Raw genomic sequence first — 57,671 nt, forward strand, 5'->3', positions numbered from 1 at the left:
TTGGTGATTGGCAATCTGCACAGAAAATACATTTTGCGACAGGTGGCGTGTTTGATGAAATAAGTCGTCGCTGATCAAACGACTAGAAACAAAAAAATCACCTTCTGCTTTATATTCAGTAAGGTGATTTTCTCTATTTTTTATCGATTAACGGCTTAAGCCAGAAAGATAAAAATTATTTTTTCGCTTTAGCTTGTGCTGCTGCTTTAACGATAACGGCAAATGCGTCCGCTTTCAGTGAAGCGCCACCTACTAATGCACCATCGATGTCTGGTTGACCAAACAGTTCTGCTGCATTTTTATCGTTAACAGAGCCACCGTATTGAATGATAACTTGTTCAGCGATAGCGGCATCTTTCTTCGCAATATGATCACGAATAAATTTATGAACAGCTTGAGCTTGTGCTGGAGTTGCAGATTTACCTGTACCGATAGCCCAGATTGGCTCATAAGCGATAACCGCATCTTTAAATGCTGCTGCGCCGTGTGCATTTAACACAGCATCGATTTGGCGAGCGCATACTTCTTGAGTTTTGCCAGCTTCGTTTTCAGCTTCAGTTTCACCAATACATAATACTGGTGTTAAACCTAACTCTTTTAACACGCCGAATTTTTGAGCGATAAACTCGTCAGATTCTTTATGATAAGTACGACGCTCAGAGTGACCAATGATAACGTATTTAACATCAACGTTTTTCAGCATTTCTGCTGAAGTTTCACCAGTGAAAGCACCTGATAAGTTAACACCTGTATCTTGAGCACCTAATGCAATACGGCTTCCACCAATTTCATGGCGTGCTTGGCATAGGTAAACTGTTGGTGGTGCGATAGCAACATCACAACCCGCAACACCGCTAACTTCTTTACGTAATGCAGCAATTAATTCATGAACCATATGAATGCTGCCGTTGAGTTTCCAGTTACCCATGACTAATGGATGGCGCATAACTTTTCCTCCAACCGAGTGGTTTAAATTTAGTTTGCTAATAAACACGAATTCTGTTGATGCACAACAGTATAGAGAACAATGAATAGAATAGCTTTGTTTTTTATCACGGAATTGCTGAAACGATCTTGCTGTTTAAAGAAAGCTTAATCGGTTCAATGGCGAAGGTAGTTAATTGATTATCTTCATGGGCAATAATATAGCGAATGGCCCCCACATCATGGCTAATATAATCAGAAGTTTGATTTTTAAAGGCGAATAAATTGAGCGCTTCTTGAATTTGCTCTTGAGTTATCGATGAGTCAAATTGAGCAATCAAAGTGATGATGTATTGTGTTGTTAGCTCACGATTTATTTTTTCTAATTCAGGTGAATCAGGGGAGTGGATCAGAGTGAGTTGTAAACTTTTTATTTTTTCGCTACCGCGCTCTAATATTGCAGATGAATAGATATAAGGCGTAATACGCGTTGCAGCTCTGACAAGAGGGATCGCAATATCATGATTAGTGATGATTTTATATTCATTAAGCGATAGCAACTGATTTTGTTGATTGAATTTAGCTCTTAGCTCTGGAATAGTTATCTCAAAAACAGGTGCATCTTGTTTCAGATAAGCAATATCATCTTTAGCGGGCTGTTTTTGTGCAACAGACATCTCTGTTGCCAAAACAGAAGTTGGCAAACAAAGAGCAATGCTAATGATTATCAGGTATAACGTAGAAAGTATGTTTGCTTTTATCATCTGTCCTCCGCTTGTCTGTGCTGTTATTGGCTAGTCTGTATTATTTGATACCAAATGGACAGTGTAATTCACAAATTAAGTAAATTATTGAGAATTTATGACCTTACAACATTGGGCATTTTCATTCAAAGGACGAATTGGACGTTGTGATTTTTGGGCTGGTTTAGGTGCTTGTTTTGCTCTTTTTTTAGGCCTGTTTATTATCAATGATATGATTTATCCATTACCTGCCATTGTGACGTGGATATTGATTTTCTCTATTTTTTATCCATTGTGCGCAATTTTTACCAAAAGACTTCATGACAGAAATAAAAGAGGAATATGGCTTTTATTACTTTTACTTGCGGTGATGTTAGGATTAGCTGATACCAGTAACTTAGAACCATTTTGGCAATGGGCGATAGGGCGTTTTCTACCTTCTTTTATTGGGATGATTATGTTGCTTGATTGTGGTGTATTTATTGGCAATGACGGTGAAAACTATTTTGGTAAACAGACTGATCAAGTGGACTATCGTCGCTGGCGTTAATTGATGTTACTAAATCAAACAAATAAGGGTGAAATAAATAAGTTCACCCTTGTTTTTGCCTTATTACCAATATTGCTCACTGGTGATATGTCCGGGTTTTCGTCGTAAGTGCTTACGCATTTCTCGTTGCTCTTTTAAGAGTTGTTGAGTGTCTCTGACCATTTGGGGATTACCACACAACATAATATGGCTCTCTTCTGGGTTGATGGTTAGACCTACCGTTTTTTCTAAAGCGCCACTTTCAATGAGTGCAGGAATGCGCCCTGTTAAGGAGCCAATATGATTTTCACGGCTGACAACGGTTTGAATGCGTAATTTGCCTTGATAACGTTCAACGAGTTTTTCCATTAAAGGTAAATAGCTTAAGTCATTAGCATATCGAACAGCGTGGACAAGAACGATATTTTCAAATCGAGCGAGATCTTCACCTAATTGTAAAATAGAGAGGAAAGGTCCGATCGCGGTGCCTGTCGAAAGCATCCAAAGTGTATTTGCTGTGGGGACTTCTTCTAATACAAAAAAGCCACTAGCTTGTTCAGTCACAAGAATTTCATCACCTATTTTTAGCGCACACAATTTAGGGCTTAATTTTCCATCAGGTACAGTCACCAGATAAAACTCTAAATTGGGATCATTCGGTGCATTCACATAAGAGTAGGCTCGTTGTACTCGTTCACCATCAATATCTAGCGCTAATTTTGCAAATTGCCCAGCTGTAAACTTATCAATAGGCGCATTGACGACAAGACTCATTAACGCATCAGTCCAGTGATGAACTTGTGTTACTTTTCCATTCACCCAATTAGCCATAGAGATTATCTCCTTTTGATAAACATGCTTACGTTGGTTATTTATTCTAAATAGGAAGCGGTTTTTTATTTATCAAGATGGTGTGGTGATGTGATTAATCTAAGATTTTGTCAATAAATGACACAATATGTACATTTATATTGACAACTATGGTGTATTTCTCTGACATTAATCTTTATACAAAAATTGCTGGCTATCTCGCAAATTTCTCCAAATTTGTTAACTTAGTCTCATTCTGAAAAGGCATACATTTTGCGGAGTTTATTTTTGTAAATTCTCTGTAGTGTGCGCCTGTCCGTTAATTTATTTATCTGAAATTCTTGAGCAAAGAAAAGAAATGAGAAAGTTAGAGCATGCAAATTTATTATTATTGATAATTGCACTGGTTGCTGTGGGTCAAATGACTCAAACTATTTATGTTCCTGTTATTGCTGATATGGCCGTTTATTTTGGTGAGCCAACTGGGGCGGTGCAGCAAGTAATGGGGGCTTATCTTTTTTCTTATGGTTTTTCACAGCTAATTTATGGGCCTATTTCCGACAAAGTAGGGCGTCGTCCTGTTATTTTAGTTGGTATGACAATTTTTTGCTTATCAACACTAGTGGCGATTTTCTCGCAAAATTTAACCACACTGGTTATTGCAAGTACCTTACAAGGGATGGGAACGGGTGTTGCAGGCGTGATGACACGTACCCAACCTCGTGATTTATATACAGGCACAGCGTTACGTTACGCCAATAGTTTGTTAAATATGGGGGTTTTAGTTAGCCCATTATTAGCGCCGATGATCGGTGGTGTTGTCGCTCACTTCTTTGGCTGGCATGCGTGTTATATCTTCTTATTATTATTGGGAAGTAGCGTTCTTTTTTGTATGTATCGTTGGATGCCCGAAACACGTCCTGTACAAGTTGAAAAACGTAAAATGTTGTCATCATTTTATTTACTACTTTCAAACAGTACCTTTAGCGCCTTTTTAATTATGCTGATTTGTGCGTTATCAGGTATTGCGGTTTTTGAGGCATCAAGCGGTGTATTAATGGGTGGAGTACTCGGATTAAATAGTATTACTATCAGTATATTATTTATTTTGCCTATTCCTGCCGCATTCTTTGGGGCTTGGTATGCTGGTCGTGAAGGTAAAACCTTTGTACAGCTGATGTGGCATTCTGTGTTTTGTTGTTTATCCGCAGGGATTTTAATGTGGGTTCCCGGTTGGCTAAATATTATTAATATTTGGACATTATTAGTACCTGCGGCACTGTTTTTCTTTGGTGCCGGCATGTTATTCCCATTAGCAACAACAGGGGCGATGGAGCCATTCCCTTATTTAGCGGGTTCAGCGGGTGCGCTGGTGGGCGGTTTACAAAATGTAGGTTCTGGTGTCGCAACATGGTTTTCTGCTTTACTGCCACAGCATAATCAATTTAGTTTAGGTATGATTATGTTTGCTATGTCAGTGGCGATTATGCTTTGTTGGCTTCCTTTAGCGCATCGTTTTAGTCATGAAGAACATACTATTTAGTTGATTGATGTACTGACTAAAATAAAAAATGCCGAGATAAAAATCTCGGCATTTTGGTTTTGTAGCCTAGGCTACTTCTCTCTCAAACTGTTTTACTGCAATTAACCGCGATCTTCCCACTCTTGAGCGCGAGCGACAGCTTTTTTCCAGCCGTTATAGCGATAGTTACGCTCAGTGGTTTCGATGCCAGGGCGGAATTCCTTATCAATAGCAGCTTTGTTTTTCACTTCTTCCAAATCACTCCAGAAACCGATAGCAAGACCTGCAAGGAATGCGGCACCTAATGCGGTACTTTCACGAACAACAGGGCGTTCTACGCGCGTACCTAAAATATCGGATTGGAACTGCATTAAGAAGTTGTTGGCAACAGCACCACCATCAACACGCAGTGATTGTAAACGTGCGCCTGAATCAGCTTGCATTGCATCAAGCACATCGCGCGTTTGATAAGCGATAGACTCTAAGGTTGCACGAATGATGTGATTACGGTTAGCACCACGGGTTAAACCAAAAATAGCACCGCGGGCATACGGGTCCCAATATGGTGCGCCTAAGCCTGTAAAGGCAGGAACAACATAGACACCATTAGTATCATTAACTTTAGTTGCGAAGTATTCAGAGTCAGTGGCTTCATCTATGAGTTTTAGCTCATCACGTAGCCATTGAATAGAAGCACCACCAACGAATACCGCACCTTCTAGGGCATAGTTCACTTCACCACGAGGACCACAACAAATTGTTGTTAACAAACCATGATTAGAACGAACCGCTTCTTTACCTGTATTCATCAGTAAGAAGCAACCAGTACCATAGGTATTTTTTGCCATACCGCTTTGTACGCAAAGTTGACCATAAAGTGCAGCTTGTTGGTCACCCGCCATACCGGCGATAGGAATACGTGTACCGCCTTTACCACCAATATTTGTTTGGCCATAAACTTCTGAAGATGGCACTACTTTTGGTAGCATATTGCGAGGAATATCCAGCAGATCGAGGATTTTTTGATCCCAATCTAAAGAGTGGATATTAAATAACATGGTACGTGAGGCGTTAGTGAAATCTGTAACGTGAACGCGACCTTGTGTCATTTTCCAAACTAACCAAGTATCAACGGTACCGAATAACAGTTCACCTTTTTCTGCTTTTTCACGAGCGCCTTCGACATTGTCGAGGATCCATTTTAATTTTGTACCAGAGAAATAAGGGTCAACCATTAAACCCGTGTTTTGACGGATATATTCTTCAACACCTTCTTTATCTTTTAAGCGAGTACAGAAATCCGCAGTACGACGGCATTGCCATACAATTGCGTTATAAACAGGTTTACCCGTTTCTTTATCCCATACAATGGTGGTTTCACGTTGGTTCGTGATACCAATACCTGCAACGTGGTCGGATGGAATATCTGCTTTTGCTAATACTTCAACTAAGGTTGCACTTTGTGTTGCCCAAATTTCCATTGGATCGTGTTCAACCCAGCCTGGCTTAGGATAGATTTGGGTGAATTCTCGTTGTGAAATACTGACGATATTGGCATCGTGGTCAATGACTACGGCGCGTGAACTAGTTGTACCCTGATCCAGTGCAACAATATATTTTTTCTCGGTATTCGATGTATTTGTTTCTGTTGTCATGTTAGTAACCTGTTCTGATAATCAACAATATTGCTCTTAATTTTATTTATCGTCTTCAATTTTGCAGGTATCGCAAGGTAAGTGACGGCCAATTAATTTACGGTAAGCCAATGCACCTAAGATACCACCGATAAATGGAGCAATTATTGGAACTAAGAAATAAGGGATATCACGTCCACCAGTCAGTGCAATATCACCCCAGCCAGCAAAGTACGCAACCAATTTTGGACCAAAGTCACGAGCTGGGTTTAAGGCGAATCCGGTTAAGGGGCCAAATGCACCACCGATTACGGCAATTAAGATACCAATTAATAATGGTGCTAATGGACCTTTAGGTACACCGTTACCATCATCAGTTAAGGCTAAAATTAAGCCAACAAGGATAATGGCAATGATAACTTCGACAACAAAGGCATGTGCAACGGAAATTTGAGCTGCAGGATAAGTAGAGAATACACCGGCAGTGAAGAGACTTTCTTGTGAGCCTCTGACAATGCCATTAACTTGTTCGTAGTCGAGGAAAACACTGTAGTACATAAAATACACAATAGCAGCGGCAAAGAAGCCACCTAACATTTGTGCAATAATATAAGGGATAACTTTTCTGCGTTCAAAGCAAGCAAATAACCAAAATGCAACGGTAACTGCCGGGTTCAAGTGAGCACCAGATGTGCCCGCGGTAAGATAAACGGCTAAGGCAACACCCAGCCCCCAGATAATACTTATCTCCCACAGTCCTAGCTCTGCACCTGCAATACGTACTGCAGCAACACAACCAAGGCCGAAGAAGACTAGCAACGCAGTTCCGATAAATTCAGAAATGCATTGACCCATAAGAGAGGTTTTCGTCTGGCTCATATATTCTATCCTGAAAGAGGGTTATTTATTGTTAGTATTCTTTTCGAATTGAAAAGATAACTGTGAATTTATCGTTAATGAGCGTAAACGAGAATAAGCGAAATTGAAATTTGTGTGTCTCATCAAGAAAATGAGTGAAAACGCTCTTAATTAGTGACTTGATCGACATTTGTAATGTGATCTGACCAGTGTTTTTGATAAATTGAAAAAAGAATGTAATTCCTCGGAAGATGCTAGACAGTTGTTGATAGGCTACTTACAATCGGAAGTATCGATTATATGGGGGATTACAGTATGTCATTTGAAGTTTTCGAGAAGTTAGAATCAAAAGTACAACAAGCAATTGATACCATCACATTATTACAGATGGAAATCGAAGAGCTAAAAGAAAAAAATGATGCGCTGAACCAAGAAGTTCAAGAAGCGAAAGGATCACGCGAAGCCCTTGTTCGTGAAAATGAAGAGTTGAAACAAGAGCAATCAAGTTGGCAAGAGCGTTTACGCGCTCTGTTAGGCAAAATGGAAGACGTGCAATAATTGTCTTTATTTGCTTAAAGTCTAAAAAAACAAAAGCCACCTAACGGTGGCTTTTGAGTATTGAAATCGTAAGAACGCAGATAAAACACAGATAAAAAGTAACAATTACTCTTCAATCAAATCTTCATCTAAGCCTAATGGCTCTTCAGATAAAATGATCCCGGTGTTATCAGCATAAAGATAATCACCAGAGAAGAAGGTAACACCACCGAAGTTAACACGGATATCACTTTCACCAATGCCTTCACTTTGGCAACCCGTAGGAATAGCAGCCATTGCTTGAATACCTAAATCAAGCTCTGATAATGCATCCACTTGACGTACAGCGCCGTAAACAACAATGCCTTCCCATTCATTAGAAACAGCAAGTTGTGCTAGTTCAGCATCAACTAAGGCTTTACGTACAGAGCCACCGCCATCGACCAAAAGAATACGGCCTTTACCATTTTCTTCAAGTAAGTCATAAAGCAGGCCATTATCTTCAAAACATTTGACGGTGATAATTTGCCCGTTAAAGGCACTTTGACCACCAAAGTTTGAGAAAAGCGGTTCTACGACATTGATATCTTCTTGATAGATATCACAGAGTTCAGAAGTATCATATTTCATAGGAGATTACGTCAGGTTGCCACAGGAAAGTCCAGTATATCCCTTAACAGGGGCGATTGGCAAAAGACTCACTGAAAATTCAGTGAGTCAAATCAACAATCGAGTGAAATTATTCTAAAACTAAACCTAAAGAGAAAAGAACATTAGTTAATAGTGCTGCTTTTACCATGTGTTCGAGTAGGGGACGCATTGCCTCACCAGAGTGATCGGCATTCACTCGTTTGATATGCAGTAAAAGCATAGGGGTGGCGAGTAAAAATAACCACGCTGTCCAGCGATGCATATAAAGGAGAGTGAAGATAATTAAGCAGGCAATAGAAAGAAAAATAACACAGGTATGGTAAGTTCTGGAGCCAGCAGGACCTAAGCGAACAGCTAATGTATTTTTACCTGCTTGAATATCACTTTCTAAATCGCGCATATTATTAATGTTTAGAACAGCGACAGAAAGTAAACCACAGGCTGTAGCAGGAAGTAGGGTAACAATATCAAAGGTGTTGGATTGTAAGTAATAAGTTCCGATGACGCTTAACCAGCCAAAGAAAATTAAAACAGAGATATCTCCCAGCCCCATATAACCATAAGGGCGTTTACCCACGGTATAAGTAATTGCGGCAACAATAGCGAGCAGACCCATTACTAAGAAGCCAATAGCATCTTCTGGCTTTTTACAGGCGACAATAATAAGTGCAATACCACAGATACAGGAAATAATAACATTTAGGATCAGCGCTTTTTTCATTTGAGCCGCTGTGATTATGCCTTTTTGCATTCCACGTAGTGGCCCTAAACGTTCTTCAGTATCTGTTCCTTTTACGGCATCACCATAGTCATTGGCAAGGTTTGATAGGATCTGTAATGTTCCCGCTGTCAATATAGCAAGCAATGCAATAGGTAGCTCAAAATGACCCATCCAATACGCTAATGCGGAACCCGTCACAATGGCAATTAACCCTAAAGGCAGTGTTTTGGGTCGTAAACTTTCAAGCCAGGCTTGAGTCCGGCTAGTGGAATTTAGAGAGCTCATGCTGAAATTCGATACTCGTGTTCGTTGTTATTATAAAAATAAGAATGGGAGGCAAGCCTCCCACGTAAATATTGCTGATAAGGATCGCACAAGTTGATTATAAAATAAATCGACTCAGATCTTCATCTGCGACAAGCTCATCCAGATGCTGTTTCACATATTCTGCATCAATCAATACTGATTGACCTTGACGTTCACTAGCATCGTAGGAAATTTCTTCCATCAAACGCTCTAAAACAGTATGTAAACGACGAGCACCAATATTTTCGGTAGTTTCATTTACACGCCATGCTGATTCAGCAATTTTGCGAATACCGTCTTCGGTGAAGCTAATAGACACACCTTCGGTTGCCATTAATGCTTCATACTGTTTTGTTAACGATGCATTAGGTTCAGTTAGAATACGCTCAAAATCTTCTGCTGTCAGCGCTTGAAGTTCAACACGAATTGGCAGACGTCCTTGTAATTCAGGAATTAAATCAGAAGGACTTGAAACTTGGAAAGCACCTGATGCAATAAACAGAATATGGTCTGTTTTTACCATACCGTGTTTTGTTGAAACTGTACAACCTTCAACCAGTGGTAAGAGATCGCGCTGCACACCTTCACGAGAAACGTCAGGGCCAGAACTTTGTCCCCCACGTTTACAGATTTTATCTACTTCATCAATAAAGACGATACCGTGTTGTTCTACTGCATCAATCGCTTGCTGTTTAAGCTCTTCAGGATTAACTAATTTAGCAGCTTCTTCTTCAACAATAAGCTTAAACGCATCTTTGATTTTCATCTTACGCGCTTTTTGTTTCTGACCCGCTAAATTTTGGAACATAGATTGTAATTGATTAGTCATCTCTTCCATTCCTGGAGGAGCCATAATTTCAACACCCATTGGTGTTGCAGATAACTCAATTTCAATCTCTTTATCGTCTAACTGACCTTCACGTAATTTTTTACGGAAAGATTGACGTGCTGCTGACGGTTCAGATGCTTGTTCTGCTACGCCCCAGTTATTTTTTGCTGGTGGAATAAGGACATCAAGGATACGTTCTTCAGCCATTTCCTCAGCACGGAAACGATTTTTATCGATAGCTTGGCTACGTACCATTTTGACCGCAGAGTCGGTTAAATCACGGATAATAGAATCAACTTCTTTACCCACATAACCCACTTCGGTGAATTTAGTTGCTTCAACTTTGATGAAAGGTGCATTTGCCAATTTTGCTAAACGGCGTGCAATTTCAGTTTTACCGACACCTGTCGGTCCAATCATCAGAATATTTTTAGGTGTTACTTCATGACGCAGCGCTTCATCAAGCTGCATACGACGCCAGCGGTTACGTAGGGCAATCGCCACTGCACGTTTCGCTTTATCTTGACCAATAATAAATCTATCGAGTTCGCTGGCAATTTCGCGAGGAGTCATTTCAGACATGCTCTCTAATCCTTACTCTTTTGAAGAGAGTTCTTCAAAGTTGACATTATGGTTAGTGTAAATACAGATATCTCCAGCGATGCTAAGTGCTTTTTCAGCAATTTCTCGTGCAGAAAGTTCAGTATTTTCTAGCATAGCTCTAGCCGCTGCTTGTGCATAAGGGCCACCAGAACCGATAGCAATTAAATCGTTCTCTGGTTGAACCACATCACCATTACCTGTGATGATAAGAGATGTATTTTCATCTGCAACAGCAAGCAACGCTTCTAATTTGCGTAGCATTCTGTCTGTGCGCCAATCTTTAGCAAGTTCTACCGCAGCTTTAGTTAAATGCCCTTGGTGAAGTTCTAGTTTGCGCTCAAACAGTTCAAAAAGAGTAAAAGCATCAGCAGTGCCGCCAGCAAATCCCGCAATGACTTTGTCGTTATAAAGACGGCGTACTTTGCGAACATTGCCTTTCATGACGGTATTACCCATCGTCGCCTGTCCATCACCACCGATTACAACTTGGCCCTTACGGCGAACACTTACGATTGTAGTCATGAGTCAGCCCCTGGTTTAATCAATAAAAAAAGAGACGGGAAGTGCCTTTATTTAAGATAAGGCACTGACCGTTGTGTGAATTAGAATTATAGGTGGGGGAGAAAATTTATTTTTCAACCCCCAGAAGCGCGAAGAATACAACCTGATACGCCAGCTCCAGCGGCTTGTCTACTTACGGAGTTGGCTTGTTCTTTACTGTAAGGACCTGATAAGACGCGGATCCAACCATCATTGCCTTTCGTTACTCGGCTTTCAACACCCGAAAAAGCCAGCGTTGCTCTCACTGATTCAGCTTGTTCGGTATTTTTAAAAGAGCCACATTGCACTAAAAAGTTTGCTTCAGTCACAGCAGGTTTAGGCGGTGTAACAATTGCAGGTACAGGTGCTTGCGGTGGTGGAGTTTGTACCGGCTGTTGTGTAACAGAAGGGGGGATTGTTGCAGGTGGTGTTACAACCACTTGTGAGCGTGGTACTTCCCCATTGTAAGGCACTTCTGGCAGTTGAACGGCAGGTTGGCGCTTATCCGCTTCAATTTGTTGTAAAAAACGTAACTGCTCAGGCGAAAGTGTTGCTTTCGGATTAATCTGGCTACCCGATGAAGGATATTCAGGCTGTAAAGGTGTACCGACCTGACGATTTTCCAATTCTTTAATATATTGCCAACGCTCTTGCGGTTTTGGCGGTAGGCTATTCGCTGGATGTTGCCCAGTGATGGTTGGCATTGTTTCTACGGCTTCTTTTTTATTATGTGTAATAAAATAGAGGCCGCCGATAAACAGCGCCACAATAGCGATTGCCGCGATAAGCGTCGTTAAAGGCAGCCCTTTAGCAGCCTTTTTGTTTTTACTTTTCGTTGTCTTTTTACGACGAGCAGATGTCTGCCCTCGTCCCACATAGTCTCGTTGTGCCACAGTTCGATTCGCTGATAATTAAAGGAATAGGTATCACAAACGATATGTTACTTAACATAGTGTGTTTTGCCTAGCTTTTAAGCCGACAGACACTCTCTCTTATAATTAGCTCACAATCTAATAAGCGAGAGCCGGGTGCAACAGGTCTACCTTGTAGTTGATCGAGTAATAACAACATAGATTCACGACCAATTTGATAACGAGGTTGCTCCATTGTTGTCAGAGCAGGTTCGCTATAGCGAGTGATATCAAGATTATCAAAACCAATCACAGAGAGATCTTTAGGTAGCTCTAATCCTAATTTTTTCGCCTGCCACATAACGCCAATGGCCATAATATCACTATGACAGAACACGGCTGTCGGTGGCTCCGGTAAAGAAATCAGTTTTTTCAGACTTTCTGCACCGCTTTCATGGGTAAAATCACCACGAATAATATAATCTTCGCGTAAAGGTACACCCGTTCTACGCATGGCTTGAATATAGCCTTGCAAACGATAACGACATAAAGGCATATCTTCAGGGCCTGTAATACAGGCAATACGCTTATGACCCATTTGCTGTAAATAGTGTGTTGCTCTAAAAGATGCCGTGAGATTATCAATATGCACGGTAGGTAATTCGAGTTCAGGCGCAAACTCATTTGCCATGATCATCGGCGGTAAATTTTTCTGTTCTTCTTTGGAAACATCAAAGGGGATGTGTGAGCCAAGAAGTAACATACCGTCAATTTGTTTGGTGATAATGAGATTAATAAAGGCATTTTCATGTTTTTGCTGATGTTTACAATCACCAATTAACACGAGATAACCATGTTGTGCAGCGGTTTCTTCAATACCACACACAACATCAGTAAAAAACGGATCGCTGATGTTAGGTACGATCACAAGGATCGTTTTTGACTCGTTACGCTTAAGATTTTTTGACAGGTTATGTGGGTAATAGCCCACATCAAGAACAGCCTGTTCAACTTTCTGACGGGTTTGTGAGGATACTTTTTCCGGATTCATTAAAGTACGTGACACAGTTGCTGTGGACACGCCGGCTGCAAGGGCAACATCTTTCATTGTTGCTTGCGTATTATCTTTATTATTCTGTTGCAAACCCCATACCTCCCTTTTGGATGGTTTAGTTAAACGATTGCTTTTTTATTGCAAAAAAACCGCCAATATTCAAAAAAGGATTTTATCGACGGTTTTTAATTCAAGAAATATTCTAAATTGTTATTCTACCCGCTTTTTAAATAGATACTGTTACCTAGTTTGCATAAAAAGTGTGATACCAATCGTTTTTATGAGGTAGTTCGCAAAATTGATAAATAGTCTTGAGGCGTAACCAGTATTTGGTGGAATTTGGCTCTCAAGATAAAATCGATCAAAAGATATGCAAAAATATCCAAAAGAGAGTATCAACAATCTGTCGGATCCACATCAATATTCCATTTCACTTTTTTACTTTCAGGTAAAGCCACAATCTGAGGATAAGTGACAGACAGTAATTTTTGTAAATAACCCCGCGAAGGATGCTGGAGCAATAATTGCCAACGATAATTGCCTCCTCGTTTAGCTTGAATTGCAGGAACTGGCCCCATTATCCATAAATTGGCATCTCGCATTGGGTGTTGTTCAAAAAACTGTTTGAGCTGTCGTAAGAACTGAGGCGCACGCTGATTATTGTGATCTTCAGAGCGGATCATAATATGGCTAGAATAAGGCGGTAAAAAAGTCGCTTGTCGCTCCTGTAAAGCCTCTTTAGTGAAAGCGTCATAGCCTTTTTCTAATAATGTCAGTAATAGAGGGTGATCAGGCTGATGGGTTTGTAAATACACCGCGCCTTGTTTACCCGCACGACCTGCTCGACCTGATACTTGTATATAAAGCTGAGCAAAGCGTTCGGCTGCACGAAAATCACTGGAGAAGAGAGCGCCATCCACATCAAGTAAAGCCACTAAGGTGACATCAGGAAAGTGATGCCCTTTGGCTAACATTTGTGTACCGATAAGAATACGTGAGCCACCTTGATAAATATCTTCCAGTTGTTGCTCTAAAGCGCCTTTGCGACTTGTTGTATCTTTATCAATTCGCGTCACTGGTGTATCAGGAAATAATTCACCAATCCCTTGCTCAAGTTGTTCTGTTCCTAATCCTACGGGGATTAAATTAGTGGAGCCACATTGTGGACATTGTGCTGGAATGCGTCGCTGGCTATCACATTGATGGCAACGTAACATGCCATGTTTTTGATGGATAGTATAATAGTGATCGCAGCGAGGGCATTCTGCTATCCACCCACATTCATGGCATAGTAATGTAGGTGAAAATCCTCGGCGATTTAAAAAGAGCATCACTTGGTTACCCGCATTAAGGTGCTCTTTTATTGCTTTGATCAGAATGGGAGACAGCCCCGTTGTCAGCGGTTGCCCTTTTAAATCAATTAAATGCTCTGTTGCGGGTTTTGCATTACCTGCACGCTGAGTTAGGGTGAGTTGTTGATATTTCTTTTGCTCAACATTAAAACTGGTTTCAATTGATGGGGTTGCAGTTCCCATCACAATAGGAATATTTTCTTGTTTTGCACGGAAAACGGCGAGATCACGCGCATGGTAACGCCAGCCATCTTGTTGTTTGTAAGAGCCATCATGCTCTTCATCGATAATGATAATACCAAGATGCTGAAAAGGGGTTAGCAGTGCCGAACGTGTACCGATAATAATGGCATTATCACCTCGTTTGGCTCGTAACCAAACGGCTAAGCGTTCAGTATCATTTAATCCTGAATGAAGCACATCCACAGGCGCATTAAAGCGGGCCTTAAAACGACGAATTGTTTGAGGAGTTAAGCCAATTTCAGGCACCAGTACCAGTGCTTGTTTACCTTGTGCGAGAATTTTTTCTAACACACTCAAATAAACTTCTGTTTTGCCTGAACCTGTAATACCCAATAATAACCAAGGTGAGAATTGATCGGCCTGTGCGGTGATTGCACCTACTGCAATAGCTTGTTCTGTGTTTAATTTAAAACGTTCGCCTTGAACCGCAAGATCATTGTGCCAATGTATGGGGGCCGGTTGAATAGGGCGCAGATCCGCAAACTCTTTCTTTTTTAAGTTATTAAGTGTTGCAGTCGTTATCTCAAACTCATCAAGTTGATGGCGATATAAAGGTGTACGGCGAAGGGCTGCTAATGCTTGCTGCTGTTTTTTCGCCCCTTTTAAACTATTGAGGTCGAGATTAATCCCTTCTTCAGTCGCATACCATTGCCATAATGGTGTGAATTCTGCGGGTTTTCCTTGTCGTAATAAAATCGGCATAGCATGAAATAGCACTTCCCCTAACGGGTAGTGATAATAAGCCGATGCCCAATTTAACATATCCCACAAAACACCCGGAAAGAGTGTTTCGCTATCAAGGATCTCATCAATTGGCTTTAGCTTTTCGATAGGAAACTCGCTGTGTGTACTAAGCCCTTTGACAATACCAAGAGAGCGGCGTTTATTACCAAAAGGCACGATCACTCGGCTGCCGATAACAGGCGCATCGATCCCTTCTGGTAACAGATAATCAAAAGAGGAGAATAGTGGTACAGGTAAAATTACCTGAACTATGGTCATATCAGGGTTTCCGAGAGTTTTAGCGAAAAGATGACGTTAAGAATATCACAAAAAGTGTGCAGATTTCATTGCGCGTTTAGTGGATATTCTGTATGATCCGCCCCCTTTGGTAGATAAATTACCAAACACTTAATTTCAATCAACACGACGTGTGGTGTTCGGCTGTGGGCTGAATGGCGACACGGCCTTAGTAGAGGTTTTCCATGAAAAAAGATATCCATCCTAAATACGAAGAAATTACTGCGTCTTGTTCTTGCGGTAACGTTATGAAAATCAACTCCACTGCAGGTCATAACCTGAATCTGGACGTTTGTGACAAATGCCACCCATTCTATACTGGTAAACAACGTGATGTTGCAACTGGTGGTCGTGTTGATCTGTTCAACAAACGCTTCAAAATTCCAGGCAGCAAATAAGATATTTGTTGTCACGAGATGTCAGCTTAGTCTGGCATCTTGCAGACAGTTCGGAATTGAAAAAAAGCCCAAAGTTTTTTGCTTTGGGCTTTTTTGTTCGTGTTAATCAAGCAATCAGTCAAAAGCTGACGCTGATTAATACTCCCAAGTATCGGGATCAACCCCGCGCTGGCGCATTATTTCTTTTGCCTCTTCAGGGATTTCATCGTTACGTTCTTTACGTAAGTCTTCATCATTTGGGAGAGGCTGTCCGGTAAATGCGTGCAAAAATGCTTCACACAATAATTCACTATTGGTTGCATGTTTTAGGTTATTAACCTGACGGCGAGTGCGTTCATCAGTCAAAATTTTTAGCACTTTCAATGGAATTGAAACTGTAATTTTTTTAACTTGCTCACTCTTTTTGCCATGCTCAGCGTAAGGGCTGATATATTCACCGTTCCATTCAGCCATGGATTACCTTAATTAATATCATTTAGTTGAAGTCAGAATAGGGTTAACCCACATTCTGATGGGCAATACCAGTTTATCATGACTTTTCTAAAACCACCGACTCTTCTGGCTGAAGGTGAGAGAAAAAGTAACAGTCACTGGTGATATCCTTAATTTGGGTATTATTCCATTACTTAATCTATCCGTAAAGGAGTTTAGATGGCTAGATGTATTGACGTCTTGGTGTCTAATTGGATATGCTGTTGCAGATTTCTCCACTTATCGCTGTGACAAGGTGCCTGTATGACGAAGAAAACAGCAACAATTGCTATCCATAATGGGCTAAATGAAGACACTCAATTTGGTTGTGTCGTACCGCCTATCTATCTTTCTAGTACCTATAATTTTTTAGAATTTAATCAGCCTCGTGATCATGATTATTCTCGTCGAGGTAATCCAACGCGTGATATGGTGCAAAAGACATTAGCCGAGCTAGAAGGTGGAGTGGGGGCAGTTGTCACTAGCAGTGGAATGTCAGCTATTCATTTAATTTGCACGGTTTTTCTAAAGCCTGGCGATGTGATTGTTGCGCCTCATGATTGTTATGGAGGAAGTTATCGTCTTTTTAACAGCCAACAAGAGCGTGGCGCTTACCGTGTGATTTTTGTTGATCAAAATGATGATATTGCACTTAAGCAGGCTTTAGCGCATCAGCCTAAAATTGTTTTTATCGAAACACCAAGTAATCCTCTTTTAAGAATAACGGATATTCAAAAAATCAGTGAGCTTGCTCATCAACACGGTGCATTAGTGGTTGCTGATAACACTTTTATGAGCCCTGTCTTACAAAAGCCGTTAGCATTAGGCGCTGATATTGTTGTCCACTCATGCACAAAATATCTTAATGGACACTCAGATATTGTCGCTGGTGTTGTTATCTGTCAGTGTCAGAAACAGCTTGAGGAGCTAAGCTGGTGGGCGAATAATATTGGCGTCACATCTGGCGCATTTGATAGCTATTTATTATTACGAGGCATAAGAACATTAGTACCTCGAATTCGACTTCAGCAAGAAAATGCACAGGCATTAGTGGCGTTTTTACAAACACAGCCATTAGTCGAAAAAATGTATTACCCCGCACTGGAAAATCATGTTGGCCATCAAATAGCAAAAAAACAGCAACAAGGTTTCGGTGCAATGTTAAGTTTTGAGTTAAAAGGGGGATTAGATGTGATTAAACTCTTTTTATCTCAATTAACACTCTTTACACTGGCAGAATCTTTAGGTGGGGTAGAAACCTTAATTTGTCACCCTGCCTCCATGACCCATGCAGGTATGTCAGAAGAAGCGAAAAAAACAGCAGGGATCAGCCCCTCATTACTTCGTATCTCGGTGGGTATTGAAGATAGCCAGGATTTAATCAATGATTTGCAAAGTGCGTTTGATGCAGCAACTAAAAGGTAACCATGGATCATGAGCGTAGTGGCGATTAAACAACAGGCGGAGCCGATTTGCCGTCAGTTACATAAATTCGGTGGTAGCAGTCTTGCGGATATAAAATGTTATCAACGTGTCGTGAATATCATGACGAACTATAGCCAACCTAATGACCTAATGGTGGTTTCTGCGGCTGGCTCTACAACAAATCAGTTGATTGACTGGCTAAAACTTAGCCAAAATGATCGCATTTCTGCCCATCAAGTTCAGCAAACGTTGCGCCGTTACCAGTTATCTTTAATTGAAGGATTACTTTCGAAAGAGAATGCAGAATTACTTTCTCAAGCCTTTATTGCAGATCTTGAACGCTTAAGTTATTTGTTAGATAAACCTATTACAGACGCAACTTATGCAGAAGTTGTTGGTCACGGTGAAATTTGGTCTGCAAGATTAATGGCTAATTTGCTTACAGAACAAGGTTTACCTAGTGTGTGGTTAGATGCGCGAGAGTTTTTGTGTGCTGAACGAGCGGCTCAGCCACAAGTCAACGAAACGTTATCTCGCCCATTACTCCAACAATTATTAGCTAAACATCCTGAAAGCCGTTTTGTTGTCACTGGTTTTATTAGTCGCAATCAACAAGGTGAAACGGTCTTATTAGGTCGTAACGGTAGTGACTACTCGGCAACTCAAGTGGGTGCTTTAGCCGATGCCGGTAAAGTCACCATTTGGAGTGATGTTGCGGGTGTTTATAGTGCAGATCCTCGCAAAGTAAAAGATGCTTGTTTACTACCCTTGTTGCGTTTAGATGAAGCGAGTGAATTGGCTCGATTAGCCGCCCCAGTTTTACATACGCGTACACTTCAACCCGTTTCAGGCAGTAATATCGATTTGCAACTTCGTTGTAGCTATCAACCAGAACAGGGTTCAACTCGTATAGAACGTGTTTTAGCATCAGGAACGGGCGCTAAAATCGTTACTAGCCATGATGATGTTTGTTTGATTGAACTCCAACTTTCATCTCATCAAAATTTCGAACAAGTAGCGAAAGAGGTTGATGAATTACTTAAGCGCGCACAAATTCGTCCTTTAGCTACTGGCGTGGATAAAGACAGCCAGCTTTTACAACTTTGCTATACCAGTGAAGTGGCTAATAGTGCATTAGATGTATTACAAGATGCCGTTTTACCGGGTAAATTACATTTACGAGAAGGTTTCTCATTAGTGGCTTTAGTGGGGGCGGGGGTTTGTAAAAATCCATTGCATTGCCATCGTTTTTATCAACAACTTAAAGACCAACCGGTTGAATTTATTTGGCATGCGGAAGATAACATCAGCTTAGTAGCGGTATTGCGTAATTATACTGAACATTTGTTGCAAGGTTTGCATCAAACATTATTTAGAGCTGAAAAACAAATTGGTTTAGTGCTGTTTGGTAAAGGGAATATTGGTTCACGTTGGTTAGAATTGTTTGCTCGAGAACAAGAGCCTTTATCAGCGCGTAGTGATTTTGAGTTTATTCTTGCGGGCGTGGTCGATAGTCGCCGTAGTTTACTGGACTACCAAGGAATTAATCCTAGTCGCGCTTTGGCTTTCTTTGATAACGACGCGACTGAACATACGGAAGAATCACTCTATCTTTGGATGAGAGCGCATCCTTATGATGATTTAGTGGTTGTTGATATTACAGCCAACGAGTCTCTTGCTGCTTCTTATGAAGATTTTGCTAGCTATGGTTTTCATGTTATCAGTGCAAATAAAATTGCTGGCTCCGCTTCAAGTTTACGCTATCGTGCCACACGAGATGCTTTTTCTAAAACAGGTCGTCATTGGTTATATAACGCCACAGTGGGTGCAGGTTTACCAATTAATCATACAGTGCGTGATCTGCGTGAAAGTGGTGACACTATTTTATCAATTAGTGGTATTTTCTCTGGCACGCTTTCTTGGTTATTCTTGCAATTTGATGGCACCGTTCCTTTCAGTGAGCTGGTGGAACAAGCTTGGCAACAAGGATTAACAGAGCCTGATCCACGAATTGATTTATCAGGGCAAGATGTCATGCGTAAACTGGTTATTCTTGCTCGTGAAGCGGGTTATGACATCGAGCCAGAGCAAGTACGAGTTGAATCTTTAGTACCTGTACAAGCTGAAACCGGTTCGCTAGAAGAGTTCTTTGATAACAGTGCATTGATTAATGAACAAATGGCACAACGATTAGCGGCTGCAAATGAAATGGATATGGTATTACGTTATATCGCCCGTTTTGATGCTAATGGTAAAGCAAAAGTGGGTGTTGAAGCAGTGAGAAAAGATCATCCTCTCGCTTCGTTATTACCGGGGGATAATTTATTTGCGATTGAAAGTCGTTGGTATCGTGATAATCCGCTTGTGATCAGAGGACCAGGAGCAGGCAGAGATGTGACCGCTGGCGCAATTCAGTCAGATTTAAACCGCCTTTCTCAATTACTGTAATTTAATTTTTTCTCTTTTATAAAGATTATCAGCGGGTTATTTTCTGCTGATAATCTTTTGTCATTTTTGTGTCATATCACCCAATTTTTTTAATTTCTTTGGCTATACTTAATTTATCTCTAGTCACAAAGGAGCGATTGATGTCAAAAGTAGTAAGACAGATTGTCCCACTAAGAAATGAAATGACGGAGGTGAACCATCAAGCTAAAGAGAACTTTTGTCAGTAGCTCATGATGTGAAATTTAAGCGTCTTGAGTGGAAGTTGAAGTGGAAGTTGAAGCATGGTTACAACGTGTTAGAACGTTATTTAGAGTACAATTCGATTAACCACATTATTTACAACAGACAACCTAATTTACTGAAAGACAATTTGTTATTCTTAATTTAAAGCGCTGATATTCAGCGCTTTATTCATTTTTATCTTATAAAAATTCTAATCGGGAAAATTTAATCTAGTAAAAATGCAAAAGAGAGGAAAAATAAGGAATGAAAGAGAAACATGAGTTATAGCGCATCCATAAAATAAGCTAAAAACCAAAAAACAGACCAGACAATTTATCAATATTAAAAAAAATCATCTAAATTTCTCGCCAGATAAATTTTCACGTATCTCCTTCTTTTTAGTAAAAAACTCTTCGTAGTGAATAAGAAACGAAAAAATGTCCTTATTCTTAATAAAATTGAGCTAGAACAGCATGAATATTAGCCATTCTTATAAGACTAAAGCCGTAATTAAATTTCAGAAAAATCCCCCAAAACGATTATTTTCTGATATGAATAGTAGGCTAAGTAAAAAAAGCAGTGTGGCTTATCACAAAAATCAAAATAAAGTCACATTAGAAATGAAAGTTAATTACACAACTGGGAGGACATGACTTTTCTACTAGGAAGAAGCATGTTGTTACCGCCACAAAGACAAGGTCAGGAGTCTTATGAATCAACAATATTCTGCGATGCGTAGCAATGTCAGTATGCTTGGCAAGCTACTTGGAGATACGATAAAAGAAGCACTCGGTGAAGAAATTTTAGATAAAGTTGAATCTATTCGAAAATTATCTAAATCGTCACGAGCGGGTAATGAAGTTCAGCGACAAAAACTGTTGTTGACGTTGCAAAATCTCTCTAATGATGAATTATTACCTGTTGCTAGAGCATTCAATCAATTCTTAAACCTGACGAACGTGGCAGAGCAATACCATAGCATTTCGCCTCACGGTGAAGCTGCGAGCAATCCTGTGGCATTGGCAAAACTGATCACCCGACTAAAAGATAAGAATTTTACCGACGAGCAATTAAAAGAAGCTGTAGAGCAAATCTCTATTGAGCTGGTATTAACGGCACACCCAACCGAAATTGCACGTCGTACACTTATTCATAAGCTGGTTGAAGTGAATACCTGTTTATCTCAACTGGATCACGATGATTTAGCCGATTATGAACGCACAAACATCATGCGCCGTCTACGCCAGTTAGTGGCTCAATCGTGGCATACCGATGAAATTAGAAAAATCCGTCCAACCCCAATCGATGAAGCAAAATGGGGCTTTGCGGTGGTTGAAAATAGCCTATGGGAAGGTGTTCCAGCTTTCTTACGTGAATTTAATGAGCAGCTTGAAGAATCGATAAATTTTAACTTGCCAGTAGAAGCATCACCAATTCGCTTTACCTCATGGATGGGCGGTGATCGTGATGGTAACCCAAATGTGACAGCAGAAATTACACGCCATGCTTTACTGCTAAGCCGTTGGAAAGCTGCCGATTTATTCTTAAATGATATTCAAGTCCTAGTTTCAGAACTTTCAATGACAGAAAGTACACCTGAACTGCGTGAATTAGCGGGTGGCGCTGAAATTGCAGAGCCTTATCGTGAAATTGCTAAACAATTGCGTACACGCTTACAAGTGACTCGTGATTATCTAGAGCAACGCATTAAAGGGCAGCAGTCGTTACCACCAGAAGGCTTATTGATTGATAATGAAGAACTTTGGGAGCCGTTATACGCGTGTTATCAATCACTAACTCAATGTGGTATGCGTATTATTGCCAATGGGCAACTGTTAGATACGTTACGCCGTATTCGTTGTTTTGGCTTACAACTGGTGAAACTGGATATTCGCCAAGAAAGTACCAATCACACAGAAGCGCTCTCTGAATTAACACAATATTTAGAGCTTGGTGATTATGCAAATTGGTCTGAAGAGCAAAAACAAACATTCTTACTTGAAGAGTTAAACTCTAAACGTCCACTGATCCCAACAAATTGGCAGCCAAGTGCAGCGACTCAAGAAGTATTTGAAACTTGTCGCGTCATTGCACAATCACCTAAAGATTCTATTGCCTCTTATGTGATTTCAATGGCAAAAGTGCCTTCTGATGTATTAGCTGTAAAACTATTACTGAAAGAAGCTGGTGCGAATATTCGTTTACCTGTTGCTCCTTTATTTGAAACGCTTGAAGACTTAAATAATGCTGAAAGCGTAATGACCCGTTTGTTTAATATCCCTTGGTATCGTGATCTAATTGATGACAAACAAATGGTGATGATTGGCTATTCAGACTCTGCAAAAGATGCGGGTGTGATGGCAGCATCATGGGCGCAATATCGTGCTCAAGATGCATTAATCAAACTCTGTGAAAAATCAGGCGTAACATTAACGCTATTCCATGGACGTGGTGGTACGATTGGTCGTGGTGGTGCGCCAGCACATGCAGCTTTACTTTCTCAACCACCAGGAAGTTTAAAAGGTGGTCTGCGTGTGACAGAACAAGGCGAAATGATCCGCTTTAAGTTCGGATTACCACAAGTCACAATCAGCAGTCTTGCTCACTATGCTGGTGCAATCTTAGAAGCCAATTTATTGCCACCACCAGAGCCAAAAGCGCCTTGGATTGAGGTCATGGATTCTTTGTCTGACGTTTCTTGTGCCATGTATCGTGACTATGTGCGAGGGCAAGAAGACTTTGTTCCTTACTTTAGAGCGGCAACGCCAGAAGGCGAGTTGGGTAAACTACCATTAGGCTCTCGTCCTGCAAAACGTCGTCCTACCGGTGGTGTTGAAACCTTGCGTGCTATTCCATGGATCTTCGCATGGACTCAAAACCGTTTAATGTTACCTGCTTGGTTAGGTGCTGGTGCCGCATTACAACATGAAATTGATAGCGGAAAACAAGCGGTATTAGACGATATGTGTGAGAACTGGCCGTTCTTTAATACACGTATTGCGATGTTGGAAATGGTGTACGCTAAAGCGGATTTATGGTTAGCGGAATATTACGATCAGCGTTTAGTCGAAGAGCGTTTATGGCCATTAGGATCTAAATTACGTCAGCAACTTTCTGATGATATTAAGAGTGTTTTGGCAATATCAAAAGATGAACACTTAATGGCAGATTTGCCATGGGTTGCTGAATCTATTGCACTACGTAATGTATATACCGATCCATTAAACGTACTTCAGGCTGAGTTGTTACAGCGCTCTCGTACACATAGCGAGTCAGATCCTCGTATTGAACAGGCGCTAATGGTTACTATTGCGGGTATTGCTGCCGGTATGCGTAATACAGGCTAGCGTCATCAGTATTTAGCAATAAAAACAGCGCTTAATAACAGCGCTGTTTTTTTGTTTTTTATTTCTTATCTCTGATATCGGTTTTATTTTTTTGCTTCTTCATAAGACTCTATCGCTCTTACTCGTGCTTTTGCGTGATCAACAATGGGTAATGGATAATCAAGAGAATTATTGGTTTTTGCTGCCCACTCATGAGGTGTATGAATATAGCGATTCGGCACATTGGCGAGTTCAGGAAGCCAATGGCGGATAAATTCACCATCAGGATCGAACTTACGACCTTGGGTAGTAGGATTAAAAATTCGAAAATAAGGTACGGCATCAGTTCCTGTTGATGCAGCCCACTGCCAACCCCCGTTATTTGATGCAAAATCACCATCAATCAGTTGTGACATAAAATAACGCTCACCCCAACGCCAATCAATTAATAAGTCTTTGATAAGAAAACTTGCCGTGAGCATACGTAAGCGGTTATGCATCCAACCTGTTTGATTAAGCTGTCGCATCGCAGCATCAATAATAGGAAATCCCGTAGCGCCTTGAGTCCAAGCATTAAATTCATCTTGGTTGTTACGCCAATTGATTTTTTCTGTCCAAAGCTGAAAAGCAATGTGTTTGCATAAATTGGGATTTGCCACAATTAAGTGTTGGTAAAATTCTCGCCAAATAAGTTCATTAAACCAAACAAATGCACCTGATGTGTTGTTTTCTAAGAAATCAGGTTCAGTTTGGTAAAGGCGATTAAAACATTGCCGAATAGACAGTAATCCAATCGAAAGATAGGGGGATAATCGGCTGGTGCCATCAACTGCAGGAATATCTCGCCATTTTGCATAATGTGGGACGCTTTCATAACAGAATTGTTTTAAGCGTTTAAGTGCCTCTTCTTCAGTAGAGATAAAAGAGAGCGAGCTTGTATTTTCAAGTGAAAATAGCGGTGCCTTTAAAGGTGATACCGTTTTTTGATGCGCCCTGATCTCTGGGATAGGCAATGAAGCGTTATTTTGTGAAAAAAAGAGCCGCAAGAATGCATTTCTAAAGGGAGTAAAAACTTTATACATCTCCCCTTGTTGGGTGATTACATTACCCGGCGGAATAAATACATTGTCATGATAAGCATAAACGGTTGTCTTATTCTCTAGTAACTCAATGACTTTTTTATCACGGCGTTGTTCATTAAGAGCATATTGGTGATTGAAAAAAAGCGCAGTGACTTGATGTTGTTGGCAATACTCAGCCACTTTATCGGCCGCATTTGAATAAGTATCACTAATCACGACAGTCAGTGGAATATTGAGTTTTGCCAGTGATGTTGACAGATCTAGCAAAGCATCATGAATAAACGCCTGACATGACAAAGCCATATTGTGGGCTTTCCATTGTTCAGGCGTTACGGTGAAAATAGCATGCACCTGTGCTTGTGTATCTTGGCAAGCGTTAAAGAGTGCCTTGTTATCCGTCACTCTTAAATCATTACGAAACCAAACCAAATGAACAGAAGACGGGTGCATGTAACCTCTCTTAATCTAATTTAGGATGTTGATCGATAAGTGCTTGGCGTTTTTTCTGTAATGTCTCAATTTCAGCTTCAATATCTTCAACTCGTTGCTCGATATTATCATAATGCTCAGACAGAATTTCTTTCGCCTCTGATCTGTCTGATGCCGCAGGGGTTGCACCTCGTAACGGTTTATTTGCGGTTTCAATCATCTTAATCCCTGTGATCAAACCGACAACCGCAACAATCATCAGATAATAAGCAGGCATATATAAATTACCGGTTGCTTCAACTAACCAAGCGGCTGCCGTTGGTGTTGCACCTGCCACTAATACAGAGATATTAAATGCAATAGCTAATGCACTATAACGAATATGCGTTGGGAATATGGCGGGTAAAATCGATGCCATTACCCCAGTAAAACAGTTGAGTAGGATCGCAAGAATTAATAATCCTAAGAAAATTAAGCCGATTTCATCACTGTTAATCATCATAAACGCAGGGTAAGCAAGGACAAACAACCCGATGCTACCACCGATAACAAATGGTTTACGGCCAACTTTATCACTCAATAACCCGATGACAGGTTGTACAAACAACATCCCTATCATAATCGCGATGATGATCAGTACACCGTGATCTGCCGAATAATTTAAGTTATGAGATAAATAACTCGGCATATACGTTAATAACATATAGTAGGTCACGTTAGTGGCAATCACTAAACCGACACACACCGTTAAGCTTTTCCAATATTTTGATGCGATTTCACGTAATGAAACACGCGGTGGATTTTCGATAGATTTACGATCATCGCTGTTCATTTCATCAACATGCTGTTGGAATGCAGGCGTTTCTTCTAAAGCATGACGTAAATATAAGCCAATAAGACCTAATGGTAATGCTAAGAAGAACGGGATACGCCATCCCCACTCATGGAATGCTGTTTCTCCAAGGATAGTAGAAATCAGTACAACAACACCTGCACCCAGAACAAAACCAGCAATAGAACCGAAGTCTAACCAGCTTCCCATAAATCCACGTTTACGGTCTGGTGAGTATTCAGCAACGAAAATCGCCGCGCCGGAATATTCACCACCAATGGAGAAACCTTGTGCTAATTTAGCCAGCAATAATAAAACGGGTGCCCAGATCCCAATAGTTTCATAAGCAGGAATAAGACCAATGGCAAACGTACTGAGTGCCATAATAATGATGGTGACAGATAACACTTTCTGACGACCAAATTTATCCCCTAGCATCCCAAACACAATGCCACCTAATGGTCTTACAAGGAAAGGTACAGAGAATGTGGCAAGGGCTGCAATCATCTGTACGCCCGGAGATGCGCCAGGGAAAAACACTTGACCTAAAACATAAGCGAGGAAGCCGTAGACACCGAAGTCGAACCATTCCATGGCATTACCTAACGCCGCAGCGGTAATGGCTTTTTTCAGCTTACTATCATCAATAATTGTTATATCATTGATTTGTAATGGTTTATTTCTTTTCTTCTTCATTTTCATATTAAGTGACCTTTTATTAAGGTATTCGTAATTTCTTGTTATTCAATTAATTAAAAGAAATGAAGTGACTATTTGTTAGCGAGAGGAGTAAGTAATAAAAGTTCACTAAAAAACAGCTTACTTCTACCTATTTTAAATAGTGATATTAAGCTAATAGATAAGAGAATATTTATTAAGTATAGATGAGATTAAATAAGATTTTAGGAAGTTTTTTTTGTTGTTTTGATATAACAAAACATAGCCTCTAGTATTAAAATGTGATCGTTATCATAACGTAATTCTGCTTTTGTGTAAAATTTGCAGTGCGAGAGATTTTAAATTTACGTTAAGTGAACTTAAAATTTCGAAAAGAAAAATTAAAAAACAAGATCTATTTTTATCATAAATAACAATCGGTTAATTTGATTTATCGTGTTTTTTGATACAGGCTAACGCATTTGTATGGGTATTATGCATAATACAAAGACCGAAAGGTAAATAGAAAATAATAACACCTTATTTTACTTTATTATTCTTTCGAATAGTGAAGATGAAAATGTGGATAATAGAATAGATCTCGCTATTCTTATTATTGATTATATCAAGATAGTATCGAAATAGTATGACGGGATATCACGACAGAGATAGTAAAGATAGCCTCGTCCTTACCCGTATTAGAATAACAACTTATAAATTTAATAATTAACCGCGCATTTGTGCAAATGAACCCAGGTACCTCTATGAACATTAATCAACTGAAAAGCTTTGTTGAAGTCGTGAAAAATAATTTCAACATTACTAATGCAGCTGAAAAACTTTATACCTCACAACCGACAATCAGTAAGCAACTAAAAATATTAGAAGATGAATTAAGTGTGTCGCTGTTTGTGCGTAAAAATAATAACTTATTAGCATTAAGCCCTATGGGTAAAGAAGTCCATAAAATTGCTTGCGATATCCTTGGGCAAGTTGACCGGATCAAAAGCATTGTGGCTGAAGAAGATCGTAATAAAAAAGTTGATTTACATATTGCGACAACACATACACAAATTCGTTATTCATTGCCGAATGTGATTGATCACTTTCGTCGTTATTACCCTAATATCTCGCTACATTTTCATCAGGGCGCACCGGCTCAATTAGCGGAAATGGTTAAAAATGGAGATGTGGATTTTGCGATAGCGACAGAATCTATGCACCTTTATGAAGATCTCATTACACTGCCTTGTTATCGCTGGACGCGTAGTTTATTGGTTCCTTATGATCATCCTCTTGCTTTATTGAAAGACGATGAGCAGGTTACTATCGAGCAGATGGCAGAGTATCCACTGATTACTTATGTTTTTGGTTTTACGAGAGGATCTAAATTAGACAAAGTCTTTTATAAAAATAATCTTAAGCCTAAGGTGGCGTTAACCGCGACGGATACAGAGATTATTAAATACTATGTTAAGCGACATTTAGGCATCGGTGTTATTGCAGCCGCTTCATATGATGAAACAGAAGATAGTGGCGCACTAAAATGTATTAATATCGATCATTTAGTGCAACCAAGTTATACCCATATTTGTGTTAGTAAACATACCCATATGAAAGATTATATGCATGAGTTTATTTCTCTCTATGCCCCCCATATTGATAGAAATATTATTCAGATGCCAGATCAATGGGAAACACAATGGCACAGTAAAGAGGTCTATCAGGGATTGCCTGATTTGCGTTCTGTAAATATTAATAATATCGCGACAGAATAAGAATAGAAGCAGAATAAGAATAAGCCTGTTCTTGCGGGGGCAATGAACGGGCTTAGGCAGAATAAGAAAAAGATTAGCGAGTCAGAATATTCACAAAAATTTGAGCGCCCACTAATAAACAATCATCATCGACAAAATAAGGATTAGCGTGTAGGTAGTTATTAATCCCTTTCGCTTGATTACCACTTCCTAAGAAGAACATGGCACCAACCTTACCTTTTGTGGCGTTAACCATATAGCTAAAGTCTTCACTGCCTGTCATTGGTTTACCGTTCGATTCAATATTTTCTTCTGGTAAGAATTTACGCATCGCATCTAATAAACGCTGATGTGCAGTTGGATGATTCACAACAGCAGGGTATCCGCTATAGCTTAATGTGGTTTTAAATCCACCCGCTGTACTGCGTGCAACGATTTCATCAAAACTTGCTTTCAGTACTTGGTCGGTATTTTCATCCATAGAACGGATAGTGCCGCGAGCTTGTACGTGATCAGCTAATGCATTAGGGATTGTTCCCCCATTGATCATGCCACAACCAAATACCGCAGGGCTAAATGGATCTGTCTTTTTGGCAACAACATAATCCATATAGTCAATTAAGCGCGTTGCTTCACGAATGGCGTCTAATCCTTTGTGTGGTGTTGAACCATGTGCAGAAACACCATAAACATCTAATGTCCATGCTGAACCATAAGACGACATCACACCATCATTAAAGCGAACACAACCTGTTTCGATAGCGGCATCATTATGAAGTGCGTATGTTTCATCAACGCCTTCCATACACCCCATTTCCACCATTTTTTCAGCGCCAGGTACACGCATATCTTCTTCTGCCATTTGGAAAATAAAGCGGACATTGGATGTCATCTCTTGTTTATTTTCGGCAAGATACTTAGCACTGGTTAATGCCATGGTCATATGGGTATCGTGACCACAGTTATGCGCACAACCTTGGTGGATTGAACTGTGTTCATTATTGGTTAAGTCTGGCATTTCTAATCCGTCCATATCTGCACGGATAGCAATTAATGGGAATTCAGAATTAACAATTAAGTCTGCTGTGAAACCTGTATATCCATCAAAAGTTTTAATTTGATAACCAAAACTTTCCATTAATTCACGACAATATTTAGATGTTTTATATTCTTCACCTGATAGCTCAGGTATTTTATGCAGGTCTTGTCGTGTTTTTTTACTAAAGTCATTTAATTGAAAGAGTTTTTCACTGACATTATAAATATTATTCATTAGATAACTCCCTGGATACTAAATCCAATTTGCGCGACGATTGATGCGCCAAAGAAACAACAAGTGGAAACAATCATGAAAATAAGAATAACTTTCCATGACATTTTCTTAAGTTCTTCTAATTGACCACCAACAGATAAACCAGCAAATGCTAATAAAGGAACACAACAAGATAAGAAAGAAACTTTACCAATAGAACTAATAAAGAAATCTCTTACCGGAGTTTCGGGTAAACAAATAATGATCCCGATAATTGTTGCATAAGCAAATGTCGGTAAAGATGAAGGTAAATAATGTTTTGCAACGAGTGAAATAAATACCACTAATGACATAGCAATAAAGCTATCCCACATTGCATAAAGAGCGATCCCTGATGTTAACGTCTGAGTAAACATTGCCAGTAAAATAGCAACGAATACAAACTTCATATCAATAATTATATTTTTCATGCAGTTTTGCCTCTGGTGAAAATTTTATAAATTTTTTCTGAAAGAGGTAAACCTAAATAGGTTAATGACAGTGCGCCTAATGCTGAAGATAATAAATTAGATGCAGCGGCAACACTTAATACTTGCTGTGCTAATGCTTCATCAAGACCATTAATTAATGCACCTGATGCAGCACTTAACATTGAACCTGAACCCACGCCAGAGCCTGCTGCAAGAGCCAGTGGATGTAATCCAGTTAATGGAGCAATACTCCCTAATACGCTAAACCATAAAGTACCGATAACAGAACCACATAAATAAATGGCTAATACACCAATATATTCTTGAGATCCTGTACCAAATTTACCTTGAATAACAGCGATAGACGGTTCACGACTAATAGATGAACAAGCACCAATTGCACGACGACCAAATCCAAATTTAATGGCTAATGGAACTGCAATTAATACAGGTAATAAGTTGCCGAGTTCCTGAACAAATAAAGGAACGCCAACACTTAAAATCATTTTAATATTAGGAACAATCATTCCTGCATATTGCGTACCTAAAATAAGCAGGCTGAAACCTACCATTTTACCGCAGAAGCCTTCTTCTTTTTCTGTGAATAATTTACCCCATACTTTAATTTTTTTACGGGTAAATCCAGCAGACATACACATACCAATAATTACAGCAAATAGCATTGGTAAAATAGGTATTACCGCAATGCCAATCTTAATTTCTTTTTTACCAATAACATATTGTGAAATAAAAATTAAGAAAAGGACTGCCAGAATACTAATAAAGAAAACCTTTATCGGACTTCTACTTTTGTCCATCCGTTAATCTCCGTTGAAAAATAATCAGGCTTTATTCTAGAGGACAAAAAGCAAAAGGTAGCGTGACCAATGTCATGTTTATTTCATACCTCTTTTTCATGGTGCATGAAATAATGCAATGGTGATAAATTTATTAACAAATAGGAGAAAGTTAAATTTTTTAATAAAGACAGTGAGTAAGGCTGAAATGAGTCAGCTTAATTGTTAATAAAGATGTGAGGAGAAAAATCTTTATTAAAAATTATTTTAATTATTAAAATAATCCTATAAGCAGACATTGTCTATAATTTAATAAAGAATAATACATTATTAATGAGATATATTCTTATTTGGTGCGGTTATTATAAATTTAATGAATGTATTTGGAAGTGATATTTTATTTTTTGTATTTTTGAGGGCTGATTTTATCCTCACAGTGACATTATAGTGATTGGTGTTATTCTTTATATTTAAGTTAGTGAGATAATTTTCTCTGCAAGCTGATGAGGAAGAGAAACAGAATATGGGAAGGAAATCAGTGTAGCTCGCAGAGGCGTAATTTACCCAAAACTGAGGAAAAACATCACCATGAGTAAGCAAACAGTTGCAACCTACATTGCTAAAGTACTCCAGAATGCAGGTGTAAAACGTATTTGGGGCGTGACAGGCGATTCTCTCAATGGATTAAGTGATAGCTTGCGAAAGATGGGAACGATTGAGTGGATGGGAACCCGTCATGAAGAAGTTGCGGCGTTTGCCGCAGGAGCAGAAGCGGCAGTTAATGGTGAATTAGCGGTTTGCGCGGGTTCTTGTGGGCCGGGAAATTTACATCTTATCAATGGGCTTTTTGATTGCCATCGTAATCATGTTCCTGTGTTAGCCATTGCTGCGCATATTCCTTCTGCGGAAATTGGTAGTAATTATTTTCAAGAAACACATCCTCAAGAACTTTTTCGCGAATGCAGCCATTACTGTGAATTAATCTCAAACCCAGAGCAGATCCCTCAAGTGCTGGCCATTGCAATGCGCACCGCTATTTTGAAAAAAGGGGTCGCAGTTGTTGTTTTACCGGGAGATGTTGCACTAAAACCAGCCCCAGAAGATGCGCATGAAAACTGGTATCCGTTGCAATTTCCACTCATCATGCCAAATCGTTTCGAAATCGAAAAATTATCCGATGCACTCAATGATGCAAAAAATATCACCTTAATGTGCGGTGCTGGATGTGTTCAAGCTCGCGACGAAGTGATTAAGCTGGCTCAAACATTAAAAGCCCCTGTTGTACACGCATTGCGAGGGAAAGAACACATTGAGTGGAAAAATCCCTACAGTGTAGGAATGACGGGATTAATTGGTTTTTCATCGGGTTATCATGCGATGGAAAATGCCGATACGTTAGTATTATTAGGTACGCAATTTCCTTATCGTGCATTTTATCCATCAAAAGCCAATATTATTCAAATTGATATTAATCCAAGCAGCCTTGGTTCGCATTGCCATGTCGATATGGCGATGATTGGCGATATTAAAGCCACGCTAAATGCAATACAGCCTCGTTTAAAAGAGAAAACAGATACGGCGCATCTTGATGCATCGCTGAAACATTATGCTAAAGCACGAGAAGATCTGGATGCATTAGCACAACCCAGTGAACGTGAGCTTATTCACCCACAATATCTGGCACGTCGATTGAGTGAACTGGCAAATGATGATGCCATTTTTACTTGTGACGTAGGTACACCAACAGTATGGGCAGCCCGTTATGTAAGCATGAATGGCAAACGTCGGTTGCTGGGATCGTTTAATCACGGCTCTATGGCAAATGCAATGGCTCAAGCTATTGGCGCACAAGCATTAGATAGAAAACGCCAAGTGGTAGCAATGTGTGGTGATGGTGGATTTACCATGTTAATGGGTGATTTTATCTCATTGGCGCAAATGAATTTGCCTGTAAAAGTGATTATTTTTAATAACAGTGTATTAGGTTTTGTGGCGATGGAGATGAAAGCCGGTGGCTATTTGACGGATGGTACTGATTTACATAATCCTGATTTTGCTGCTATTGCCAATGCGTCTGGTATCAAAGGTATTCGAGTAGAAAAGGGTGAAGATCTGGATAATGCTCTTAAAGAAGCCTTTGAGCATGATGGCCCTGTGATTGTTGATGTGGTAACTGCAAAACAAGAGCTTTCAATGCCTCCTGAAGTGAAGTTTGAACAAGCCAAAGGCTTTAGTTTGTATATGATGAAAGCGATTATTAATGGCCGAGGAGATGAGATTGTGCAACTCGCGAAAACGAATTGGCTACGTTAATGATTAAGTTAGATTGAAGATAAATAACCCTATCAAAATAAATCGATAGGGTTATATTTTTATTATTGGGCTTTCTCTGTTAAACAGAAGTTTTCAATTAATTGCCCCATTAATTCACGAGTCGGCTCAATAAATGCCATATCAATAAATTCATCAGGCTGATGTGCTTGTTCAATAGAACCAGGCCCTAAAACTAAGGTAGGGCAGAGATCTTGAATAAACGGTGCTTCAGTACAGTAATTCACCGTTTGCGCTTTTTCACCTAATAGTTTTTCGATCACGGCAACCATTTTATGATCGGTTGGGCACTCATAACCCGGAATAGGATCGTGTAACGCTTCAACACTTAAACGCCCCGGCCAACGTGCTTTGACTGGTGCTAATGTTTCATGAAGTAAATCATCCAAGTCTTGCAGTGTTAATCCCGGTAATGGGCGAATATCCATATGTAATTCACAGCAAGCACAAATTCTATTTGCTGCATCACCGCCATTAATATAACCAAAGTTCATTGTTGGATAAGGAATAACAAACGCAGGGTTGTTATAACGAGTTTTTAGCGTATCGCGCAATGTACTAAGGTGAGTAATAGACTCATGCATCAGTTCTATCGCATTTACCCCTTTTTCTGGATCACTCGAGTGCCCTGATTGCCCCGTAATACGTATTGCATTTGATAAATGCCCTTTATGAGCGCGAATAGGTTTTAGCGATGTAGGTTCGCCAATAATGGCAAAATCAGGGCGGATTGTTGTATTAGCAGCAAAATAACGCGCCCCTGCCATGGAGGTTTCTTCATCAGCGGTAGCAAGTATATAAAGTGGATGCGTTAGTGTTTTAGTATCCACGTCACGTAATGCATCAAGAATAAAGGCAAAAAAGCCTTTCATATCGGCAGTGCCTAAGCCGTATAACTTATTTTCTTTTTCTGTCAGCGTAAAAGGATCTTGCGTCCAACGACCTTCATCAAAGGGTACTGTGTCAGTGTGACCACAGAGTAATAATCCCCCTTTTCCCGAACCTAATGTTGCCAAAAGGTTAAATTTACCTCGCGTTTCGGGTACAGGTTGAATTTCAATTGAAAAACCTAATGTTTCCAACCAATTAGCAAGCAAATTAATCAGTGCTTCATTACTTTGATCGTTTTTAGCGTCTGTTGCACTGATCGAGGGTGTTGCAATTAATTGACGATAAATCTCAATAAATGTAGGTAATTTAATATTCACTGTTGACAGCCTTTCTTCATAATAGTATCAATATTCATGCACTTTTTTTGAATAAAAATACATTAATCGGTTTGTGTTCATAGTACAAGGTAAGAATGACATGTTAAATACTCTGATTGTAGGAGCAAGTGGTTACACTGGCGCTGAATTAGCCGCCTATCTTCAGCAGCATCCTCATGTGAATTTGAGCAGACTGATGGTATCAGCTCAAAGTGCAGATGCAGGAAAGTGCTTTTCTGAACTTCATCCACAATATCGTGGTTTAGTGGATCTCCCACTCGAACCGATGGTTGATGTCGCTAAAGCCGCTGAAAACATTGATATCGTTTTTCTCGCAACAGCACATGAAGTCAGCCATGACATTGCCCCTGTCTTTTTAGAGCAAGGTTGTGTGGTATTCGATTTGTCTGGTGCCTATCGAGTACAAAACAAGCATTTTTATCAACAATACTATGGATTCGAGCATAAGAATACTGATTGGTTATCACAGGCGGTTTATGGGCTGTCTGAATGGAATGCTGACATTATTAGTCAGGCTCAATTAATTGCAGTGCCGGGCTGTTATCCCACGGTGTCTCAGTTGTCTCTAAAACCGCTTGTGGAAGCGGGGCTTTTAGATACAGCACAGTGGCCTGTTATTAATGCCACCAGCGGTGTGAGTGGTGCAGGTAGAAAAGCCTCTTTAACTAGCAGTTTTTGTGAAGTGAGTTTGCAACCTTACGGTGTGTTTACTCACCGTCATCAACCTGAAATTGCAACGCATCTTGGTATTGATGTCATTTTTACACCTCATCTGGGTAATTTTGCGAGAGGGATCTTAGCCACTATCACCTGTAAGTTAAAAGTGGGTGTGACACAAGAGGATGTAAGGCAAGTCTTTGAAGATGCTTATCAAGATAAACCATTAGTGCGTGTGTATGAAAAAGGGTTGCCGGCATTAAAAGCTGTTGTAGGAACCGCATTCTGTGATATCGGATTTGCTCAACAAGGTGAACACCTAATTGTGGTTGGTGTTGAAGATAACTTGTTGAAAGGGGCTGCTGCACAAGCGGTGCAATGTATGAACATTCGGTTTGGTTTCGCTGAAACCGAATCACTTATTTAAATAATGAGTAGGGAAGTTTCATGGAACCATTAATTATCAAACTGGGTGGTGTGCTCCTTGATAATGAAGAAGCGTTAACGCGGTTTTTCACTGCATTACAACAGTATCGCTCAACACATTCTCGTCCGTTAGTCATCGTACATGGTGGTGGCTGTTTGGTGGATGACTTGATGAGTAAATTGCAATTGCCAGTGGTGAAAAAGCAGGGGCTTCGTGTCACACCTGCTGATCAGATAGACATCATCACAGGAGCGCTTGCCGGAAGTGCCAATAAAACCTTGTTATCGTGGGCAACTCAGTTTGGGCTTAATGGTGTAGGGCTTTCTTTGGGTGATGGGCAATTAGCAAAAGTGACACAAATCAATGAAGAGTTAGGGCATGTCGGAAATGCAAAGCCCGGCTCTCCTGATTTACTCAATTTATTATTGGGGGCTGGCTATCTACCTATTATCAGTTCTATCGGTATGACTGAAAAAGGTGAATTGATGAATGTGAATGCTGACCAAGCGGCAACCGCTATTGCTGAAACATTAGGTGCTGATTTAGTCCTACTTTCCGATGTCAGTGGCATTTTAGACGGTAAAGGTCAGAAGATTGCCGAGATGTCAGCCGAGAAAGCACAGACATTAATCGACCAAGGCATTATCACTGACGGCATGATTGTGAAAGTCAATGCGGCATTAGAAGCAGCTAAAACACTAGGTCGGCCAGTTGAGATTGCAAGTTGGCGTCATGCTGAAAAACTGACTGCACTGTTTAATGGTGTTGCAGTTGGAACCCGTATTTTAGCTTAAAAATCACTCTAGAAATTTTATCGCTGTTTACTCGTTGGCAGAATTTAAACAAATTGGAAATTGAAGGTTATCACTATGACTAAAGGCATAAAAAAAATCGTACTGGCATACTCTGGCGGACTTGATACATCAGCAATCATTCCTTGGCTAAAAGAACATTATGATAACTGCGAAGTTGTCGCTTTTGTGGCAGATGTGGGTCAAAGCCGTGATGATTTAGTAGGTGTGGAACGAAAGGCGTTAGCGTCAGGTGCTTCTGAGTGTTATATCGTCGATCTGCGCGAAGAATTTATCAAAGACTACGTCTATCCTGTATTAAAAACAGGTGCGTTATATGAAGGTAGCTATTTATTAGGTACTTCAATGGCTCGCCCTGTTATCGCTAAAGCGCAAGTTGAACTAGCCTTAAAGCTCGGAGCCGATGCAGTTGCTCATGGTGCAACTGGTAAAGGTAATGATCAGGTTCGTTTCGAAAGTACTTATGCGGCACTTGCCCCACAACTGAAAGTGGTTGCACCTTGGAGAGAGTGGGATTTACGTTCTCGCGAAGCGCTACTGGATTATCTGAAAGTTCGTAATATTCCAACGACAGCGACGCTTGAGAAAATTTATAGCCGTGACGAAAACGCATGGCATATCTCAACAGAAGGTGGGGTATTAGAAAGCCCGTGGAATGCTTCAAACGAAGATTGTTGGGCATGGACGGTTGATCCAAAGAAAGCACCAGAAACACCAGAACGGGTTACTGTCACTGTAAAAACGGGTGAAGTCGTCGCTGTAAACGGTAAAACACAATCACCTTTTGAATGTTTAGACACCTTAAATGCATTAGGCGTTAAACATGGTATCGGTCGTATTGATATTGTTGAAAACCGTTTAGTGGGAATGAAATCTCGTGGCTGCTATGAAACACCGGGGGGCACAATCATGATGGCGGCTCTGCGTGGTGTTGAGCAACTGGTACTTGATAGAGATGCTTTTAAATGGCGTCAACAACTAGGCTTAGAGATGTCTTATGTGGCTTATGACGGTCGTTGGTTCACGCCAATTCGCGCTTCACTGCAAGCGGCTGCAGAATCACTGGCAAATGATGTGAATGGTGAAGTGGTATTAGAGCTGTATAAAGGTCATGTTAATGCTATTCAGAAGAAATCAGATAACAGTCTGTATTCTGAAGAATTTGCAACCTTTGGTGAAGATGAAGTTTACGATCACAGCCATGCTGAAGGGTTTATCCGTTTATATTCCTTACCATCACGTATTCGTGCATTGAGTAAGAAATAAGGTTAAACAATAGAGTGATGCTATATATCTATATATAAGGATACAAGGCATCACTCTCACTCTTTTATTACATAAAATAAATACAGGAAGCAATTATGGCACTCTGGGGTGGACGTTTTAGTCAGGAAGCTGATCAACGGTTTAAACAATTCAATGATTCACTGCGGTTTGATTTTCGACTGGCACAACAGGATATCTTTGGCTCAGTTGCTTGGTCTAAAGCGTTAGTCACAGTGGGCGTATTGTCGCAAGATGAACAAGCTCAACTTGAGCAAGCTTTAAATGAATTATCAGAAGAAGTAACCGCAAACCCGCAGTCTATTTTGCAAAGTGATGCAGAAGACATCCATAGCTGGGTTGAAAGTAAGCTTATTGCCAAAGTGGGTGATTTAGGTAAAAAATTACATACAGGTCGTAGCCGTAATGATCAGGTCGCAACAGACTTAAAATTATGGTGTAAAGAAGAAGTTATTCATCTTCGCCAAGCAATTGTTGAGCTACAAAAAGCCTTAGTTATCACCGCAGAACAAAATCAAAATGCAGTGATGCCGGGTTACACCCATTTACAGCGCGCTCAGCCTGTCACTTTTGCACATTGGTGTTTAGCATACAATGAAATGCTAGCCAGAGATGAAAGCCGCCTAGCAGATGCATTAAAACGTTTGGATGTCAGCCCGTTGGGATGTGGTGCGCTGGCAGGTACGGCTTATGATATCGATCGTGAACAATTAGCTGAATGGCTGGGATTTGCGAGTGCAACCAATAATAGTTTAGATAGCGTATCCGATCGTGATCATGTCTTAGAATTATTATCCTCTGCGGCTATTGGTATGGTTCACTTATCTCGTTTTGCAGAAGATCTTATTTTCTTTAATAGTGGCGAAGCGGGTTTTATTGAATTATCAGATAAAGTCACTTCCGGCTCTTCATTAATGCCACAAAAGAAAAACCCAGATGCACTAGAGCTTATCCGTGGGAAATGTGGACGAGTGCAAGGCGCGTTAACGGGTATGATGATGACCTTAAAAGGTCTGCCTCTTGCTTACAATAAAGATATGCAAGAAGACAAAGAAGGGCTATTTGACGCTATCGATACATGGTCTGATTGTTTGCACATGGCAACGCTTGTTCTTGATGGGCTACAAATCCGTCGTTCTCGTTGTGAAGAAGCAGCGAAACAAGGTTATGCTAACGCCACAGAACTGGCAGATTACCTTGTTGCGAAAGGTGTGCCATTTCGTGAAGCTCACCATATTGTGGGTGAAGTGGTGGTTTGCGCCATTGAGCAAGGTAAAGCGATTGAAGAACTTCCTCTTTCTGAATTACAGATGTTTAATAGTAAAATTATGATTGATGTGTACGATATTTTGTCGCTTCAATCTTGTTTAGATAAACGTCTTGCAAAAGGGGGCGTTTCTCAAAAACAGGTCGCGTCTGCGATAGTAAAAGCTAAAGAAGTTTTAAATATGGATAAATAAGCAAAGCGTTTATCTAAGACAACTTACTGTTATTCAAAAAGAACAGGGTGAATTTCACTCTGTTCTTTTATTTTAAATTGCCGATAATATCTATACTCATCTTGAATGCTTTAGAGGATGAAGGAATACGTTTTGTTTAAGTCGTTTATTTAGAAAATATCGAAAAAGAGAGACAGAATAACATTCGACTGATAGAAAAATTTATCAGTTACTATATTATCTATAGACATTAACTATCAGCAATAAATGTGGGATCTGCAATGAATATCCGTGACTTGGAATATCTGGTGGCTCTAGCTGAGCATAAACATTTTCGTCGTGCGGCAGATTCTTGCCATGTGAGTCAGCCAACATTAAGTGGTCAAATTCGTAAACTTGAAGATGAACTCGGTGTAATGTTGCTTGAAAGAACTAGCCGTAAAGTTCTGTTTACGCAACAAGGTTTGTTGCTGGTGGATCAAGCGAAAACCGTTTTACGTGAAGTCAAAGTGCTGCAAGAAATGGCTTCATTGCAAGGCGAAAGTATGGCGGGACCTTTACATATTGGGCTTATCCCTACTGTTGGCCCTTATTTATTGCCTCATATCATTCCCGAATTACATAAAAACTACCCTAAGTTAGAGATGTATCTTCATGAAGCACAAACTCACAGCTTATTAGCGCAATTAGATAGCGGAAAACTCGATTGCGCAATTTTAGCAATGGTAAAAGAGAGTGCGCCGTTTATTGAAGTTCCTCTATTTGAAGAGCCAATGAAGTTAGCAATTTATGAAGGGCACCCATGGAATGAACGTGGATCTGTGCCGATGGGCGACTTAGCGGGTCAGCGTTTATTGATGTTAGAAGATGGGCACTGTTTACGTGATCAAGCGTTAGGGTTCTGCTTCCAAGCTGGTGCAAAAGAAGATACTCATTTTAGAGCAACGAGTTTAGAGACATTACGTAATATGGTTGCTGCCGGTAGTGGAATAACCTTATTACCTGATTTATCAGTACCTCAAGAACAAAAACGTGATGGAGTTTGTTATCTAGAATGTACTGATCCCAATCCATCACGTTCTATTATTTTGGTTTATCGTCCCGGATCGCCTTTGCGTAATCGTTATGAACAGTTAGCAGAGACAATCCGTGAACATATGACCGCATTTTATGCAGAAAAACAGAGTGCATTAAAATAAGCGGTTTAAACCATTAAGTGCAGCAACACGATAGGCTTCTGCCATTGTTGGATAGTTGAAGGTAGTATTAACGAAATACTCGATAGTATTGCCTTCACCTTTTTGCTCCATAATCGCTTGACCGATATGAATAATTTCAGCGGCACGCTCACCGAAGCAGTGAATACCTAAAATTTGCTTGGTTTCACGGTGGAAGAGAATTTTCAAACTTCCGACATTCATACCTGCAATTTGCGCTCTTGCCAGATGTTTAAATTGAGAACGACCCACTTCATACGGGATTTTCATTGCCGTAAGTTGTTGCTCTGTTTTACCAACAGAACTAATTTCAGGAATGGTATAGATCCCAGTAGGAATATCTTCAATTAAATGTGTTTCTGATTTTCCAGTTGTAATTGCCAACGCTGCAATTCGACCTTGATCATAGGCGGCAGAAGCCAGACTTGGATAACCAATCACATCACCAACTGCATAAATGTGTTCACAACTGGTTTGGTAGTGCGCATTAACAGAAACTTGCCCACGACTATCTGTTTTAATACCGACGTTTTCTAAGCCCAGTGTGTCAGTATTTCCTGTTCGACCATTCGCATAAAGTAGGCAATCTGCTTTGACTTTTTTACCTGATTTTAGGTGAACAATAACACCATCATCGACACCTTCAATGCTTTCATATTCTTCATTATGGCGGATCACAATGCCGTTATTCCAGAAGTGATAAGAAAGCGCATCAGACATCTCTTGATCCAGAAAAGACAATAAGTGATCACGAGTATTAATTAAGTCTACTTTCACTCTTAATCCTCTAAAAATAGAGGCATATTCACAACCAATGACACCAGCACCATAGATAATGACATGGTGAGGCTCATGCTCTAAATCGAGAATAGTGTCACTGTTATAAATACGAGAATGAGAGAAATCAACATCTGGCGGGCAATAAGGACGAGAGCCTGTTGCAATAATAAAACTATCAGCAGAAAGAATATCGCAAGTGCCATCAGGATAACGCACGCTGATCCTGTGCTCGTCAATAAACGCAGCTTCACCTGAATACATCGTACAATTATTACGCTCGTAAAAACCTTGACGCATTTTAGTCTGCTGACTAATTACGGTGCTGGCTTGGCGAAGTATTTGGGAGAAAGAGGAGTTAATAAGGCGAGATTGGTCACTGTAAAGCGGGTTTTGATTAAATTCGATAATACGGCTTACTGCGTGACGTAGGGCTTTTGAAGGAATGGTTCCCCAGTGAGTACAGCCCCCACCGACTTTGTTATAACGTTCTATAACTGCGACGCGCTTTCCTTGTTTAACAAGCCCCATGGCCGCGCCTTCACCACCAGGACCTGAACCGATCACAATTGCATCGAAATGAGAATGTTGCATAAGAAGAGACCTGTTTTATACAAACCGACAACGCTATATTAACATTAGAATGAATAATAGCCCAACTGACATTAAGGGCATTAGTCACACTTTATTGAGTTTTTATGAGAATGTGTCTTGAGAGATGATTGTACGCACTGCTTTTTTAACAAAGTTTGATATATTGAGTACAAACCAAATTAGGATTATCAGGATTTCTGTGAGTAATAATATTGGCGTCAGAGCTAAACAAAAAGAAAAAACCCGTCGCTCTTTAATTGAAGCTGCTTTTAGCCAACTCAGTGCTGAACGTAGCTTTACAAGTCTAAGTTTACGAGAAGTGGCTAGAGAAGCGGGTATTGCACCTACTTCATTTTATCGTCATTTTAAAGATGTGGATGAACTTGGGCTTACCATGGTTGATGAAAGCGGATTGATGCTACGTCAATTAATGCGCCAAGCACGTCAACGTATTGCGAAAGGTGGCAGTGTTATCAGAACATCAGTGTCAACCTTTATGGAATTCATTGGCAATAATCCTAATGCATTTCGATTATTATTACGTGAACGTTCTGGGACATCTGCCGAATTTCGTGCCGCAGTCGCACGAGAGATCCAACATTTTATTGCAGAACTGGCAGACTACCTTGAGCAAGAAAGTCATATGCCACGTTATTTTACAGAAATGCAATCTGAAGCAATGGTCACTATTGTATTTAGTGCAGGCGCAGAAGCACTAGATATTGATATTGAAAAGCGTCAACAATTAGAAGAAAGATTAGTTTTACAACTGCGTATGATTGCTAAAGGTGCTTATTATTGGTATCGACGTGAGCAAGAGACGCAAACACCTCCACAAGATAACCCGGAAATAAAGAAAAAAACGCATCAGAAAGGAGACAAATGATGGAACAAAATCGCTGTGAAAAAAGCACGCTATTACTTGCCGCAGTCATTGGTGTCGCTTTACATGGTACTTATTCAAGCTTTTTTAACCCGCTTATTGAGTCGTGGTCAGTTTTCCCACTCATCAGTTTAATCTTGGCAGTTTACTGTTTATATCAGCGCTATTTAAATCAACCCATGACCGATGGTATGCCGAAGCTGATTTTTTCATTCTTTTTATTAGGCTTATTCGGTTATAACGCTTACACCAGAACCGTTAACCCTGAATGGGGTTCAAATTTCTTCTCTTCAGTTTGTATCGTTATTGTTGCGTTGTGGATTTATCGTCAGTTCAAACAGCGTCAACGCTTGCGTATACAGGCAGAAGAAGCTGAAAGAGCATCACAAGCAGAACAGTACTAGTCTGTACTTATCTCTTTGTTGTAAACACAGCGAAATTTTGACACCAGCAAGCTATCTTGCTGGTGTTTTTGTTTTTATTCGGGTTATTGAAGTGTTTTTAACTATAATGAGTGAAATAAGAGGTTATCTTTTTTCTAATAACACACCACATTCCATATGATGGGTATAAGGGAATTGATCGAATAATGCTAATTTACTGATTTTATGTGTTTTTATCAGTGTTTCTAAATTTTGGCACAGTGTTTCTGGATTACAAGAAATGTATAAAATGTTAGGGTAAGTTTTAACCAACTCTACAGTTTTATCATCTAAACCACTGCGAGGAGGGTCAACAAAAATAGTTTCACATTGGTAATCTTTTAAATTAATCCCTTCTAAACGTTTAAATTCTCTTACACCATTCATTGCTTGCGTAAAATCTTCTGCGGACATACGAATAATTTTCACATTATCAATGTGATTCATTGCAATATTGTATTGTGCTGCATGAACAGACGGCTTTGCAATTTCTGTTGCGAGTACACGTTCAAAATTACGCGCTAGCGCTAATGAAAAATTGCCATTACCGCAATACAATTCAAGCAGATCTCCTTTTGCATTCTCGGTTGCCATTAATGCCCATTCCAACATCTTAATATTGACCTGTGCATTAGGTTGCGTGAAGCTATTTTCAACTTGGCGATAAATCATCTCTTTGCCAGCAACAGGTAATACTTCATCAATAAAATCGTTATCGAGCATAATTTTTGTTTTATAAGCTCGACCAATTAATTGAACGTCAAAACCTTGAGCAATTAATGATTGGCGTAATGCCATGGCTTCTTGTTGCCAGATCTCATCAATCTTCTTGTGATAAAGCAGGGAGACAATAATTTTATTACTCAACGTAGAAAGATAATCAATCTGAAACAGTTTCTTTCTGAGTGTTGGTTTATCTTTTATTTCTGCCAACAAGGCAATCATCATTTTATTAATAAGCTGGCTGGCAACCGGAAATTGGTCAACACGAATGCGCTGCTTAGTCTCTTGATCAAACATAATATGATAGAGAGAATCTTCTTCATGCCAGATACGGAATTCCGCACGCATACGATAATGCTGTTCTGGTGATGAAAAAACCTCTGCTTCAGGCGCATTAAAAGGAGCCATCATTGTTTGTAGACGTTGTGTTTTTTCATTCAGTTGAGACTGATATGTTTGCGTTGGTAATGAATTCTGCATGGTATCTCGCCTTTTTTTGGCAGTAATAAAGTTAAGCGAGCGAAATTGTAGAGATCCTCATGAAGATGTCCAGTATTCTTCATGTTCAATTTCTGGACTCAGTAGATTTGAAATCGTAGCATAGTTATTCGGTCTCCTAATAGGAGTGAAAAGGGAATCTGGTGCAAAGCCAGAACTGACGCGCAGCGGTAATAGGATCAAGGATAATAAAAGACACTACAAAGCACTTATATAAGTGCAGTGGGAAGTCATTATCTTAAAGACATAAATTTGTTTCTTTAACCTAAAGTCCGAAGACCTGCCGAAGACCTGTCGCATCTTAAATTAAATACGCGCTTTATTTAATTTTGGCGGCATCCTGCTACTTATTCTGTTGGATGCAGATTTTCATGAATAATAAAAAAGTTTTTTTCATTTCGAGTGTGGCTTTGAGTGTTATGGCGGGCAGCTTTAATGTATTTGCAAATAACAGTGATACGTTAAGCGTGACTGCAAATCGTTTTCAAGAGCCTAACTCTTCTATTTTAGCACCGATAACCGTTGTTGAACGTGAACAAATTGATCGTTGGCAAAGTAATAGTGTTATTGATGTATTACGTAGAATGCCGGGTATTGATGTGGGGCAAAACGGTGGAATAGGGCAGATGAGTTCTATTTATGTCCGTGGAGCTGAATCTCGTCATGTTCTTATTTTAGTGGATGGTGTGCGTTTAAATCAGGCTAATGTGTCAGGTAGTTCTGATATTAGCCAAATTCCCCTTTCTCTTGTTCAACGTATTGAATATATAAGAGGACCTCGTTCTTCCGTTTATGGTTCAGATGCGATTGGTGGCGTGATTAATATCCTCACAGAAAGAAAAACAGAGGGAGGAACACTTAATGCCACAATGGGTTCTCATGGTTATCAAGAATATGATGGCTCCGTAAAACAGAAAGTCGGGGATAGAACGACATTAACGGTAGCAGGCAGTTATCTCTATACCAAAGGTTATGATGTAGAAGCGAATGGAAATACGGGTGGATATCCACAACCTGATCGCGATGGCTTTATGAATAAGTCACTGTGGTTAGGGGCTAATCACGATATTAACGATAACGTTTCTTTATATGCACGCGCTTATGGTTTTGATAATCGCACCGCTTATGATGCTTATTATGACAGTTATAACGATACCTTAACGGATACCCGAGCATTATTTAGCCGTACCTATGATGGTGGTGTGAAATTTAATCGTGATAACTACTCTTCTTCTTTAAATACCAGTTATAACTACACCAAAGATTATGACTATGATCCTCGTTATGGTCGCTATGGTAAAGGAAGCCGTTTTACCAATTCTGAACAATATAATGTGCAGTGGGGTAATCACCTTTTATTAGGAAATGGCAGTATTGGTGGTGGTGTCGATTGGCAACGTCAATCTATTAAAGCTGGCTCTAGTGGATTTCCTAATAAAGAACACTTCGACAATACGGGTTTATATCTAACAGGACAGCAAAAGCTAGGTGAGATTATAGCTGAAGCTTCAGTGCGTTCTGATAAGCACTCCGAATATGGCTGGCATACGACTTGGCAAACTAACTTAGGTTGGGAATTTGTTGAAGGGTATCGTGTGATTGGTGGCTATGGTACGGCATTTAAAGCACCGACGTTAACTCAACTTTATAGTGAATGGGGAAGTAACCCCGATTTACAACCAGAAAAGAGCAAACAGTGGGAAGGGGGCTTTGAAGGATTGACAGGACCTTTAGCGTGGCGAGTCACTACGTATCGTAATGATATTGATTCGTTGATCCAAGGTGAGTCAAATTATCCATACCGTAATTACAATGTTGGTAAGGCATTAATTAAAGGCGTGGAATTTACGGGTGAAATGGATACGTGGATTTTTCATCACACCTTTAACCTTCAATATATAGATGCAAGAAATAAAGAAACGCATCAACGTCTTGATCGTCGTGCGCGTCAACAACTGAAATATCAGCTTGATTGGCAAGTTGAGAAACTCGATATGGGAGTGACTTACCAATATATCGGTCAACGAACAGATAAAGATTATGGGACTTATGAGAATGTTTCTTTAGGTGGTGTGAGTATTTGGGATTTAACTGCTTCATATCCTATTACATCACATCTCTCAATTCGTGGTAGAATAGCCAACCTGTTTGATAAAGATTATGAGACAGCTTATGGCTATCGCACGCCAGGACGTGAATACTTCCTTACAGGAAGCTACAACTTCTGATGCACAACTTACCGCTAACCCTACTGTATTGGTTTTTGATTCAGGGGTTGGCGGTTTATCTGTTTATCGTGAGATCCGTGAAAAATTACCGGATGCTCACTATATCTATGTTTTCGATAATGAAGCTTTTCCCTATGGTGAGAAATCACAAGAATTCATTATTGACCGTGTTGTTCAAATCGTTAGCGCGGTTGCTGAAAAGCATGATCTCGCCACTATTGTTATTGCTTGTAATACAGCAAGCACAGTGAGCCTCCCTGCTTTACGTGCCAAGTTTACTGATATTCCAATTGTGGGTGTTGTACCTGCTATTAAACCAGCCGCTAAATTAACCTGTAATGGTGTAGTTGGATTATTAGCAACAAGAGCCACAGTTAAACGTCCTTATACCCATGAACTTATTGAACGCTTTGCGACTGATTGCAAAGTTCACTCTTTAGGTTCGGCTGAGCTGGTGGAATTGGCTGAGAGAAAACTTCATGGTGAAGCGGTTTCTTTAGAAGAGCTTCGTAAAATTCTTGCACCTTGGTTAAAAATGAAAGAGCCACCAGATACTGTGGTATTAGGTTGTACTCATTTCCCTTTATTAGCCGATGAACTTCTTTCTGTTTTACCTGATGGCACACGAATTATCGATTCTGGTGCTGCAATTGCACGAAGAACTGCGTGGTTGGTCGTAAATCAAGCGAAAATAAAAGGTTCAAATGAAATTAACTTCGCTTATTGCTTAAAAGAAGATGAGAATAGCGAATTACTAAAACCTGTTTTAGCGAGTTTTGGCTTTGAATCGCTCAGAAAACTGGCGCTTTAAGTGCAATTTGATTGAAAATTCAACGGTCAGTAAAAAAACTCAAAAAAAGTGTTGCCAGCTTCACAAAACTCCCTATAATGCGCCCTCGTTGTCACGGCAAACCACGCTAAGTGAGTTAGCCGAGAGGACGAAGAAAAAAAGTGAAAAGCCTTGAAAATAAACGCTTGACACTGAATGAGGAAGATGTAGAATGCACCTCCTCGCAACAACGCAGAAGACCGGAAACGGCAGCGAATGTTGCACTGCTCTTTAACAAATTATCAGACAATCTGTGTGGGCACTCGCAGAGACGATATCTTCTAAAATATTAGATGTATCAAGTCTTGAAGAGTGAACAACAAAAGTAAATTCATTTATGAATAGCTAAGTTTTCGATTTCTTTGAGCATCAAACACTTTTAATTGAAGAGTTTGATCATGGCTCAGATTGAACGCTGGCGGCAGGCCTAACACATGCAAGTCGAGCGGTAACAGGAGAAAGCTTGCTTTCTTGCTGACGAGCGGCGGACGGGTGAGTAATGTATGGGGATCTGCCCGATAGAGGGGGATAACTACTGGAAACGGTAGCTAATACCGCATGACGTCTACGGACCAAAGCAGGGGCTCTTCGGACCTTGCGCTATCGGATGAACCCATATGGGATTAGCTAGTAGGTGAGGTAATGGCTCACCTAGGCGACGATCTCTAGCTGGTCTGAGAGGATGATCAGCCACACTGGGACTGAGACACGGCCCAGACTCCTACGGGAGGCAGCAGTGGGGAATATTGCACAATGGGCGCAAGCCTGATGCAGCCATGCCGCGTGTATGAAGAAGGCCTTAGGGTTGTAAAGTACTTTCAGCGGGGAGGAAGGTGATAAAATTAATACCTTTATCAATTGACGTTACCCGCAGAAGAAGCACCGGCTAACTCCGTGCCAGCAGCCGCGGTAATACGGAGGGTGCAAGCGTTAATCGGAATTACTGGGCGTAAAGCGCACGCAGGCGGTCAATTAAGTCAGATGTGAAAGCCCCGAGCTTAACTTGGGAATTGCATCTGAAACTGGTTGGCTAGAGTCTTGTAGAGGGGGGTAGAATTCCACGTGTAGCGGTGAAATGCGTAGAGATGTGGAGGAATACCGGTGGCGAAGGCGGCCCCCTGGACAAAGACTGACGCTCAGGTGCGAAAGCGTGGGGAGCAAACAGGATTAGATACCCTGGTAGTCCACGCTGTAAACGATGTCGATTTAGAGGTTGTGGTCTTGAACCGTGGCTTCTGGAGCTAACGCGTTAAATCGACCGCCTGGGGAGTACGGCCGCAAGGTTAAAACTCAAATGAATTGACGGGGGCCCGCACAAGCGGTGGAGCATGTGGTTTAATTCGATGCAACGCGAAGAACCTTACCTACTCTTGACATCCAGAGAATCCTTTAGAGATAGAGGAGTGCCTTCGGGAACTCTGAGACAGGTGCTGCATGGCTGTCGTCAGCTCGTGTTGTGAAATGTTGGGTTAAGTCCCGCAACGAGCGCAACCCTTATCCTTTGTTGCCAGCGCGTGATGGCGGGAACTCAAAGGAGACTGCCGGTGATAAACCGGAGGAAGGTGGGGATGACGTCAAGTCATCATGGCCCTTACGAGTAGGGCTACACACGTGCTACAATGGCAGATACAAAGAGAAGCGACCTCGCGAGAGCAAGCGGAACTCATAAAGTCTGTCGTAGTCCGGATTGGAGTCTGCAACTCGACTCCATGAAGTCGGAATCGCTAGTAATCGTAGATCAGAATGCTACGGTGAATACGTTCCCGGGCCTTGTACACACCGCCCGTCACACCATGGGAGTGGGTTGCAAAAGAAGTAGGTAGCTTAACCTTCGGGAGGGCGCTTACCACTTTGTGATTCATGACTGGGGTGAAGTCGTAACAAGGTAACCGTAGGGGAACCTGCGGTTGGATCACCTCCTTACCTAAGAGATACGTGTTATGTGCAGTGCTCACACAGATTGTCTGATGAAGAACGAGCAAAAGCGCGTCTGCGAAGCTGACTGAAGTCCCCTTCGTCTAGAGGCCTAGGACACCGCCCTTTCACGGCGGTAACAGGGGTTCGAATCCCCTAGGGGACGCCAATTGCGCGGTATGAGTGAAAGGCGTACCACACTATAGTCTGATGAGAATCAGAGAATAGTTAAGATAATTCGCATGAGTTATTTTACCTATTATGCTCTTTAACAATCTGGAACAAGCTGAAAAATTGAAAACAAATCAATATATCACCGAGGTATATTGATGAGTCTCTCAAAATCTCAAACCTTGAATTTGTGATACTCCAGGCGAGTGTCATGAGCGAGCAACAGCAATTCTAGGCGGACAGCGCACAGTCAGCGCAGCATACATGAGTATGTGAGCATGACGAGCACTGCCCAACAACGAATTGATGCTTGTGTAGCCATGACCTTTAATGTCGCCTTCGAGAGAAACATCTTCGGGTTGTGAGGTTAAGCGAATAAGCGTACACGGTGGATGCCTAGGCAATCAGAGGCGATGAAGGACGTGCTAATCTGCGATAAGCGTCGGTAAGGTGATATGAACCGTTATACCCGACGATTTCCGAATGGGGAAACCCAATATCCAATGGATATTATCATTAACTGAATACATAGGTTAATGAAGCGAACCGGGAGAACTGAAACATCTCAGTACCCCGAGGAAAAGAAATCAACCGAGATTCCCCTAGTAGCGGCGAGCGAACGGGGAACAGCCCAGAGTCTTAATCAACAGCAGCATCAGGAGAACGGTCTGGAAAGTCCGGCAGTAAAGGGTGATAGCCCCGTATCTGAAGATGCTGTTGTTGTGAACTCGACGAGTAGGGCGGGACACGTGTTATCCTGTCTGAATATGGGGGGACCATCCTCCAAGGCTAAATACTCCTGATTGACCGATAGTGAACCAGTACCGTGAGGGAAAGGCGAAAAGAACCCCGGCGAGGGGAGTGAAAAAGAACCTGAAACCGTGTACGTACAAGCAGTAGGAGCCTCTTCGTGAGGTGACTGCGTACCTTTTGTATAATGGGTCAGCGACTTATATTCTGTAGCAAGGTTAACCGTATAGGGGAGCCGTAGGGAAACCGAGTCTTAACTGGGCGAATGAGTTGCAGGGTATAGACCCGAAACCCGGTGATCTATCCATGGGCAGGTTGAAGGTTGGGTAACACTAACTGGAGGACCGAACCGACTAATGTTGAAAAATTAGCGGATGACTTGTGGATGGGGGTGAAAGGCCAATCAAACCGGGAGATAGCTGGTTCTCCCCGAAAGCTATTTAGGTAGCGCCTCGTGAACTCATCTTCGGGGGTAGAGCACTGTTTCGACTAGGGGGTCATCCCGACTTACCAACTCGATGCAAACTGCGAATACCGAAGAATGTTATCACGGGAGACACACGGCGGGTGCTAACGTCCGTCGTGAAGAGGGAAACAACCCAGACCGCCAGCTAAGGTCCCAAAGTCATGGTTAAGTGGGAAACGAAGTGGGAAGGCTCAGACAGCCAGGATGTTGGCTTAGAAGCAGCCATCATTTAAAGAAAGCGTAATAGCTCACTGGTCGAGTCGGCCCGCGCGGAAGATGTAACGGGGCTAAACCATGCACCGAAGCTGCGGCAGCGACACTATGTGTTGTTGGGTAGGGGAGCGTTCTGTAAGCCTGCGAAGGTGTACTGTGAGGTATGCTGGAGGTATCAGAAGTGCGAATGCTGACATAAGTAACGATAATGCGGGTGAAAAACCCGCACGCCGGAAGACCAAGGGTTCCTGTCCAACGTTAATCGGGGCAGGGTGAGTCGACCCCTAAGGCGAGGCTGAAAAGCGTAGTCGATGGGAAACGGGTTAATATTCCCGTACTGGTGGTAACTGCGATGGGGGAACGGAGAAGGCTAGGTTGTCCGGGCGACGGTCGTCCCGGTTCAAGCATGTAGGCAGAGTGATTAGGCAAATCCGGTCACTTAATGCTGAGGTGTGATGACGAGCCACTAAGGTGGTGAAGCAATTGATGCCCTGCTTCCAGGAAAAGCCTCTAAGCTTCAGGTTACCAACAATCGTACCCCAAACCGACACAGGTGGTCAGGTAGAGAATACTCAGGCGCTTGAGAGAACTCGGGTGAAGGAACTAGGCAAAATGGTGCCGTAACTTCGGGAGAAGGCACGCTGGCGGTAAGTGAAGTCCCTCGCGGACAGAGCCGAAGCCAGTCGAAGATACCAGCTGGCTGCAACTGTTTATTAAAAACACAGCACTGTGCAAACACGAAAGTGGACGTATACGGTGTGACGCCTGCCCGGTGCTGGAAGGTTAATTGATGGGGTTATCCTTAGGGAGAAGCTCTTGATCGAAGCCCCAGTAAACGGCGGCCGTAACTATAACGGTCCTAAGGTAGCGAAATTCCTTGTCGGGTAAGTTCCGACCTGCACGAATGGCGTAATGATGGCCAGGCTGTCTCCACCCGAGACTCAGTGAAATTGAACTCGCTGTGAAGATGCAGTGTACCCGCGGCAAGACGGAAAGACCCCGTGAACCTTTACTATAGCTTGACACTGAACATTGAGCCTTGATGTGTAGGATAGGTGGGAGACTATGAAGTGTGGACGCCAGTCTGCATGGAGTCAACCTTGAAATACCACCCTTTAACGTTTGATGTTCTAACCTAGGTCCATAATCTGGATCGGGGACCGTGTCTGGTGGGTAGTTTGACTGGGGCGGTCTCCTCCTAAAGAGTAACGGAGGAGCACGAAGGTTGGCTAAGCATGGTCGGACATCATGCGGTTAGTGCAAAGGCATAAGCCAGCTTGACTGTGAGAGTGACGGCTCGAGCAGGTACGAAAGTAGGTCTTAGTGATCCGGTGGTTCTGAATGGAAGGGCCATCGCTCAACGGATAAAAGGTACTCCGGGGATAACAGGCTGATACCGCCCAAGAGTTCATATCGACGGCGGTGTTTGGCACCTCGATGTCGGCTCATCACATCCTGGGGCTGAAGTAGGTCCCAAGGGTATGGCTGTTCGCCATTTAAAGTGGTACGCGAGCTGGGTTTAGAACGTCGTGAGACAGTTCGGTCCCTATCTGCCGTGGGCGTTGGAAGATTGAGAGGGGTTGCTCCTAGTACGAGAGGACCGGAGTGAACGCACCACTGGTGTTCGGGTTGTCATGCCAATGGCATTGCCCGGTAGCTAAGTGCGGAAGAGATAACCGCTGAAAGCATCTAAGCGGGAAACTTGCCTCGAGATGAGTCTTCCCTGTCACCTTGAGTGACCTAAAGGAACGTTTAAGACTAAGACGTTGATAGGCTGGGTGTGTAAGCGTAGCGATACGTTGAGCTAACCAGTACTAATGAACCGTGAGGCTTAACCTGACAACACCGAAGGTGTTTTGTCTGAGAGACGAAGAGTAGATGAAGTAAGCTTGTTTAAGATTGAAATTGCTGGTTACTGAGGAAGAAACGACAGTAACGGGTAATAAAACCGAATTTGCTTGGCGGCCATAGCGCAGCGGACCCACCTGAATCCATGCCGAACTCAGAAGTGAAACGTTGTAGCGCCGATGGTAGTGTGGGGTCTCCCCATGTGAGAGTAGGGAACTGCCAGGCATTAAAATTTAGGCTGTGTCAGCCGGTGACAATAAGCCACTAGTGCTGATATGGCTCAGTTGGTAGAGCACACCCTTGGTAAGGGTGAGGTCCCCAGTTCGAATCTGGGTATCAGCACCATAAAAAATTATTATAACTGCATAAACAGACAGTTATAAATACAGAATTTGCTTGGCGGCCATAGCGCAGCGGACCCACCTGAATCCATGCCGAACTCAGAAGTGAAACGTTGTAGCGCCGATGGTAGTGTGGGGTCTCCCCATGTGAGAGTAGGGAACTGCCAGGCATTAAATAAGACGAGAAAGCCAACCCAATGGGTTGGCTTTTTTGCGTTTGGGATTTTAAAAGATCATAAGACATCTGAAATGTAGATATAATATCTCCATACTAATCACCTGCCACTTTACTATCCTCAGCGATGCTAGGCTGTTAAACTAAGCCATCAGCTAAATGAGGTAGACTTTCATGAAAGAATCGGTTTCATTGCAAGCATTTAATACATTTGGTTTGAGAGCAAAAGCTCACCAAATAGAAACTGCAAATAATAAAGATGAGCTTTGTACATATTGGCAAAATGCCCATGAGCAGAAATTACCCACCCTTATTCTAGGTGGCGGTAGTAACGTACTGTTTACAGAAGATTTTAATGGTATTGTTATCCGCAATTGTATTGCTGGTATTGAAATTACTGAAAATGAGCAATATTGGTCTATTCATGTTGGTGCGGGCGAAAACTGGCATGCACTTATTGAATTTCTGTTAGAAAAGAACATCTATGGACTGGAAAATTTAGCACTGATCCCAGGAAATGTAGGTTCAGCCCCCATACAAAATATCGGTGCATATGGCAAAGAATTAAAAGATGTGTGTGCTTATGTTGATATTGTTGAGTTAAGTACGGGTCATGTTCATCGATTAACTAATAATGAATGTCAATTTGGTTACCGTGATAGTATTTTCAAACATCATTACCAGCAAGGCTTTGCTATTATTGCTGTTGGCTTACAGCTTAGCAAAAAATGGGAGCCTATTCTTACGTATGGCGATTTGTCAAAATTATCATTAGAAACAGTGACGCCAAAAGATGTATTTGGATCTGTATGCGCTATGAGAACGAGCAAACTACCCGATCCTACCATAACAGGTAATGCTGGTAGCTTTTTCAAGAACCCAATTGTTGATACTCGTATTGCACAACATTTAAAAGCAGAATATCCCTTCTGTCCTCAATATGTTCAACAAGATGGTGTAAAACTTGCTGCAGGTTGGCTGATTGATCAATGTGGTCTTAAAGGTCATCAGATTGGTGGTGCTGCTGTTCATATGAAGCAAGCACTTGTTCTTATCAATAAAGACGATCTAGCCACGGGCAAAGACATTGTCAATTTAGCTGCATATATACGCCAAAAAGTCTTTGAGCGCTTCGGTGTACAATTAGAGCCAGAAGTTCGCTTTATGGGGCAATATGGCGAAATCAATGCAGTGGATGCTATATCATGAAAGAAACACCAACTCCCTTATTATTAATAGAGCTTCTTGCTGACGGAAATATCCATTCAGGGGAGCAACTAGGCGAAAGCTTAGGAATGACACGCGCAGGCATTAATAAACATATTCAGACATTGCGCAGCTGGGGTATTGATGTTCAAACTGCCGCGGGAAAAGGCTATCAACTAGATGCTCCTATGAACTTGTTAAATGCGGATAGTGTAAACAAGAACATCAATGGTGAACCTGCTAGCGTTATTCCGGTTATCGATTCTACAAACCAATACTTAATCCAACGTATTAGCGAATTAAAATCGGGTGATGTCTGTATTGCTGAATATCAGTCTGCTGGGCGAGGTAGAAGAGGGCGTCAATGGGTTTCGCCTTTTGGTCGAAATTTATATTTGAGTATGTATTGGAAACTCGATCAAGGACCTGCCGCTGCAATAGGGCTGAGTTTGGTTGTTGGCGTTATTATGGCTGAAGTATTGCAAAAACTTGGCGCAGATGGCGTTAAAGTTAAATGGCCTAACGATCTCTATTTAAATGATAAAAAACTTTCAGGCATTCTTGTGGAGCTAACAGGAAAAACAGGTGATGTTGCTCATATTGTCACAGGTATTGGTATCAATATCGCGATGAGTAAAAATCAAAATGAAGCGATTAATCAGCAATGGATTAATTTAGAGCAAGTTGGTATTAAAATTGATAGAAATGAACTTGCTTGTGAAATTACAAATGCATTAAGAGAAGCATTTGTTCAATTTGAAAAACAAGGATTATCTATATTTATCGAGCGTTGGAAACGTTTAGATAACTTTATGGATCGTCGGGTGAAGCTGATTATTGGTGAAAAAGAGATCTTTGGTATTGCCAAAGGTATTAATGATCAAGGCGCTCTACTTTTAGAACAGGATGGAAAAATCATACCTTATATAGGTGGTGAAATTTCACTGAGAAGTGCATCGTAATGTCTTAAATTGCATCGAACATCTAAAAATAAAAAGCTTTCCTAAATGGGAAAGCTTTTTATTTATCGATACTATTTTTTAATAACTAAAACATAATAATATATAGATAAAACGGTAAGAATTGTTTAGATTTATTTACGTAATCTAACATTAGTGATCGTATGATTTTGCCCTTTGGTTAGTATAAGACTCGCTCTTTCTTTCGTAGGCAGAATGTTTTGTTTCAAATTCAAACCATTAATTTCTTGCCAAATTGAAGAGGCTATTTCAATAGACGCTTCTTTGCTTAGTTTAGAGTAATTATTAAAATACGATTCAGGATCAGTAAACGCACCTTCTCTAAATTTTAAAAAGCGACTGATATACCAGTGTTTTAGTAATTCTTCTTCAGCATCAACATAAATAGAAAAATCGACATAATCTGATACGAAAACATTATGTGGATCATGAGGATAATCCTGATTACTTTGTAATACATTCAATCCTTCAAGGATTAAAATATCAGGTTGTTCAATAACCTGTCTTTTATCTGGAATGATGTCATACACTAAATGAGAATAGACAGGGGCTGTGACTTGTTTCTTGCCTGATTTTATATCAGAAACGAAAGAGACAAGGCTATGCATATCATAGGATTCAGGAAATCCTTTTTTTTTCATTATTCCGCGTTTCTTTAACTCTGCATTAGGTAAAAGAAAACCGTCAGTAGTAATTAAATCAACTTTACGATGTTCTGGCCAACGGGTTAAAAGTGCTTGTAGCAAACGAGCTGTGGTACTTTTTCCAACAGCAACACTACCCGCTATACCAATAATGTAGGGGATTTTGGCGCTTCTTGTTCCAAGAAACTGCTCTAAGACGGCTTGACGACGTAAGTTAGAACTTATGTAAAAATTGAGCAATCTTGAAAGAGGAAGATAAATCTCAATGACATCATCAATAGAAATTTCTTCGTTAATTCCTTTTAAATCAGCAATCTCTTTTTCGGTTAGCGTTAAAGGAACGGAATCTCTTAACGTTGCCCAGTGCTTTCTGTCAAATTCTAAATAAGGGGTTATAAAGCGTTCTTTGTTATTCATAAGCCAACATCTGCCTAATATTCGCAGGTTGGACAGGCTGTTTAAAACACCCGTATCCGATAAAAAATAAACAGCATCATAACGAGTGATGACTCTTAGGCGTAGATATTTTTTAAATTTTTTCTACTTTTTTTGACACGAACTGAATAAATCTGTAAAAAAAGTACAAAAAATAGTCATAAAAATATTTTTTTAGCGTAGACTAATAAGGGCGTAATCAATCTTTTTTCTAAAAATTTATTGATGGTTAATAAATTTAAGGCTGGATAGATAAATTAGCTTGCTAATCTATCATGAATTTTTGTTGGCATTTTGGTCGTTTTTTTCCTAAAAAATCAACAATTCAATCAAAAATGAACAAAATCTAAGCAAAAGAACAAATATCGCAATTTTTTTGTTGCATCATGATGAAAGTCCTCCTAGAATGCGCACCACTTAGCCGGCATAGCTCAGTTGGTAGAGCAACTGACTTGTAATCAGTAGGTCCCGAGTTCGACTCTTGGTGCCGGCACCATTAAAAATTAGGTTTGGTGGGATACCCAAGCGGCCAAAGGGAGCAGACTGTAAATCTGCCGTCACAGACTTCGAAGGTTCGAATCCTTCTCCCACCACCATTAATTCCTAACTTAAGTGTTTTAAATTAGTAAACACTTAAGTAGAATACAAAGCTGATTTTAAGTCAGGTAGCCGAGTTCTGCGGGCATCGTATAATGGCTATTACCTCAGCCTTCCAAGCTGATGATGCGGGTTCGATTCCCGCTGCCCGCTCCAGATGTGCTGATATAGCTCAGTTGGTAGAGCGCACCCTTGGTAAGGGTGAGGTCGGCAGTTCGAATCTGCCTATCAGCACCACTCCTTCATGTTCTTGCCTCCCTGATTAAAATCTTAACAAGCACTAGCAAA

The 57,671-nt window shown here is 40.8% G+C and carries 43 protein-coding genes, 6 tRNA genes, 4 rRNA genes and 1 riboswitch (1 of these 54 cut by a window edge); of the genes, 31 read left to right on the top strand and 22 right to left on the bottom strand.

Going from position 1 to position 57,671, the window contains the following annotated elements; translation table 11 throughout:
* Window positions 1-74: the 3' portion of a sulfate ABC transporter substrate-binding protein gene (locus BTA34_RS17210; RefSeq protein ID WP_151436589.1), read on the top strand. 928 nt of this gene lie to the left of the window's left edge; only the last 74 of its 1,002 coding nucleotides appear in the window; the start codon falls outside the window, past its left edge; its stop codon occupies window positions 72-74.
* A gap of 101 nt (window positions 75-175) precedes the next feature.
* Here the strand turns inward: BTA34_RS17210 and tpiA are convergent, their stop codons facing one another.
* The gene (gene tpiA, locus BTA34_RS17215; RefSeq protein ID WP_151436590.1) at window positions 176-946 is read right to left on the bottom strand and encodes a triose-phosphate isomerase; all 771 of its coding nucleotides are present in this window, start codon (window positions 944-946) and stop codon (window positions 176-178) included.
* A gap of 106 nt (window positions 947-1,052) precedes the next feature.
* Window positions 1,053-1,688: a DUF1454 family protein gene (locus tag BTA34_RS17220; protein ID WP_151436591.1), complete on the bottom strand. Its 636-nt coding sequence runs from the start codon at window positions 1,686-1,688 to the stop codon at window positions 1,053-1,055.
* Window positions 1,689-1,785: 97 nt separating this feature from the next.
* Between BTA34_RS17220 and BTA34_RS17225 the strand changes: the two genes are divergently transcribed.
* Window positions 1,786-2,217, top strand: coding sequence for a DUF805 domain-containing protein (locus BTA34_RS17225; protein ID WP_151436592.1), 432 nt, complete (start codon window positions 1,786-1,788; stop codon window positions 2,215-2,217).
* A 63-nt stretch (window positions 2,218-2,280) separates the two neighbouring features.
* On the opposite strand, the gene fpr is transcribed toward BTA34_RS17225, so the two are convergent.
* Complete coding sequence (gene fpr / locus BTA34_RS17230; RefSeq protein ID WP_151436593.1) at window positions 2,281-3,027, bottom strand: ferredoxin--NADP(+) reductase; 747 nt, start codon at window positions 3,025-3,027, stop codon at window positions 2,281-2,283.
* Window positions 3,028-3,364: 337 nt separating this feature from the next.
* On the opposite strand from fpr, the gene emrD reads away from it, so the two are divergent.
* Window positions 3,365-4,549: a multidrug efflux MFS transporter EmrD gene (emrD, locus tag BTA34_RS17235; RefSeq protein WP_151436594.1), complete on the top strand. Its 1,185-nt coding sequence runs from the start codon at window positions 3,365-3,367 to the stop codon at window positions 4,547-4,549.
* 101 nt (window positions 4,550-4,650) lie between these two features.
* Here emrD and glpK read toward each other — a convergent pair whose 3' ends face one another.
* Together glpK and BTA34_RS17245 are read right to left on the bottom strand one after the other, a co-directional pair.
* Window positions 4,651-6,183 carry a glycerol kinase GlpK gene (gene glpK, locus BTA34_RS17240; protein WP_151436595.1) on the bottom strand — a complete coding sequence of 511 codons (1,533 nt, stop codon included), beginning with the start codon at window positions 6,181-6,183 and terminating at the stop codon, window positions 4,651-4,653.
* Between the two features lie 42 nt (window positions 6,184-6,225).
* Window positions 6,226-7,041, bottom strand: a complete 816-nt coding sequence (locus BTA34_RS17245) for an MIP/aquaporin family protein (protein WP_151436596.1) — start codon at window positions 7,039-7,041, stop codon at window positions 6,226-6,228.
* Between the two features lie 294 nt (window positions 7,042-7,335).
* Here BTA34_RS17245 and zapB point away from each other — a divergent pair, with 294 nt between their 5' ends.
* Window positions 7,336-7,578, top strand: coding sequence for a cell division protein ZapB (zapB, locus tag BTA34_RS17250; protein ID WP_036933299.1), 243 nt, complete (start codon window positions 7,336-7,338; stop codon window positions 7,576-7,578).
* A 105-nt stretch (window positions 7,579-7,683) separates the two neighbouring features.
* On the opposite strand, the gene rraA is transcribed toward zapB, so the two are convergent.
* The 7 genes from rraA to priA all read right to left on the bottom strand — a co-directional run bounded on the left by rraA (window position 7,684) and on the right by priA (window position 15,709).
* Window positions 7,684-8,187: a ribonuclease E activity regulator RraA gene (gene rraA / locus BTA34_RS17255; protein WP_151436597.1), complete on the bottom strand. Its 504-nt coding sequence runs from the start codon at window positions 8,185-8,187 to the stop codon at window positions 7,684-7,686.
* 109 nt (window positions 8,188-8,296) lie between these two features.
* The gene (locus tag BTA34_RS17260) at window positions 8,297-9,214 is read right to left on the bottom strand and encodes a 1,4-dihydroxy-2-naphthoate polyprenyltransferase (RefSeq protein WP_151436598.1); all 918 of its coding nucleotides are present in this window, start codon (window positions 9,212-9,214) and stop codon (window positions 8,297-8,299) included.
* Window positions 9,215-9,311: 97 nt separating this feature from the next.
* Window positions 9,312-10,646, bottom strand: coding sequence for an HslU--HslV peptidase ATPase subunit (hslU, locus tag BTA34_RS17265; RefSeq protein ID WP_075672990.1), 1,335 nt, complete (start codon window positions 10,644-10,646; stop codon window positions 9,312-9,314).
* Between the two features lie 12 nt (window positions 10,647-10,658).
* Window positions 10,659-11,189 carry an ATP-dependent protease subunit HslV gene (gene hslV / locus BTA34_RS17270; protein WP_006534149.1) on the bottom strand — a complete coding sequence of 177 codons (531 nt, stop codon included), beginning with the start codon at window positions 11,187-11,189 and terminating at the stop codon, window positions 10,659-10,661.
* A 113-nt stretch (window positions 11,190-11,302) separates the two neighbouring features.
* Complete coding sequence (locus BTA34_RS17275; RefSeq protein WP_151436599.1) at window positions 11,303-12,100, bottom strand: SPOR domain-containing protein; 798 nt, start codon at window positions 12,098-12,100, stop codon at window positions 11,303-11,305.
* A 70-nt stretch (window positions 12,101-12,170) separates the two neighbouring features.
* Window positions 12,171-13,202: a DNA-binding transcriptional regulator CytR gene (gene cytR / locus BTA34_RS17280; protein ID WP_100157721.1), complete on the bottom strand. Its 1,032-nt coding sequence runs from the start codon at window positions 13,200-13,202 to the stop codon at window positions 12,171-12,173.
* 305 nt (window positions 13,203-13,507) lie between these two features.
* Complete coding sequence (priA, locus tag BTA34_RS17285; protein WP_151436600.1) at window positions 13,508-15,709, bottom strand: primosomal protein N'; 2,202 nt, start codon at window positions 15,707-15,709, stop codon at window positions 13,508-13,510.
* Window positions 15,710-15,912: 203 nt separating this feature from the next.
* On the opposite strand from priA, the gene rpmE reads away from it, so the two are divergent.
* Entirely contained in the window at window positions 15,913-16,125 is a 213-nt protein-coding gene (gene rpmE / locus BTA34_RS17290; protein WP_151436601.1) for a 50S ribosomal protein L31, read from the top strand.
* 135 nt (window positions 16,126-16,260) lie between these two features.
* Here rpmE and metJ read toward each other — a convergent pair whose 3' ends face one another.
* Window positions 16,261-16,578: a met regulon transcriptional regulator MetJ gene (metJ, locus tag BTA34_RS17295; protein ID WP_006534139.1), complete on the bottom strand. Its 318-nt coding sequence runs from the start codon at window positions 16,576-16,578 to the stop codon at window positions 16,261-16,263.
* Window positions 16,579-16,860: 282 nt separating this feature from the next.
* On the opposite strand from metJ, the gene metB reads away from it, so the two are divergent.
* From metB to ppc, 3 genes are all read left to right on the top strand, one after another.
* Window positions 16,861-18,021: a cystathionine gamma-synthase gene (gene metB, locus BTA34_RS17300; RefSeq protein ID WP_151436602.1), complete on the top strand. Its 1,161-nt coding sequence runs from the start codon at window positions 16,861-16,863 to the stop codon at window positions 18,019-18,021.
* Window positions 18,022-18,030: 9 nt separating this feature from the next.
* Window positions 18,031-20,469, top strand: coding sequence for a bifunctional aspartate kinase/homoserine dehydrogenase II (locus BTA34_RS17305; RefSeq protein ID WP_151436603.1), 2,439 nt, complete (start codon window positions 18,031-18,033; stop codon window positions 20,467-20,469).
* A gap of 932 nt (window positions 20,470-21,401) precedes the next feature.
* Window positions 21,402-24,038 carry a phosphoenolpyruvate carboxylase gene (gene ppc, locus BTA34_RS17310; protein WP_151436604.1) on the top strand — a complete coding sequence of 879 codons (2,637 nt, stop codon included), beginning with the start codon at window positions 21,402-21,404 and terminating at the stop codon, window positions 24,036-24,038.
* A gap of 83 nt (window positions 24,039-24,121) precedes the next feature.
* On the opposite strand, the gene phrB is transcribed toward ppc, so the two are convergent.
* Together phrB and proP are read right to left on the bottom strand one after the other, a co-directional pair.
* Window positions 24,122-25,549 carry a deoxyribodipyrimidine photo-lyase gene (gene phrB / locus BTA34_RS17315; RefSeq protein ID WP_151436605.1) on the bottom strand — a complete coding sequence of 476 codons (1,428 nt, stop codon included), beginning with the start codon at window positions 25,547-25,549 and terminating at the stop codon, window positions 24,122-24,124.
* Window positions 25,550-25,559: 10 nt separating this feature from the next.
* Window positions 25,560-27,062 (bottom strand): glycine betaine/L-proline transporter ProP, encoded by a 1,503-nt coding sequence (gene proP / locus BTA34_RS17320; protein ID WP_151436606.1) that lies wholly within the window; start codon window positions 27,060-27,062, stop codon window positions 25,560-25,562.
* Between the two features lie 719 nt (window positions 27,063-27,781).
* On the opposite strand from proP, the gene BTA34_RS17325 reads away from it, so the two are divergent.
* Window positions 27,782-28,795: a LysR substrate-binding domain-containing protein gene (locus tag BTA34_RS17325; RefSeq protein WP_151436607.1), complete on the top strand. Its 1,014-nt coding sequence runs from the start codon at window positions 27,782-27,784 to the stop codon at window positions 28,793-28,795.
* A gap of 73 nt (window positions 28,796-28,868) precedes the next feature.
* Here BTA34_RS17325 and BTA34_RS17330 read toward each other — a convergent pair whose 3' ends face one another.
* From BTA34_RS17330 to BTA34_RS17340, 3 genes are read right to left on the bottom strand one after another with little or no spacing between them, the layout of a single operon-like run.
* Window positions 28,869-30,047, bottom strand: coding sequence for a M20 metallopeptidase family protein (locus tag BTA34_RS17330; protein ID WP_151436608.1), 1,179 nt, complete (start codon window positions 30,045-30,047; stop codon window positions 28,869-28,871).
* The gene (locus tag BTA34_RS17335) at window positions 30,047-30,496 is read right to left on the bottom strand and encodes a hypothetical protein (RefSeq protein WP_151436609.1); all 450 of its coding nucleotides are present in this window, start codon (window positions 30,494-30,496) and stop codon (window positions 30,047-30,049) included. Before BTA34_RS17335 ends, BTA34_RS17330 begins: the two co-directional genes overlap by 1 nt.
* Complete coding sequence (locus BTA34_RS17340; RefSeq protein WP_151436610.1) at window positions 30,493-31,314, bottom strand: DUF3100 domain-containing protein; 822 nt, start codon at window positions 31,312-31,314, stop codon at window positions 30,493-30,495. The genes BTA34_RS17335 and BTA34_RS17340 overlap by 4 nt, the downstream gene beginning before the upstream one ends.
* 567 nt (window positions 31,315-31,881) lie before the next feature.
* Here BTA34_RS17340 and poxB point away from each other — a divergent pair.
* Window positions 31,882-33,606: a ubiquinone-dependent pyruvate dehydrogenase gene (gene poxB / locus BTA34_RS17345; RefSeq protein ID WP_151436611.1), complete on the top strand. Its 1,725-nt coding sequence runs from the start codon at window positions 31,882-31,884 to the stop codon at window positions 33,604-33,606.
* A gap of 62 nt (window positions 33,607-33,668) precedes the next feature.
* Here the strand turns inward: poxB and argE are convergent, their stop codons facing one another.
* On the bottom strand, window positions 33,669-34,832 hold the full coding sequence (argE, locus tag BTA34_RS17350; protein WP_151436612.1) for an acetylornithine deacetylase: 1,164 nt from the start codon (window positions 34,830-34,832) through the stop codon (window positions 33,669-33,671).
* Window positions 34,833-34,932: 100 nt separating this feature from the next.
* Between argE and argC the strand changes: the two genes are divergently transcribed.
* The 5 genes from argC (at window position 34,933) to oxyR (ending at window position 40,671) form a co-directional block, all read left to right on the top strand.
* A complete protein-coding gene (gene argC, locus BTA34_RS17355; RefSeq protein ID WP_151436613.1) occupies window positions 34,933-35,937 on the top strand; it encodes an N-acetyl-gamma-glutamyl-phosphate reductase in 1,005 nt (334 codons plus the stop codon).
* Between the two features lie 20 nt (window positions 35,938-35,957).
* Entirely contained in the window at window positions 35,958-36,731 is a 774-nt protein-coding gene (argB, locus tag BTA34_RS17360) for an acetylglutamate kinase (protein ID WP_151436614.1), read from the top strand.
* Between the two features lie 75 nt (window positions 36,732-36,806).
* The gene (locus BTA34_RS17365) at window positions 36,807-38,015 is read left to right on the top strand and encodes an argininosuccinate synthase (protein WP_151436615.1); all 1,209 of its coding nucleotides are present in this window, start codon (window positions 36,807-36,809) and stop codon (window positions 38,013-38,015) included.
* Between the two features lie 95 nt (window positions 38,016-38,110).
* Window positions 38,111-39,493 carry an argininosuccinate lyase gene (gene argH, locus BTA34_RS17370; RefSeq protein ID WP_151436616.1) on the top strand — a complete coding sequence of 461 codons (1,383 nt, stop codon included), beginning with the start codon at window positions 38,111-38,113 and terminating at the stop codon, window positions 39,491-39,493.
* Window positions 39,494-39,753: 260 nt separating this feature from the next.
* The gene (oxyR, locus tag BTA34_RS17375) at window positions 39,754-40,671 is read left to right on the top strand and encodes a DNA-binding transcriptional regulator OxyR (protein WP_109373434.1); all 918 of its coding nucleotides are present in this window, start codon (window positions 39,754-39,756) and stop codon (window positions 40,669-40,671) included.
* Here the strand turns inward: oxyR and sthA are convergent.
* On the bottom strand, window positions 40,663-42,060 hold the full coding sequence (gene sthA / locus BTA34_RS17380) for a Si-specific NAD(P)(+) transhydrogenase (RefSeq protein ID WP_109373435.1): 1,398 nt from the start codon (window positions 42,058-42,060) through the stop codon (window positions 40,663-40,665). The two genes, oxyR and sthA, sit on opposite strands and share 9 nt — an antisense overlap.
* A 199-nt stretch (window positions 42,061-42,259) precedes the next feature.
* On the opposite strand from sthA, the gene fabR reads away from it, so the two are divergent.
* Entirely contained in the window at window positions 42,260-42,946 is a 687-nt protein-coding gene (gene fabR / locus BTA34_RS17385; RefSeq protein ID WP_151436617.1) for an HTH-type transcriptional repressor FabR, read from the top strand.
* A complete protein-coding gene (locus BTA34_RS17390; RefSeq protein ID WP_151436618.1) occupies window positions 42,946-43,347 on the top strand; it encodes a YijD family membrane protein in 402 nt (133 codons plus the stop codon). The genes fabR and BTA34_RS17390 overlap by 1 nt, the downstream gene beginning before the upstream one ends.
* Before the next feature lie 123 nt (window positions 43,348-43,470).
* Here the strand turns inward: BTA34_RS17390 and trmA are convergent, their stop codons facing one another.
* Window positions 43,471-44,568, bottom strand: coding sequence for a tRNA (uridine(54)-C5)-methyltransferase TrmA (gene trmA, locus BTA34_RS17395; protein WP_151436619.1), 1,098 nt, complete (start codon window positions 44,566-44,568; stop codon window positions 43,471-43,473).
* 112 nt (window positions 44,569-44,680) lie between these two features.
* Window positions 44,681-44,889: riboswitch (cobalamin riboswitch) on the top strand.
* A gap of 68 nt (window positions 44,890-44,957) precedes the next feature.
* Between trmA and btuB the strand changes: the two genes are divergently transcribed.
* From btuB to birA, 10 genes are all read left to right on the top strand, one after another.
* A complete protein-coding gene (btuB, locus tag BTA34_RS17400) occupies window positions 44,958-46,814 on the top strand; it encodes a TonB-dependent vitamin B12 receptor BtuB (RefSeq protein WP_151436620.1) in 1,857 nt (618 codons plus the stop codon).
* Window positions 46,759-47,625 (top strand): glutamate racemase, encoded by an 867-nt coding sequence (gene murI, locus BTA34_RS17405; protein WP_151436621.1) that lies wholly within the window; start codon window positions 46,759-46,761, stop codon window positions 47,623-47,625. The genes btuB and murI overlap by 56 nt, the downstream gene beginning before the upstream one ends.
* 398 nt (window positions 47,626-48,023) lie before the next feature.
* Window positions 48,024-49,566, top strand: a 16S ribosomal RNA gene (locus BTA34_RS17410).
* An 84-nt stretch (window positions 49,567-49,650) separates the two neighbouring features.
* A tRNA-Glu gene (locus tag BTA34_RS17415) sits at window positions 49,651-49,726 on the top strand.
* Window positions 49,727-50,093: 367 nt separating this feature from the next.
* Window positions 50,094-52,996, top strand: a 23S ribosomal RNA gene (locus BTA34_RS17420).
* A 118-nt stretch (window positions 52,997-53,114) separates the two neighbouring features.
* A 5S ribosomal RNA gene (rrf, locus tag BTA34_RS17425) occupies window positions 53,115-53,230 on the top strand.
* Window positions 53,231-53,274: 44 nt separating this feature from the next.
* A tRNA-Thr gene (locus tag BTA34_RS17430) sits at window positions 53,275-53,350 on the top strand.
* 50 nt (window positions 53,351-53,400) lie between these two features.
* Window positions 53,401-53,516: ribosomal RNA gene (rrf, locus tag BTA34_RS17435) — 5S ribosomal RNA — on the top strand.
* Together the 16S, 23S and 5S rRNA genes with 2 tRNA genes alongside form the textbook arrangement of a ribosomal RNA operon.
* 179 nt (window positions 53,517-53,695) lie before the next feature.
* Complete coding sequence (murB, locus tag BTA34_RS17440) at window positions 53,696-54,730, top strand: UDP-N-acetylmuramate dehydrogenase (RefSeq protein ID WP_151436622.1); 1,035 nt, start codon at window positions 53,696-53,698, stop codon at window positions 54,728-54,730.
* A complete protein-coding gene (gene birA, locus BTA34_RS17445; RefSeq protein ID WP_151436623.1) occupies window positions 54,727-55,689 on the top strand; it encodes a bifunctional biotin--[acetyl-CoA-carboxylase] ligase/biotin operon repressor BirA in 963 nt (320 codons plus the stop codon). Before murB ends, birA begins: the two co-directional genes overlap by 4 nt.
* Before the next feature lie 131 nt (window positions 55,690-55,820).
* Here birA and coaA read toward each other — a convergent pair whose 3' ends face one another.
* Window positions 55,821-56,768, bottom strand: a complete 948-nt coding sequence (gene coaA / locus BTA34_RS17450) for a type I pantothenate kinase (protein WP_151436624.1) — start codon at window positions 56,766-56,768, stop codon at window positions 55,821-55,823.
* A 438-nt stretch (window positions 56,769-57,206) separates the two neighbouring features.
* Between coaA and BTA34_RS17455 the strand changes: the two genes are divergently transcribed.
* The 4 genes from BTA34_RS17455 to BTA34_RS17470 all read left to right on the top strand — a co-directional run bounded on the left by BTA34_RS17455 (window position 57,207) and on the right by BTA34_RS17470 (window position 57,620).
* Window positions 57,207-57,282, top strand: a tRNA-Thr gene (locus tag BTA34_RS17455).
* A 15-nt stretch (window positions 57,283-57,297) separates the two neighbouring features.
* Window positions 57,298-57,382, top strand: a tRNA-Tyr gene (locus BTA34_RS17460).
* 82 nt (window positions 57,383-57,464) lie between these two features.
* Window positions 57,465-57,539, top strand: a tRNA-Gly gene (locus BTA34_RS17465).
* Between the two features lie 5 nt (window positions 57,540-57,544).
* A tRNA-Thr gene (locus BTA34_RS17470) sits at window positions 57,545-57,620 on the top strand.
* Window positions 57,621-57,671: the final 51 nt, after the last annotated feature.

Source organism: Proteus sp. CD3, from assembly GCF_008808075.1.
Classification (GTDB): Bacteria; Pseudomonadota; Gammaproteobacteria; order Enterobacterales; family Enterobacteriaceae; genus Proteus; species Proteus appendicitidis.

Bases quoted from the DNA above. Each gene is read 5' to 3' on its own strand.
- tpiA (WP_151436590.1), bottom strand. From the start codon at position 946: ATGCGCCATCCATTAGTCATGGGTAACTGGAAACTCAACGGCAGCATT.
- BTA34_RS17220 (WP_151436591.1), bottom strand. From the start codon at position 1,688: ATGATAAAAGCAAACATACTTTCTACGTTATACCTGATAATCATTAGC.
- BTA34_RS17225 (WP_151436592.1), top strand. From the start codon at position 1,786: ATGACCTTACAACATTGGGCATTTTCATTCAAAGGACGAATTGGACGT.
- fpr (WP_151436593.1), bottom strand. From the start codon at position 3,027: ATGGCTAATTGGGTGAATGGAAAAGTAACACAAGTTCATCACTGGACT.
- emrD (WP_151436594.1), top strand. From the start codon at position 3,365: ATGAGAAAGTTAGAGCATGCAAATTTATTATTATTGATAATTGCACTG.
- glpK (WP_151436595.1), bottom strand. From the start codon at position 6,183: ATGACAACAGAAACAAATACATCGAATACCGAGAAAAAATATATTGTT.
- BTA34_RS17245 (WP_151436596.1), bottom strand. From the start codon at position 7,041: ATGAGCCAGACGAAAACCTCTCTTATGGGTCAATGCATTTCTGAATTT.
- zapB (WP_036933299.1), top strand. From the start codon at position 7,336: ATGTCATTTGAAGTTTTCGAGAAGTTAGAATCAAAAGTACAACAAGCA.
- rraA (WP_151436597.1), bottom strand. From the start codon at position 8,187: ATGAAATATGATACTTCTGAACTCTGTGATATCTATCAAGAAGATATC.
- BTA34_RS17260 (WP_151436598.1), bottom strand. From the start codon at position 9,214: ATGAGCTCTCTAAATTCCACTAGCCGGACTCAAGCCTGGCTTGAAAGT.
- hslU (WP_075672990.1), bottom strand. From the start codon at position 10,646: ATGTCTGAAATGACTCCTCGCGAAATTGCCAGCGAACTCGATAGATTT.
- hslV (WP_006534149.1), bottom strand. From the start codon at position 11,189: ATGACTACAATCGTAAGTGTTCGCCGTAAGGGCCAAGTTGTAATCGGT.
- priA (WP_151436600.1), bottom strand. From the start codon at position 15,709: ATGACCATAGTTCAGGTAATTTTACCTGTACCACTATTCTCCTCTTTT.
- rpmE (WP_151436601.1), top strand. From the start codon at position 15,913: ATGAAAAAAGATATCCATCCTAAATACGAAGAAATTACTGCGTCTTGT.
- metJ (WP_006534139.1), bottom strand. From the start codon at position 16,578: ATGGCTGAATGGAACGGTGAATATATCAGCCCTTACGCTGAGCATGGC.
- metB (WP_151436602.1), top strand. From the start codon at position 16,861: ATGACGAAGAAAACAGCAACAATTGCTATCCATAATGGGCTAAATGAA.
- BTA34_RS17305 (WP_151436603.1), top strand. From the start codon at position 18,031: ATGAGCGTAGTGGCGATTAAACAACAGGCGGAGCCGATTTGCCGTCAG.
- ppc (WP_151436604.1), top strand. From the start codon at position 21,402: ATGAATCAACAATATTCTGCGATGCGTAGCAATGTCAGTATGCTTGGC.
- phrB (WP_151436605.1), bottom strand. From the start codon at position 25,549: ATGCACCCGTCTTCTGTTCATTTGGTTTGGTTTCGTAATGATTTAAGA.
- proP (WP_151436606.1), bottom strand. From the start codon at position 27,062: ATGAAAATGAAGAAGAAAAGAAATAAACCATTACAAATCAATGATATA.
- BTA34_RS17325 (WP_151436607.1), top strand. From the start codon at position 27,782: ATGAACATTAATCAACTGAAAAGCTTTGTTGAAGTCGTGAAAAATAAT.
- BTA34_RS17330 (WP_151436608.1), bottom strand. From the start codon at position 30,047: ATGAATAATATTTATAATGTCAGTGAAAAACTCTTTCAATTAAATGAC.
- BTA34_RS17335 (WP_151436609.1), bottom strand. From the start codon at position 30,496: ATGAAAAATATAATTATTGATATGAAGTTTGTATTCGTTGCTATTTTA.
- BTA34_RS17340 (WP_151436610.1), bottom strand. From the start codon at position 31,314: ATGGACAAAAGTAGAAGTCCGATAAAGGTTTTCTTTATTAGTATTCTG.
- poxB (WP_151436611.1), top strand. From the start codon at position 31,882: ATGAGTAAGCAAACAGTTGCAACCTACATTGCTAAAGTACTCCAGAAT.
- argC (WP_151436613.1), top strand. From the start codon at position 34,933: ATGTTAAATACTCTGATTGTAGGAGCAAGTGGTTACACTGGCGCTGAA.
- argB (WP_151436614.1), top strand. From the start codon at position 35,958: ATGGAACCATTAATTATCAAACTGGGTGGTGTGCTCCTTGATAATGAA.
- BTA34_RS17365 (WP_151436615.1), top strand. From the start codon at position 36,807: ATGACTAAAGGCATAAAAAAAATCGTACTGGCATACTCTGGCGGACTT.
- argH (WP_151436616.1), top strand. From the start codon at position 38,111: ATGGCACTCTGGGGTGGACGTTTTAGTCAGGAAGCTGATCAACGGTTT.
- oxyR (WP_109373434.1), top strand. From the start codon at position 39,754: ATGAATATCCGTGACTTGGAATATCTGGTGGCTCTAGCTGAGCATAAA.
- sthA (WP_109373435.1), bottom strand. From the start codon at position 42,060: ATGCAACATTCTCATTTCGATGCAATTGTGATCGGTTCAGGTCCTGGT.
- BTA34_RS17390 (WP_151436618.1), top strand. From the start codon at position 42,946: ATGGAACAAAATCGCTGTGAAAAAAGCACGCTATTACTTGCCGCAGTC.
- trmA (WP_151436619.1), bottom strand. From the start codon at position 44,568: ATGCAGAATTCATTACCAACGCAAACATATCAGTCTCAACTGAATGAA.
- btuB (WP_151436620.1), top strand. From the start codon at position 44,958: ATGAATAATAAAAAAGTTTTTTTCATTTCGAGTGTGGCTTTGAGTGTT.
- murI (WP_151436621.1), top strand. From the start codon at position 46,759: ATGGCTATCGCACGCCAGGACGTGAATACTTCCTTACAGGAAGCTACA.
- murB (WP_151436622.1), top strand. From the start codon at position 53,696: ATGAAAGAATCGGTTTCATTGCAAGCATTTAATACATTTGGTTTGAGA.
- birA (WP_151436623.1), top strand. From the start codon at position 54,727: ATGAAAGAAACACCAACTCCCTTATTATTAATAGAGCTTCTTGCTGAC.
- coaA (WP_151436624.1), bottom strand. From the start codon at position 56,768: ATGAATAACAAAGAACGCTTTATAACCCCTTATTTAGAATTTGACAGA.